Origin of the sequence: Pantoea sp. 18069 (assembly GCF_902706035.1) — a bacterium.
In the GTDB taxonomy this organism is placed as follows: Bacteria; Pseudomonadota; Gammaproteobacteria; order Burkholderiales; family Burkholderiaceae_C; genus Comamonas.
Genome location: NZ_CACSJA010000007.1, coordinates 1 through 55467, shown reverse-complemented (window position 1 = coordinate 55467; position 55467 = coordinate 1). Strand labels below are relative to the sequence as shown.

Annotated in this window: 56 protein-coding genes, 1 pseudogene and 1 riboswitch (1 of these 58 only partly in view); of the genes and pseudogenes, 36 read left to right on the top strand and 21 right to left on the bottom strand. The window is 65.3% G+C overall.

The genetic code is table 11. The features are described from left to right. Together psrA and phnX are read left to right on the top strand one after the other, a co-directional pair. Positions 1-284 carry the 3' portion of an iron-containing alcohol dehydrogenase PsrA gene (gene psrA / locus GVL12_RS07775; RefSeq protein ID WP_159912562.1) on the top strand. 805 nt of this gene lie to the left of the window's left edge, so 284 of the gene's 1089 nt are visible here — the last part of the coding sequence; its start codon lies beyond the left edge, outside the window; the stop codon is at positions 282-284. Between the two features lie 142 nt (positions 285-426). After that, entirely contained in the window at positions 427-1233 is an 807-nt protein-coding gene (phnX, locus tag GVL12_RS07770) for a phosphonoacetaldehyde hydrolase (protein ID WP_200843593.1), read from the top strand. A 153-nt stretch (positions 1234-1386) separates the two neighbouring features. Here the strand turns inward: phnX and GVL12_RS07765 are convergent, their stop codons facing one another. Then, the gene (locus GVL12_RS07765; protein ID WP_159912558.1) at positions 1387-2283 is read right to left on the bottom strand and encodes a LysR family transcriptional regulator; all 897 of its coding nucleotides are present in this window, start codon (positions 2281-2283) and stop codon (positions 1387-1389) included. Between the two features lie 99 nt (positions 2284-2382). Here GVL12_RS07765 and GVL12_RS07760 point away from each other — a divergent pair, with 99 nt between their 5' ends. The 5 genes from GVL12_RS07760 (at position 2383) to GVL12_RS07745 (ending at position 6536) form a co-directional block, all read left to right on the top strand. After that, on the top strand, positions 2383-3585 hold the full coding sequence (locus GVL12_RS07760; RefSeq protein ID WP_159912556.1) for an MFS transporter: 1203 nt from the start codon (positions 2383-2385) through the stop codon (positions 3583-3585). 49 nt (positions 3586-3634) lie between these two features. Beyond that, the gene (gene dkgB / locus GVL12_RS07755; RefSeq protein WP_200843592.1) at positions 3635-4438 is read left to right on the top strand and encodes a 2,5-didehydrogluconate reductase DkgB; all 804 of its coding nucleotides are present in this window, start codon (positions 3635-3637) and stop codon (positions 4436-4438) included. Positions 4439-4541: 103 nt separating this feature from the next. Further along, positions 4542-4919: a helix-turn-helix domain-containing protein gene (locus GVL12_RS07750; RefSeq protein ID WP_159912552.1), complete on the top strand. Its 378-nt coding sequence runs from the start codon at positions 4542-4544 to the stop codon at positions 4917-4919. Positions 4920-5394: 475 nt separating this feature from the next. Continuing rightward, positions 5395-5517 (top strand): hypothetical protein, encoded by a 123-nt coding sequence (locus GVL12_RS26860; protein ID WP_306770580.1) that lies wholly within the window; start codon positions 5395-5397, stop codon positions 5515-5517. 23 nt (positions 5518-5540) lie between these two features. Further along, on the top strand, positions 5541-6536 hold the full coding sequence (locus GVL12_RS07745) for a porin (RefSeq protein WP_159912550.1): 996 nt from the start codon (positions 5541-5543) through the stop codon (positions 6534-6536). A gap of 76 nt (positions 6537-6612) precedes the next feature. On the opposite strand, the gene GVL12_RS07740 is transcribed toward GVL12_RS07745, so the two are convergent. Beyond that, positions 6613-6927: a DUF5710 domain-containing protein gene (locus tag GVL12_RS07740; protein WP_159912548.1), complete on the bottom strand. Its 315-nt coding sequence runs from the start codon at positions 6925-6927 to the stop codon at positions 6613-6615. A gap of 215 nt (positions 6928-7142) precedes the next feature. Beyond that, positions 7143-7886 carry an SDR family NAD(P)-dependent oxidoreductase gene (locus tag GVL12_RS07735; protein ID WP_159912546.1) on the bottom strand — a complete coding sequence of 248 codons (744 nt, stop codon included), beginning with the start codon at positions 7884-7886 and terminating at the stop codon, positions 7143-7145. A 382-nt stretch (positions 7887-8268) separates the two neighbouring features. On the opposite strand from GVL12_RS07735, the gene GVL12_RS07730 reads away from it, so the two are divergent. The 5 genes from GVL12_RS07730 to GVL12_RS07710 all read left to right on the top strand — a co-directional run bounded on the left by GVL12_RS07730 (position 8269) and on the right by GVL12_RS07710 (position 14595). After that, entirely contained in the window at positions 8269-8565 is a 297-nt protein-coding gene (locus GVL12_RS07730) for a hypothetical protein (protein ID WP_159912544.1), read from the top strand. Positions 8566-9736: 1171 nt separating this feature from the next. Then, the gene (locus GVL12_RS07725) at positions 9737-10684 is read left to right on the top strand and encodes a ParA family protein (protein WP_306770579.1); all 948 of its coding nucleotides are present in this window, start codon (positions 9737-9739) and stop codon (positions 10682-10684) included. A 2-nt stretch (positions 10685-10686) separates the two neighbouring features. Then, positions 10687-11691 carry a ParB/RepB/Spo0J family partition protein gene (locus GVL12_RS07720; RefSeq protein WP_159912540.1) on the top strand — a complete coding sequence of 335 codons (1005 nt, stop codon included), beginning with the start codon at positions 10687-10689 and terminating at the stop codon, positions 11689-11691. A 749-nt stretch (positions 11692-12440) separates the two neighbouring features. Beyond that, positions 12441-13355, top strand: coding sequence for a hypothetical protein (locus GVL12_RS07715; RefSeq protein ID WP_159912538.1), 915 nt, complete (start codon positions 12441-12443; stop codon positions 13353-13355). Positions 13356-14037: 682 nt separating this feature from the next. Further along, the gene (locus GVL12_RS07710; RefSeq protein WP_159912536.1) at positions 14038-14595 is read left to right on the top strand and encodes a DUF3455 domain-containing protein; all 558 of its coding nucleotides are present in this window, start codon (positions 14038-14040) and stop codon (positions 14593-14595) included. A 24-nt stretch (positions 14596-14619) separates the two neighbouring features. On the opposite strand, the gene GVL12_RS07705 is transcribed toward GVL12_RS07710, so the two are convergent. Then, positions 14620-15540 carry a LysR family transcriptional regulator gene (locus GVL12_RS07705; protein ID WP_159912534.1) on the bottom strand — a complete coding sequence of 307 codons (921 nt, stop codon included), beginning with the start codon at positions 15538-15540 and terminating at the stop codon, positions 14620-14622. 116 nt (positions 15541-15656) lie between these two features. Here GVL12_RS07705 and GVL12_RS07700 point away from each other — a divergent pair, with 116 nt between their 5' ends. The 9 genes from GVL12_RS07700 (at position 15657) to GVL12_RS07660 (ending at position 22229) form a co-directional block, all read left to right on the top strand. Continuing rightward, complete coding sequence (locus GVL12_RS07700) at positions 15657-16487, top strand: class III extradiol ring-cleavage dioxygenase (RefSeq protein ID WP_159912532.1); 831 nt, start codon at positions 15657-15659, stop codon at positions 16485-16487. A 148-nt stretch (positions 16488-16635) separates the two neighbouring features. After that, complete coding sequence (locus GVL12_RS07695) at positions 16636-17214, top strand: sigma-70 family RNA polymerase sigma factor (protein ID WP_200843578.1); 579 nt, start codon at positions 16636-16638, stop codon at positions 17212-17214. Positions 17215-17538: 324 nt separating this feature from the next. Then, positions 17539-18258: an RNA-guided endonuclease IscB gene (iscB, locus tag GVL12_RS07690; protein WP_159912530.1), complete on the top strand. Its 720-nt coding sequence runs from the start codon at positions 17539-17541 to the stop codon at positions 18256-18258. Positions 18259-18320: 62 nt separating this feature from the next. Continuing rightward, a complete protein-coding gene (locus GVL12_RS07685; RefSeq protein ID WP_159912528.1) occupies positions 18321-19082 on the top strand; it encodes an anti-sigma factor in 762 nt (253 codons plus the stop codon). A 174-nt stretch (positions 19083-19256) separates the two neighbouring features. Beyond that, the gene (locus tag GVL12_RS07680) at positions 19257-19565 is read left to right on the top strand and encodes a transcriptional regulator KorA (protein ID WP_159912526.1); all 309 of its coding nucleotides are present in this window, start codon (positions 19257-19259) and stop codon (positions 19563-19565) included. Beyond that, positions 19562-20335 (top strand): ParA family protein, encoded by a 774-nt coding sequence (locus tag GVL12_RS07675; RefSeq protein WP_159912524.1) that lies wholly within the window; start codon positions 19562-19564, stop codon positions 20333-20335. Before GVL12_RS07680 ends, GVL12_RS07675 begins: the two co-directional genes overlap by 4 nt. 65 nt (positions 20336-20400) lie before the next feature. Then, positions 20401-21384 (top strand): ParB/RepB/Spo0J family partition protein, encoded by a 984-nt coding sequence (locus tag GVL12_RS07670; protein WP_235033822.1) that lies wholly within the window; start codon positions 20401-20403, stop codon positions 21382-21384. A gap of 119 nt (positions 21385-21503) precedes the next feature. Further along, positions 21504-21947 carry a CesT family type III secretion system chaperone gene (locus tag GVL12_RS07665; RefSeq protein WP_159912520.1) on the top strand — a complete coding sequence of 148 codons (444 nt, stop codon included), beginning with the start codon at positions 21504-21506 and terminating at the stop codon, positions 21945-21947. A 24-nt stretch (positions 21948-21971) separates the two neighbouring features. Continuing rightward, positions 21972-22229: a hypothetical protein gene (locus GVL12_RS07660; protein ID WP_159912518.1), complete on the top strand. Its 258-nt coding sequence runs from the start codon at positions 21972-21974 to the stop codon at positions 22227-22229. Positions 22230-22489: 260 nt separating this feature from the next. On the opposite strand, the gene GVL12_RS07655 is transcribed toward GVL12_RS07660, so the two are convergent. After that, positions 22490-23950, bottom strand: coding sequence for an amidohydrolase family protein (locus tag GVL12_RS07655; protein ID WP_159912516.1), 1461 nt, complete (start codon positions 23948-23950; stop codon positions 22490-22492). An 86-nt stretch (positions 23951-24036) separates the two neighbouring features. Continuing rightward, positions 24037-24420, bottom strand: coding sequence for a hypothetical protein (locus tag GVL12_RS07650; protein ID WP_159912514.1), 384 nt, complete (start codon positions 24418-24420; stop codon positions 24037-24039). Between the two features lie 318 nt (positions 24421-24738). Between GVL12_RS07650 and GVL12_RS07645 the strand changes: the two genes are divergently transcribed. From GVL12_RS07645 to GVL12_RS07635, 3 genes are all read left to right on the top strand, one after another. Further along, positions 24739-25245 (top strand): nucleoside 2-deoxyribosyltransferase, encoded by a 507-nt coding sequence (locus tag GVL12_RS07645; RefSeq protein WP_159912512.1) that lies wholly within the window; start codon positions 24739-24741, stop codon positions 25243-25245. A gap of 374 nt (positions 25246-25619) precedes the next feature. After that, positions 25620-27170, top strand: a complete 1551-nt coding sequence (locus GVL12_RS07640) for a M28 family peptidase (RefSeq protein ID WP_159912510.1) — start codon at positions 25620-25622, stop codon at positions 27168-27170. Positions 27171-27615: 445 nt separating this feature from the next. Further along, positions 27616-29736: a bifunctional diguanylate cyclase/phosphodiesterase gene (locus GVL12_RS07635; RefSeq protein WP_200843577.1), complete on the top strand. Its 2121-nt coding sequence runs from the start codon at positions 27616-27618 to the stop codon at positions 29734-29736. Between the two features lie 60 nt (positions 29737-29796). Here GVL12_RS07635 and GVL12_RS07630 read toward each other — a convergent pair whose 3' ends face one another. From GVL12_RS07630 to GVL12_RS07610, 5 genes are all read right to left on the bottom strand, one after another. Further along, positions 29797-30267, bottom strand: a complete 471-nt coding sequence (locus tag GVL12_RS07630) for a guanylate cyclase (protein WP_159912506.1) — start codon at positions 30265-30267, stop codon at positions 29797-29799. Between the two features lie 108 nt (positions 30268-30375). After that, complete coding sequence (locus tag GVL12_RS07625) at positions 30376-31440, bottom strand: PHB depolymerase family esterase (RefSeq protein WP_200843576.1); 1065 nt, start codon at positions 31438-31440, stop codon at positions 30376-30378. Positions 31441-31852: 412 nt separating this feature from the next. After that, positions 31853-32509, bottom strand: a complete 657-nt coding sequence (locus tag GVL12_RS07620; RefSeq protein ID WP_159912504.1) for a thioredoxin domain-containing protein — start codon at positions 32507-32509, stop codon at positions 31853-31855. Beyond that, a complete protein-coding gene (locus GVL12_RS26250) occupies positions 32506-33198 on the bottom strand; it encodes a disulfide bond formation protein B (RefSeq protein ID WP_200843575.1) in 693 nt (230 codons plus the stop codon). Before GVL12_RS26250 ends, GVL12_RS07620 begins: the two co-directional genes overlap by 4 nt. Further along, on the bottom strand, positions 33149-33493 hold the full coding sequence (locus tag GVL12_RS07610) for a hypothetical protein (RefSeq protein WP_159912502.1): 345 nt from the start codon (positions 33491-33493) through the stop codon (positions 33149-33151). The genes GVL12_RS26250 and GVL12_RS07610 overlap by 50 nt, the downstream gene beginning before the upstream one ends. Before the next feature lie 162 nt (positions 33494-33655). Between GVL12_RS07610 and GVL12_RS07605 the strand changes: the two genes are divergently transcribed. The 3 genes from GVL12_RS07605 (at position 33656) to GVL12_RS07595 (ending at position 36339) form a co-directional block, all read left to right on the top strand. Beyond that, on the top strand, positions 33656-34132 hold the full coding sequence (locus GVL12_RS07605) for an Rrf2 family transcriptional regulator (RefSeq protein ID WP_159912500.1): 477 nt from the start codon (positions 33656-33658) through the stop codon (positions 34130-34132). After that, positions 34125-35021: an NAD(P)/FAD-dependent oxidoreductase gene (locus GVL12_RS07600; protein ID WP_159912498.1), complete on the top strand. Its 897-nt coding sequence runs from the start codon at positions 34125-34127 to the stop codon at positions 35019-35021. The genes GVL12_RS07605 and GVL12_RS07600 overlap by 8 nt, the downstream gene beginning before the upstream one ends. 355 nt (positions 35022-35376) lie before the next feature. Beyond that, entirely contained in the window at positions 35377-36339 is a 963-nt protein-coding gene (locus GVL12_RS07595; protein WP_159912496.1) for a D-2-hydroxyacid dehydrogenase, read from the top strand. A gap of 166 nt (positions 36340-36505) precedes the next feature. On the opposite strand, the gene GVL12_RS07590 is transcribed toward GVL12_RS07595, so the two are convergent. Then, on the bottom strand, positions 36506-37372 hold the full coding sequence (locus GVL12_RS07590; protein WP_306770582.1) for a LysR family transcriptional regulator: 867 nt from the start codon (positions 37370-37372) through the stop codon (positions 36506-36508). 106 nt (positions 37373-37478) lie between these two features. Between GVL12_RS07590 and bla the strand changes: the two genes are divergently transcribed. The 4 genes from bla to GVL12_RS07570 all read left to right on the top strand — a co-directional run bounded on the left by bla (position 37479) and on the right by GVL12_RS07570 (position 41274). After that, positions 37479-38378: a class A beta-lactamase gene (gene bla, locus GVL12_RS07585; protein ID WP_159912492.1), complete on the top strand. Its 900-nt coding sequence runs from the start codon at positions 37479-37481 to the stop codon at positions 38376-38378. Between the two features lie 191 nt (positions 38379-38569). Continuing rightward, positions 38570-38908: a helix-turn-helix domain-containing protein gene (locus GVL12_RS07580; RefSeq protein WP_159912490.1), complete on the top strand. Its 339-nt coding sequence runs from the start codon at positions 38570-38572 to the stop codon at positions 38906-38908. 45 nt (positions 38909-38953) lie between these two features. After that, positions 38954-40276, top strand: a complete 1323-nt coding sequence (locus GVL12_RS07575) for a type II toxin-antitoxin system HipA family toxin (RefSeq protein ID WP_159912488.1) — start codon at positions 38954-38956, stop codon at positions 40274-40276. Between the two features lie 305 nt (positions 40277-40581). Continuing rightward, complete coding sequence (locus tag GVL12_RS07570; RefSeq protein WP_159912486.1) at positions 40582-41274, top strand: glutathione S-transferase family protein; 693 nt, start codon at positions 40582-40584, stop codon at positions 41272-41274. 88 nt (positions 41275-41362) lie between these two features. Here GVL12_RS07570 and GVL12_RS07565 read toward each other — a convergent pair whose 3' ends face one another. Next, the gene (locus GVL12_RS07565) at positions 41363-42136 is read right to left on the bottom strand and encodes an IclR family transcriptional regulator (protein WP_159912484.1); all 774 of its coding nucleotides are present in this window, start codon (positions 42134-42136) and stop codon (positions 41363-41365) included. 216 nt (positions 42137-42352) lie between these two features. On the opposite strand from GVL12_RS07565, the gene GVL12_RS07560 reads away from it, so the two are divergent. Genes GVL12_RS07560 through GVL12_RS07550 form a run of 3 tightly spaced genes read left to right on the top strand, consistent with a single transcriptional unit; the run spans position 42353 to position 45381 of the window. After that, positions 42353-43324 carry a tripartite tricarboxylate transporter substrate binding protein gene (locus GVL12_RS07560; RefSeq protein WP_159912482.1) on the top strand — a complete coding sequence of 324 codons (972 nt, stop codon included), beginning with the start codon at positions 42353-42355 and terminating at the stop codon, positions 43322-43324. Positions 43325-43351: 27 nt separating this feature from the next. Beyond that, positions 43352-44554, top strand: coding sequence for a CaiB/BaiF CoA-transferase family protein (locus tag GVL12_RS07555; RefSeq protein ID WP_159912480.1), 1203 nt, complete (start codon positions 43352-43354; stop codon positions 44552-44554). Beyond that, positions 44551-45381: a citryl-CoA lyase gene (locus tag GVL12_RS07550; protein WP_159912478.1), complete on the top strand. Its 831-nt coding sequence runs from the start codon at positions 44551-44553 to the stop codon at positions 45379-45381. Before GVL12_RS07555 ends, GVL12_RS07550 begins: the two co-directional genes overlap by 4 nt. Positions 45382-45448: 67 nt before the next feature. On the opposite strand, the gene GVL12_RS07545 is transcribed toward GVL12_RS07550, so the two are convergent. The 3 genes from GVL12_RS07545 to GVL12_RS07535 all read right to left on the bottom strand — a co-directional run bounded on the left by GVL12_RS07545 (position 45449) and on the right by GVL12_RS07535 (position 48396). Further along, positions 45449-46351 (bottom strand): TIGR01777 family oxidoreductase, encoded by a 903-nt coding sequence (locus GVL12_RS07545; RefSeq protein WP_159912476.1) that lies wholly within the window; start codon positions 46349-46351, stop codon positions 45449-45451. Between the two features lie 110 nt (positions 46352-46461). Further along, entirely contained in the window at positions 46462-47352 is an 891-nt protein-coding gene (locus GVL12_RS07540; protein WP_200843574.1) for a lipase secretion chaperone, read from the bottom strand. A gap of 105 nt (positions 47353-47457) precedes the next feature. After that, a complete protein-coding gene (locus GVL12_RS07535; protein WP_159912472.1) occupies positions 47458-48396 on the bottom strand; it encodes a triacylglycerol lipase in 939 nt (312 codons plus the stop codon). Positions 48397-48606: 210 nt separating this feature from the next. Here GVL12_RS07535 and GVL12_RS07530 point away from each other — a divergent pair, with 210 nt between their 5' ends. Beyond that, positions 48607-48915, top strand: a complete 309-nt coding sequence (locus GVL12_RS07530; RefSeq protein WP_159912470.1) for an antibiotic biosynthesis monooxygenase family protein — start codon at positions 48607-48609, stop codon at positions 48913-48915. A 9-nt stretch (positions 48916-48924) separates the two neighbouring features. Here the strand turns inward: GVL12_RS07530 and GVL12_RS07525 are convergent, their stop codons facing one another. From GVL12_RS07525 to GVL12_RS07505, 5 genes are read right to left on the bottom strand one after another with little or no spacing between them, the layout of a single operon-like run. Continuing rightward, on the bottom strand, positions 48925-49695 hold the full coding sequence (locus tag GVL12_RS07525) for a ferredoxin (protein WP_159912468.1): 771 nt from the start codon (positions 49693-49695) through the stop codon (positions 48925-48927). Then, positions 49692-50501, bottom strand: coding sequence for an ABC transporter ATP-binding protein (locus GVL12_RS07520; protein ID WP_159912466.1), 810 nt, complete (start codon positions 50499-50501; stop codon positions 49692-49694). Before GVL12_RS07520 ends, GVL12_RS07525 begins: the two co-directional genes overlap by 4 nt. After that, positions 50498-51589 (bottom strand): iron ABC transporter permease, encoded by a 1092-nt coding sequence (locus tag GVL12_RS07515; RefSeq protein WP_159912464.1) that lies wholly within the window; start codon positions 51587-51589, stop codon positions 50498-50500. The genes GVL12_RS07520 and GVL12_RS07515 overlap by 4 nt, the downstream gene beginning before the upstream one ends. Next, complete coding sequence (locus tag GVL12_RS07510; protein ID WP_159912462.1) at positions 51586-52674, bottom strand: ABC transporter substrate-binding protein; 1089 nt, start codon at positions 52672-52674, stop codon at positions 51586-51588. The genes GVL12_RS07515 and GVL12_RS07510 overlap by 4 nt, the downstream gene beginning before the upstream one ends. Further along, positions 52664-54802 carry a TonB-dependent siderophore receptor gene (locus tag GVL12_RS07505; protein WP_159912460.1) on the bottom strand — a complete coding sequence of 713 codons (2139 nt, stop codon included), beginning with the start codon at positions 54800-54802 and terminating at the stop codon, positions 52664-52666. The genes GVL12_RS07510 and GVL12_RS07505 overlap by 11 nt, the downstream gene beginning before the upstream one ends. Positions 54803-54885: 83 nt before the next feature. After that, a riboswitch (cobalamin riboswitch) is annotated at positions 54886-55170 on the bottom strand. A gap of 132 nt (positions 55171-55302) precedes the next feature. Here GVL12_RS07505 and GVL12_RS07500 point away from each other — a divergent pair. Continuing rightward, positions 55303-55467 (top strand): annotated as a pseudogene (locus tag GVL12_RS07500) (IS4 family transposase); the annotation flags it as partial.

The window sequence follows — 55467 nt, the reverse complement described above, 5'->3', positions numbered from 1 at the left end:
CGCTGCGCTACGGCCAGGTGCATGGCATTGCCTGCTCGTTCAGCCTGCCGCTGGTGCTGGAGATGGCGCTGGGCGCGGACCCGCAATGCGACGCCGCGCTGCTGTCGGTTTTCGACGCGCGCACCGGCGAAGTGGCCGTCGCGCGGCTGCGCGGCTTCCTGCAGGGCCTGGGCGTATCGACCGATCCCGGCCAGTTCGGCCTGAGCGCCGCCGACTGGGACCGCATGGTGCAGTCCGCGGCCTGCGGCCCGCGCGGGCGCAACTTCATTCGTGCACTGGCCTGAGCCATGTCGCTGGCCACCTGCTGTCAATTGCCGCTGTGCTGCCTTTCTCTCTCCATTCATTCGGACACCCCCCATGACAAGCGCCCACGCTCCTCTTTTCTCCGCTACCTGCGCGTTCTTGCCCGAAGGCGCATCCGCCGACTTGGCGCCTTTGCAGGCCGTTATCTTTGACTGGGCCGGCACCCTGGTCGACTTCGGCTCGCTGGCGCCGACCCAGATCTTCGTGGAAGCCTTCGCCACGTTCGGCGTCCACATCACGCTGGCCCAGGCGCGCGGCCCCATGGGCCTGTCCAAATGGCAGCATATCCACCAGCTGCTGCAGGCGCCCGCCATCCACGCGCAATGGCTCAGCGTGTTCGGCAAGGCGCCCGAAGACGCCGACGTGGACGCGGTCTACGCGCGCTTCATGCCCTTGCAGATCGCCAAGGTCGGCGAGTTTTCCGCGCCGATCGCCGGCGCGGCCGAAGTGCTGCAGTGGCTGCGCCGCCAGGGCCTGCGCACGGGTTCGTGCTCGGGTTATCCGCGCGTGGTGCTGGACAAGCTGCTGCCCCAGGCGGCAGAGGCCGGCGTCGCCCCCGAACATGTGGTCGCGGGCGACGAACTCGCCGCGGGCGCGCGCCCCGGCCCGTTCATGGCGCTGGCCAATGTGCTGGCGCTGGCCGTCACCGATGTGCGCGCCTGCGTCAAGGTCGATGACACCGTTCCCGGCATAGAGGAAGGCCGCAACGCCGGCATGTGGACCGTGGGGCTGAGCCTTTCGGGCAATGAAGTCGGTTATTCGCTCGAAGAGTACGCCCAGGCGCCGGCCGAGGAAGTCGCCGCGCGCATCGCGGCTGCCGAGAACAAGCTGCGTTTGGCCGGTGCGCACTATGTCGTGCAAGGCGTGCGGGAGCTGCCGGCGGTGTTGCTGGAGATTGCCGCGCAGATGCGCGCGGGCGTGAAGCCGTAGTCTTCGGCGGGTTCAAGGATGGATCATGCGCGCAGGGCGTTCATGGTTCGACGGGCTCACCACGAACGGTTTCCCCACTCGCCCCGAGCCTGCCTGTGCGGCCTGGTCGAAGGGTGAACGGCCTGTCCTCAAAGCCAAGGGCAGGGCGCCCCCTCACCCCTGCGCCTGCTTCAACGCCCCCGCCAGATAGTCCACAAACACGCGGATACGCGCCGCCAGTTCGGTGTTGCGGTAATAGATGGCGTTCACGGGCTGCAACTGCTCCACGGTATGGGGAATGAGCAACTGCACCAGATCGCCGCGCGCGCGGTCGGCGCGGGTCATGAAATCGGCAAGGCAGGCAATGCCCTGGCCCGCCAGCGCGAGCTGGCGCACGGTTTCGCCGCTGGATGCGCGCAGGCAGGGCGTGATTTCGTAGTCCTCGCCGCCCGCATGGCGCAGCGGCCAGCGGTTGAGGCTTTCGGGCTGGGTGAAGCCGATCAGGCTGTGTCCGCGCAGGTCTTCGACATGGCGCGGCTTGCCATGGGCCTTGAGGTAGGCCGGTGACGCCAGCACGCGCAGCGCAAAGCGCGCCAGCGGCATGGCGTGCAGCGTAGAGTCGCGCAGCGCGCCTATGCGTATGCCTACGTCGGTGCGCTGCTCTATCAGATCGATCAGGTCGTCGTTGCTGTTGAGCTCCAGCTCGATATCGGGGTATTGGGCGCGAAAGCCCGCGAGCAGCGGCACGACGGCGTGCAGCATGAAGGGCGAAGCCGCATTCACGCGCAGCCGACCCGCGGGGTGTTCGCGGCGCGCGGCCATCTCGTCTTCGGCCGACTCGACGGCGTCAAGCACCGCGCGTGCGCGCAGCAGGAACAGGCTGCCTTCCTCGGTCAGCGCGAGCCGGCGCGTGGTGCGCCGCAGCAGCGTGGTGCCCAGCTTTTCCTCGAGCCGGCGCAGCGTGCGGCTCACGCCCGACACCGTTTGCGCGAGCTGCTCGGCCGCGGCCGTGATCGAGCCGGCGTCAATCACGGTCACAAAGGCCTGGAGTTCGTCTAGCGTGGTTTTCATGGATTGTTGATTTGGAATCAAGAGTATTGTGCTGATGCAAGGCTTTATCCGCAAGTATCCGGCGCGCATAGTACGGCTATTCCACTTCAATGCACCGCCATGCCACTTGCTCTTCTCGCGCTGACGATCAGCGCTTTTGCCATCGGGACGACCGAATTCGTCATCGTCGGTCTGCTGCCCACGCTGGCCGCCGACCTGGCCATCAGCCTACCGTCGGCGGGTCTGCTGGTGAGTCTTTATGCGCTGGGCGTCGCGATTGGCGCGCCCGTACTCACGGCCCTGACCGGCAAGCTGCCGCGCAAGGTGCTGCTGCTGGGCCTGATGGCGCTGTTCACCGCCGGCAATCTGCTGGCCTGGCAGGCGCCGAGCTATGAAGCGCTGGTTGCGGCGCGCGTGCTCACGGGCCTGGCCCATGGCGTGTTCTTCTCGATAGGCTCGACCATCGCCACCAGCCTGGTGCCGCGCGAAAAAGCCGCGAGCGCCATCGCCATCATGTTCATCGGCCTGACGGTGGCGCTGGTGACCGGCGTGCCGCTGGGCACGTTCATCGGCCAGCACTTCGGCTGGCGCGAGACCTTCCTGGCCGTCTCCTTGCTCGGCGCACTGGCCTTTGTCGGCAGTTGGGTGTTCGTGCCCGCCAAGCTGCGCCATACGCCGCCGGCGTCGCTGGCCCAGCAGGCCAGGGTGCTGACGCAGCCGCGGCTGCTGCTGGTCTATGCGACCACGGCCATTGGCTACGGCGGCACCTTCATTCCCTTCACGTTTCTGGCCGCCATTCTGACCGAGATCTCGGGCTTCAGCGCCAGCGCTGTCGGCTGGGTGCTGCTGGTCTATGGCGTGTCGGTCGCGGCCGGAAACCTCTGGGGCGGGCGGCTGGCCGACCGCAAAGGCGCGATTCCCGCGCTGAAGATCATCTTTGCGGCGCTGGCCGGCGTGCTGCTGCTGCTCAACTTCACCGCGCCCCATGCCTGGCTGGCGCTGGCCACGGTGCTGCTGTGGGGCGCGGTGGCGTTCGGCAACGTGCCCGGCCTGCAGGTCTATGTGGTCAAGCAGGCCGAGCGCTTTGCGCCCCAGGCCGTCGACGTGGCTTCGGGTCTGAACATCGCCGCCTTCAATCTGGGCATTGCGTTCGCGGCCTGGTCCGGCGGCCTGATTGTCAGCCACTGGGGCCTCAAGCACACGCCCTGGATAGGCGCTGCGGTGGTACTGGTGTCGCTGGCACTGACTCACTGCAGCGGCGCGCTCGACCGCCGCGACGGCACGGTTTCCCGCAGCAAGGGCCTGCCATCGGCCGCCCGCTGAAATCTTTCTTCACTCTCACTTTCTCAACGGAGCATCCATGACGACTTCCATCCATATCCCCGACCTGGGCCTGGGCACTTTCCGCCTGACCGGCAACACTGTGATCGACTCGGTGCGCAATGCGCTCGAAGTCGGCTACCGCGTGATCGATACCGCGCAGATCTACGGCAACGAGGCCGAGATCGGCCAGGGCATTGCCGACAGCGGCGTGGCGCGCGACCAGCTGTTCCTGACCACCAAGATCTGGACCGAAAACCTGGGCCGCGCCCAATTGTTGCCCAGCCTGCGCGAAAGTCTGGCCAAGCTGCGTACCGAACAGGTCGACCTGACGCTGATCCACTGGCCATCGCCTGCGGCCGCCGTGCCCCTGACCGAAACGCTGGACGCGCTGATGCAGGCCAGGGAACTGGGCCTGACCCGGGCCATAGGCATCTCCAACTTCCCGGTCGCATTGCAGCAGCAGGCCATCGATGCGGTCGGGGCAAAGGAAATCGCCACCAACCAGATCGAGCTGCACCCGCGCCTGCAAAACCCCGCGGTCGTCGCGCATGCGAAGCAGCACGGCATACGCATCACCTCGTACATGACGCTGGCCTACGGCCAGGCGCTCAAGGAGCCGCTGATCCAGGCGATTGCCCAGGCGCATGGTGCGACCGCCGCCCAGGTGACGCTGGCCTGGGCGCTGGCGCGCGGTTTCGCGGTGATTCCCTCGTCGACACAGCGCGTCAACCTGGCGGGCAACCTTGCCGCGCGCGAGCTGCGCCTGAGCGATGCCGAACTCGCGCAGATCGACGCCATGGACCGGGGCGAGCGCCTGGTCAACCCCGACGGCCTCGCCCCGCTCTGGGACTGATCGAGGGGCGGGCACTGCGCCACGGACGTGGACGTTAAGATGCGGCGATGGCCCGCATCAGCAACTTTAGCGGCTAAAGCCCTGGCCGCGTGACCCGCCCACCATGTACCAACAGATCTTTCTGCGCAACGTGCTCAGGCTGCTCGACGAGAAGCAGATGACCAGGCAGGCCCTGGCGCACAAGGCCGGCATGTCCATCTCCTTCCTCTCGGATCTGACCCATGGCAAGGCCAATCCCTCGCTGAAGATCATGGCGGCCATCGCGAGCGCGCTCGAAGTGCCCTTGCCGCAATTGCTCGAAGTCACGCAGGGTTCGCCGACGGTGCAGGAAGAAGCGGGCAGCTACGGGGCAGGGCAGCGCCTGCCGGCGGGCATGTCGCGTGTGGCCGCGGTACTGACCGACTACCAGGCGTTCAACGTGCGCCAGTGGGACGAGGCCAACCGAAAACGCATCGCCAAGGGCAAAGCGCGCGGCCTGTGAGGCACGGGCCCGCCGCCTATGTGGCCAGCTGCTGATGGCCGATTGATACGCAAGCCGCGCGTGGGCAGAGGTTCGAGCAGCCCGTCCCTGGCCGGCTCTTTGAAGGCCACGCGTATGGGCCTGCGTGAAAACCGAGGCTCGACCCGTCGCTCTCCCGGCTGGTATTGACCCGAAATAATCCTGAGCTTGGCTTTCATTGAAAGCAGCGTAAATGTGCGTTGCCATGGACAAGTCGAAAGCCGGGATGCGTTTATTTCGCATGAAATCTTGCGTGAATCTCATATTTCGAGAAGAAGCCTTCCCTGGAATCGTGGGTTATAGGAGGCTGTCGCTCCAGGGATCCTGTGCACCAACCCCTGCGACCGCTGGCAGCAAGGGCTAGCGCGGTTCGCATTGCCACCGTCTCGCGAGGTGATGCAAAGGATCCCTGGAGAAAACGAATGCGCCACCCATGGCCAACTTTGAGGAGACATGCATGAGCCAGACCACCACGGCGAAATCTTTTCGAAATGCGATAACGCACAAGGCCGGCATTGACGTTGAACAGGCTCCCGACAAGGGTGCGCCCCCGGGGATTTTTCAGCATGAGCGCAAGTAAAAAAATCAATTCAAGGAGACACAATGAAAACTGGATATATTGGATTTTCTGTTTTTTTGGGCTTGTTTTCGGCGGCGCATGCCCAGTCGAATGTGACGCTTTACGGCACATTGGATATCGGCATTGCGAAAACCTTTAACGACCCTGCCGTGAGTGTCAGGAGTTCGAAGTTTCCTTCGAATTGGGGCATTCGCGGTTCAGAAGACCTGGGAGGCGGGCTCAAGGCCAACTTTCATCTCGAATCGAACATTCTTTCGCTGGATACGGGAGAGATGGTGGGCGGCAGCGGCTTCACCCGCCAATCCTGGGTCGGCCTGAGTGGCAATTTCGGCGAGTTGATGCTCGGCCGCACGACCACGCCGCAAGCGCGTCTGATGGCCACGTTCGACCTGAATGGCATCTCGGATGTAAACCCCTGGAGCACGTTGGGCGTGGCAGCGAACGGCAGCCTCGGCGGCGCGCGCCACAGCAACCAGGTCCAATATGGCACGCCCAATCTGTCGGGCTTCCAGGCACGGGCATCCTATAGCTTTGACGAGACCAGCACGAATGACGTCGGAGCGCGCGACGGCAATTTCCAGATCGGAGCCGGCTATGGCAGCAAGCAATGGACGGCGGCAGCGGTGCTCATGCCCAAAAAGCGTGCGGGACGCCTGAACGCTGTGCCTGAGAGCAGTTATCAAAACGGCTTCGTTGCAGGTCTGAAATATGACCAGGGAAGCTTTGTCGTCTCGGGCCTGTTTCAGCGTGATGAGCAGAAATTGCTGGGCGACAGCGTAGGTGTAGCGGTGGCTGCGCCGTTCGGTGCGTTGACCGTGGGCGCGCAGTATGCGCTCGTGACCAGGAGCACCGATGCGCAATACAAGGACGCGAATGTCTTCGAGCTGTTTGCCAACTATGCATTGTCCAAGCGGACCTTGCTGTATGTGATCGCGGCTGGTGCCAACCGCGATGCGCAACGCGCGCGCAAGTTGCGGCACAAGGACTCGCTGTCGGCAGGCGTGCTGCACCGGTTCTGATCTGTCGGTGCCCCGGGGCCGCTGCGGCCCGGGAGTGTTCCTTGGCGTAGCGCCGCGCGGGCTGGCCGCGCGCAGCTCAATCCTCCCAGGGCAGCTTGTCCGAAGTGTCGGGCGCGACGTCGGCCGGGCCGGTGAAGATCGCTGGCGCGCCTGTGGATGCGCGCGTAGCGGCAGGCTTGCGCGGCGCTGGCGCAGTGCCTTTCCCGGCCTGCTCCATCACTTCGCCGCCCTGGGCCTTGAGGTCTTCGGGCCACCAGGTCTGAAACGGCTGGATGTCCACGCCCAGCGGCACATACCATCTGCGCTGTTGCGGGTCCCAACGCGCGCCCAGGCTCTTGGCCTGGTCCTTGGCCGCGAAGGGAACGTTGAGTAGGAGTTGGGCTTGTTTCATGGGGGCCAATCTTAAGCGCAGCGCAAGGCCGATTCAGCGCTGCATCCTGCGGCGATGCGCGTCCATGTTCATCAAGGGCCCCGGCATCTGCGCATGCGATGGCTTTTCAATCCGTTCAACGACTTTGGGGGTTCAGTCGACCAGCAGCTGTATGCGGCCAAGAATAATGGGCACAACCGGATCGAGCGCCTGGAGATGGTGCCGCGCCATTCGGGCTAGGTCAGGTTCAAGCCGCCATCCGACATCAGGATTTCGCCCGTCAGATAGTGCGACGCCACGAGCATCGCCACCGCCTGGGCGATGTCCTCGGGGCGGGCTGCGCGCTGCATAGGCGCGCGCTCCTTCCAGAGCTGCTGCGCCTGCGTCCAGCCCGCGGTCAACGGCGTATCGACCAGGCCCGGCGCCACGGCATTGACGCGGATGTCGGGCGCCAGCGAAAGCGCAAGCAGCCGCGTCATATGGTTCAAGGCCGCCTTGCTTGCGGCATAGGGAATGGATGCGCCTTTGGGCCGCACGCCCGCATGCGAGCTGATGTTCACCACGCAGGCCGGGTGGCCCGGCTGCGCCGCGGCGCGTAATGCCGACTCGGCGAGCGCCACAAGCCGGAACGGTGCAACCACATTGACTTCGTGCAGCGCGTGCCAGACGGCGGGCGTTGCGGCCGCGAGATCGGCATGCGCAATCACCTGGCTGATGCCCGCATTGTTGACCAGCACATCGAGCCGCCCCCAGGCGGCTATCGCTTCCTGCACCAGCCGCTCGCGGTCGGGCTCGTTCGCCAGGTCGGCTTGTACATAGATGGCATCCCCGAGCTCGGCAGCCAGCGCCTGGCCCACGGCGACCGAGCTGCGCGAATGCAGCACCAGGGCGAAGCCCTCGTTTGAAAGCCGCCGCGCGATGGCGGCGCCAATGCCGGAAGTGGAGCCGGTAACGAGGGCAACGGGGCGGAGTGTGGGCATGAAAGCGGGGGAAATCGAAGGCTCGGCAGGGGCAACCGTCCCCAGGGGCCAAGGCTGACGTATTGAGAAGTGGTGATTGTGCGCGCTCCAGTTGGGCGCGGGCAATGCCTGCAGGGTCCTCCTGGCGCTTGGCTGTATTTTTTTCTTGGCGGCATGTCGCGGGCCCACGGGGCTATCTCTCGCATGGCAGGCGAGCGCTTGCTTTGTGCACTTGAATGCAGCTTACATGAAATAGATATATAATGACTAACTCTTACCGAAAGCGATTCAGACATCTGCCTATCAGGGGTGCAAGCTTGCTGCGTGATCGCCGCTCCTGTCGCACGTTGCTCCGCAGCGGATTTCAGATCCGAAAGGCATGGGTGCCCTTCGGGCCGTGGCCATGGTTTCTATCCAGGATTCGGCAATGAAAACATGCCCGCGCATGAACGCGGCCCACAGCCCGGCAAGCAGGTCTGGCAAAAGCGGCCTGAACCGCTGCATCCTCGATCAGGGTGGTCAAGTTCAGGCGGCAGTTGGCGCACAAGATGAGCGGGAGCGGCGGCCCTGCTGCCCGTGCCGCGGCCACGTTGCGCCTGAAAACCGGCGCACGCAGCAGCAATTCCGCTGTGTCGCATACGGCCATGCCGATGACTGCAACTTTACGTTCTCTCAAGAAACAGCTTTTTTTGTCAAATAAATCAACGACTTAGAAAGCACTCGATTTGAGCAAACAGCGGCGAACTATGGGCGGCCTACGCTCAAAATACCGACCCTTCGACAAGCTCAGGGCGAGCGGGGAAAACCGTTCGTGGTGAGCCTGTCGAACCATGAACGGCCTGCCCTCAAGCCCCGCTGTTTCTTGTCAACGCATTGCGAGGCTTGGCCTCGCTTACCTTGCTCAGTCAGAAGGCCGGCGAGCAGATGTTGCTGTCGCTGAGAAAGGAGCTCCTGTGGCTGAATGCGGGCAGGCCTGGCCTTTGGCCGCAAGTACCTTGGCTACCGCCTGCGGCGATGATCCAGGGACACGCTAGAAATTGCTGTCGCACCCAAGGCGCTCCACATGTTCATGCAACGCATACTGCGCATCACAAAACGGGTGGGTGGCAAAGGCATGGTTCAGTTCGCGAAACAGATCAAAGCGCCGGATGGCCAATGCAAAGGGTGCTTTAGCGGCTAAAGAACTTGAATCCATCAATTGAACACAGCTTACATAAATTATTTTTAAGAACTAACAAGAAGACACGCCAAAGAACAAACCACATGTAAGCAAGATCCAAGTCTGGCAGAAGCAATGATCTCGGAGTGAGCACCAACCTTTTGCCATTCGATCGTTGGTCCAGCAAAAGCTTGTTTCAAGCCCGGCATCAATGCGCAAGGCAAACCCAATCGCGCCGATCACACGGGCTTTGATCCCAGCCCTTTGCCTATCTGTCACATTTGGTCACAGCCAGCAACGCTGCCCGTCTACGCCTTCGGTGATCTGCCTGCGTCTGCGCAAAAATGTCATGCATTTCCCATCCGACAATGATCGAAGTCCTGGTGATAGCCTCGCAGGAACAGGCAGGCACGCTACAAATAAGACAACTGTCTGGCATCAGGAAAAATCCTCAATCTCCTATGTTCTAGGGAAAAGCTTGCCGACGATGCTCAGCGATTGATAGTTTTTTTAGGCGAAGTCAGAAAAAACTTGTCAACATTGTTGTTCGGCCTTATGCTTGCGCCCTCAAACATGAGATATGTTGGTTAATGCCATGGCTAGAGCGATTCAATTCAAAACATCTGTAGCGACAGCCCTGTCAGGCCTGGATGTTTCCGCAAAAAAATTGCAGGAGTTGGTAGGCCGCGAAAAGCCTGCGGGCCAGCACCACATGAAGTACACGCCTGCCGACATGCGCGCAGCGCGTTACCGCGCGGCCGGCCTGGTGCCGCCTACAACGCATGCGCTTCCGTTGGGCTCCGCGAGCCTTCCGCCGGTCATCGTGACCCGCATGACCAAAGGCGGTGTCGGCAAAACCAGTGTTTCCGTGAACGTTGCCTCATCCTTGGCGATGATGGGCTTTCGGGTGCTGGTCATCGATGCCGATCCCCAGGCGTCGGCTTCGAACCTGCTTGGCATTGATACAACTGGTTACGAAACCGATATCCGTCACATCGGTCACTTCCTGCGCAAGGCCGAGAAGGAACCCGATGCCGAGTTGCCCTCGGCAATCAAGCATATTTATGAAGGCGGATTTCTCGACCTGATTCCGGCCGACATCACGCTCGCGGAAACCGATGCCAGCCTGGTTGCGGTCATGGCCAGCCACGCGCGTGCGCAGCTTTTCCTGAACCGAAACGGCGCGTTCCTGTCGAGCGCCTATGACGTCATCATTGTCGACACCGCGCCAGGCACCACGCCGATAGGGCTCGCGTTCTCGTTTGCCGCGAAAGTCTCGGGCAAGGTCTTGACGATTGTCGAGCCCGAAGGCAGCTGCCTGCGCGCGCTCGATTCCCTGGCGTCCAATCTGGCGGAAATCCAGTCGGTGACCGGCGCCGAAGTCGGCATGGAAGTGGTCATCAACAAATACCACCCCAGCCTCAAGCATGTGCGCGAGAGCATGGGCTTTCTCTATTCGAAGTACGGATCGATGCTCAATGACTCCATCATTCCGCAGTTTTCCGGTTTTGCCCGCCAATTGAATCCCAATGCGCGCGAAACCGCGCCGCTGGTCGAAGTCGAGCCCAGCTCGGTAGGCGCCGCTGCCATTTATGACGTCGCCAAGAGCCTGATTCGCAGCTACCGGATCACCATGCCAGGCATGCCGGTTGGAGAATGACAATGGCCAAACCACCGCCAAAGCTTTCCGGCCTGATCAGGAGCGGATCCGTCGTTCCTGCTGTGCCGCTGCATGCGCTGCCGGATATGCCGGTGGCCAAACCCGATTCGACGAGTGTCCCGGCCGGAAACGATGACCAGGCCGCTGCGCCAGTCCAGCCGCCAGAACGCTACGTCCAGCAGATCAGTCTCCAGTTGATCGACGCCAATCCGCTGGCTCCGCGCGAAGTCTATACCTCCGAGATGATTCTTCAGCGCGCGGAAAACCTGCGCACGCAAGGCCAGCACGATCCGATTCACGTCATTCCGAATCCCAGCGCTGTGGGCCGGTTCATCATCTGTGATGGCTGGACACGCGTGCAGGCATGCCGGGAACACAAGGTGTTCGAATCCCTGCTGGCGGAAGTCCACCTCGATCTCAGCCTGGAAGAATCCGCCTGGTTTGGCTACGAACAGAATGAATGCCGGCAGCAGCATTGCGACTTCGACCGGGCGATGTTCTATGAGAAGCTGATCATTGCGGGAGAGTCCGCTTCGGATATCGCGCGCCGGGCCAAGCTCTCCAAGACACTGATGAGCTTTTACCGCGCCTACGCCAAGCTGCCCGAAGATCTTCTGGAACTGGTGCGCCAGCATCCCGAGAAGTTCGGCGCCAATGCAGCCTACCAGCTGCTCAAGGTGCACGAGAAGTGCGGCCAGCGCCGGGCAGTTTCTCTGGCCAACAAGTTCGCCGCCGAAGATCAGCCGCTGCGCTGGCTGTCCAACCAGGTGCAGGCCTTTTTGAACCCCTCGGGTTCGAAGAGCGCGAGCCCGTCCAAGCAGATCAAGTACTCCAACGGCTACTACAAGCAGCGTGGCGATGTCTTCGAAGTATCGATCGCCGTGCCTGACGACAAGCGGCTGGCATTTGCGACGGCGCTCGAAAACCTGCTGGATACGGTTGCCGTGGTATTGCCCGCCGAGCCTGAAAAGCCGCAGGCTGCCGACAAGCCTGGCCTCCATGACTGAAACCGTTTATACGCATAAACAAGCCGCCGAACGCAAGCCCGTGCGGCCTGTTTGCTTTTTGCGCGTCCGGCGCTCGGGAGCTCTTGCGTATCAACGCCTTGCTCCTGGCGCCATTCAGGCGCAGGAGGCGGTTTCGTACGCTGTCGATACGCATGAATTTCAGACCCCATGCACGCTGCAAGGCGTCTTGAGCATGGCGGTCGACCATGGAGTTCATGCGTATCCGCAGACTTTGCCTGTACTGCAGGTGATCGCTTCGCCATTGACATCAGGGACAACGGTTTATACGCATAAACCGGTTTTCGCCATGGCCAGTCCCGGTGGGCTGGCGGCTGCAAGCGCCTGCTGTCTCCAGCAGAGCCCCAGTGCCTGGTCTTCAGGCACTGTTTATACGTATAAACAGATGCATGCGCCTAGGGTGCAGCGGCCAGCCCCGCGACGAGGGCACCGACGGCCCACCCAATGTGTTTATACGCATAAACACCCCCAACCGAACCCCGCCCCGAGCGGGGTTCGGTGCGTCTGGGCCCTGAAAACCGGAGAACGACCATGACTTAAGTACCAGCACTTTCGTTCAGACAACAAAAAACCCTCAAAGCGCCAACTTTGAGGGTTCCTTGTGAATCTTGATGATTCTTCCCAAATTCCCTTCAACCGACGGAAATCGGTCAAAAGCTCTCCGAATGAGCGAATAGTAAGGGAACCGAGAAGAAGTCGTCAAGGGATTTTCGTGTCCTTTGGAGACTGCGATGGAAAAACTCGCCCCTACTGTTTACCCTTCGATGATTGCGCGAGCCTGCTCGGCGCTCGATGAGTCGCCTTTGTTCCGAGATGTGCCCGACGGCTATCTCCGGGTGATTTTTCGCATCATCAAGAAAATCAACCTGATTCGGCTGAATTCGCCGATTCTGGCCAGTCGCGGCACACTTGCCAGCGAATCGGGCAAATCGGTGGAAACCGTGCACCGCGTGGTCAAGTGGCTCGAGGACCGGGGACTCATCGAAAGAGTGCAGAAAGCCCGCGCCGGCCTGCGCGGCTCCAGCTCCCCGCTGATTCCTACAGTCAAGCTGCTCGATGCGCTGCTACTCACCGACGCTACCCACGCCGGCAAACCCCCCGTGGTCGCGCCCGCGCAGAATCTGGCGCGCAGCACACCCGCACCGGCAGCCCACACCCTGACGGACCGCGGCACGCAATTCGAGACATTCGGCAAACTCAAGCTGCCCTCGGACCTGGCCTGGCTGGTGCGCGAACAAGGCATGCAAGGCACGGGCGTTCTGCAGTTGATGAAACTGGCCAAGCAGGCCAAGCAGCGCCTGTCGGATGTAGTCGGTGCAACGCGCCAGTACCTGGAAAAACTCGAAGGGCGCCGGCTCTATGCCTACCTGCGCGCCCTGCTGAGCAGCGACAAGGATTTTGCTCAGCGCGCGCAGGCAGCCACCAGCGAAGCGTTAGAGCAGCAGCAGCAGAGCTACCTGCAGCAAAAGGCCGCGGCGTTTGCCGGGCAGACGTTCCAGAGCCGCGACGCCAGGCTGATGGTCACGGTCGACGCCTGCGGCATGCTGCTGGAAGAACGCGAAGGCCGGCGCGCAGCGCGACCGATGTGCCAGACATTCCTCGATGCCATCGCCGCGGGCCGCTTGATTGCCCGGCGAGATGCCTGAGCGGTTCGTAGATTCAGGCGAAATGTGGATAACTTTGCAGCCACCAGACGTCAGCGCTGACGCCTCTAAATCAGAGTTTTAAAACCACAATCTAAAGAGAACAACCCGCTGTGCGTGCTTTTTCTTCGATCTCGACCATGAATATCAACCGGTGCAGCGCCGCGCACCGTGCTGCTGGACAGCCGTCGATACATGCCCAGGCGCACAGCAGCAATCCGCGGAGTCTGGCGAAGGCCACGGGAAAACCCTTGCCATCGACAACGGGCACCCTGCCGATGAACGGCCCTGGAGCCATCTGCCATGCCGTCTCCTGCGCGTTGGCGAACGCTGCCGACATTGCACAGCGATGCTGCGCGCGCAGCCTGACGGACACAGATGCAGCGACCCGGGAAAATCCATGCCGTGCATTTCGACCTGCGCATGCTGATGCAGGAATTGCCGCGCTGCGGCAGCCAGCGCAAGCGCGTTGGGCAGAGATCGCCCACGCAGTCGGCGAATGCCTGCAGACGGGCAGACGCCGCGCTGCACCGTCCAGCGCGGAGCAACAGTTGCCACCAGGCTCGAACCTCGGTGCAGATTTATTTTTCATCCACTGCATCCAAAGCCCGATCTGGCGGGTAGTACCAGTAGCAGCTCATCGAGTTGCCTGGTTCAGCCCCCACTTTTCTTCTGGAGAATTTCCATGAAAACGCTTTCTGCTTGCATCCTCGCTCCCGTCGGCCTGATCACTTCGGCGCTTTTGCTCACTGCATGCGGTTCCATGAACAAGTCGCAGCACTTCAATCCCATGAGTGTTCCGGAAACCATTCGCGTGCCTGCAGGCAACAAGGTCGCCTGGGAAACCACGACCGGACGCGGTCAGATCACTTATGAATGCCGCGACAAGGCCAATGCGCCTGGCCAGACCGAATGGGTGTTTGTCGGTCCTCAGGCCGATCTGATGGATCGCAGCGGAAAGAAAGTGGGCACTTACTATGGACCGCCGGCCACCTGGGAAGCGATGGATGGCTCCAAGCTCACTGCGACGCAACTGGCCGTGGCGCCGGCTGGTGAAGGCAACCTGCCCTACCAATTGGTCAAGGCCAACCCGGCGATGGGCAGCGGCGCCATGAGCGGCGTGACCTATATCCAGCGCGTGGCCTTGAAGGGCGGCGTGGCGCCGGCAATGGCCTGCACCGCGGGCAACAAGGGACAGCGCCAAATCGTGATGTACCAGGCCGACTACATTTTCTGGAAATAATCGGGCCAGATTCTCAGGGCTTGCTCATTCCGCGGATGGGGCCGGCGCTGACGCGGGAGAAAACGATTCGACAAGGTAGTCGATCATGGCCCTGACCTTGGCTGGCGGGCGGCGATCGGGGGGAAACAGCACATGCAGGCCTCCCAGGTCGAGCGCCGGCTGATCGAGCGCGAGCGCCACCAGCGCGCCGCTGGCCAGCGCCTCGGCGACGATGAAGCTCGGTTGGTAGATCACACCCTGGCCGCCGATGGCGGCCGCGAGCAGCGCATCGCCGTTGTTGGCCTTGAGGTTGCCTTGCACCGGCACCTGGATTTCACCGGCTGAGCCGAAGGCCCAGGTGCCTTGTGCCTGCAGCGGTGACAGGGTATAGCTCAGGCAGTTGTGCCCCGACAGTTCGGCGACACGTCGCGGTGTGCCCTGTCGCGCCAGATAGCCGGGCGCGGCACAGATCTGCATCGGGCAATTGCCCAGGCGCCGCACCTTGAGCGCGCTGTCCGCGAGATGGCCGATGCGGATCGCCATGTCCCAGCCCCCCTGGATCAGATCCTGCTGGGCATCGCTCAGGCCCAACTCCACGTCGACCTGCGGATAGCGGCGGCTGAATTCGGGCAGCAGCGGCGCGATGAAGCGCGTGCCGAAGGACAGCGGCACATTCATGCGCAACCTGCCCACGGCTTGGGTGCGCTGGGCCGCGACCTCCGACTCGGCTTCGTCGATTTCCTGCAGGATGCGCCGGCTGGCCGCGAGGTAATCCGTGCCCGCGTCGGTCAGGGTCAGCCGCCGCGTGGTGCGGTGCAGCAGCTTGACTCCCAGGCGCGCTTCGAGCGCGTCGATATGTTTGGTGGCCATGGCGGGCGACATGTGCAGCGCCCGCCCCGCTGCCGACAGGCTTGCGTGGCTCGCCGCCTGTATGAACACCCGCATGCTGGTGAATCGATCGAGCATTTATTTCACACTGTGAGTAGGAGCTGTTTGGTTTATATAAGGGATTCTATGTTTTATTCATTCAAATTATCATCGATCCATGGTCCTCCGAGGCCAGGCAAACCACAGGAATCCGCATGTCCCACGCCAATGCTTCGTCCCCCGCTTCTTTGACCCAACCGGTACTGTTCATTCCCCATGGCGCCGGCCCCTGCTTCTTCATGGATTGGTCGCCGGCCGATACCTGGGACGACATGGCCGAATTCCTGCGCGGGGTGGCGGCCACGCTGCCGGCGCGGCCCAAGGCGATCGTGATGGTGTCGGCCCATTGGCGCACGCCGGGCTTCAGCGTCACGGCCGGGGCCGAACCTGGCCTTGTCTATGACTATTACGGTTTTCCGCAGCACACCTACCAAATCGACTACCCTGCGTCGGGCGAGACGGCGCTGGCCGAACGCATGGCGGCACTGATCGCGCACGCGGGCCTGGACGCCAGCCTCGACGCCGCGCGCGGCTTCGACCACGGCATGTTCATTCCGCTCAAGGTGATGTTCCCCGAAGCCGATATACCGGTGGTGCAGCTGTCGCTGCGCGAAGACCTCGACCCTGCAGCCCATCTCGCAGTGGGCGAGGCGCTGGCCGCGCTGCGCGCCGAAGGCGTGCTGATCATCGGCAGCGGCATGAGCTTTCACAATATGCGCGGCTATGGCGACGCGCGCTTCACCGCGCCGTCGCAGGCTTTCGATGACTGGCTGACCGCGGCCGTCGAAGCCGGACCAGAGCAGCGCGGCGCTGCCCTGCGTGAATGGGCCAGCGCACCGTTTGCGCATGACTGCCATCCCGCGGGCCACGAGGAACACCTGATCCCGCTGATGGTGGCCGCGGGCGCGGCCGGCCGGGACCAGGGTCGCAAGGTCTATTCGCAGCAGGTGATGAAGACGCAGCTGTCTGCCTATCGCTTCGGTTGACGGCAACTGCTCCAGCAGCAGGCATCTGTTGATGCGATGGCGCGCTGGCGAAGCGAGATCGCTCTGGACCGTGGCATCATCCACAGTGGTGGCACGCATGCACCCGCGCCCGATGGCGCGCAAATCTCACCAGCCTGGAGCCTCGACCTTGTCTGTTCACTTCGACGATTTTGACTACGAGACCACCTTGCTCGCATGCGCCGCGGGCGAGCGTGGCGCGATGCAAAGGCTTTATGAACAGGAAGCCGGGCGCCTGCTCGGCGTGGTGCGGCGCATCGTGCGCGATGGCGCGCTCGCCGAAGACGTGCTGCACGATGCCTGCGTCAACATCTGGACACGCGCCGCGAGCTTCGATCCCGCGCGCGGATCGGCGCGTGGCTGGATCTACAGCGTCGCGCGCAACCTCGCCTTGAACGCCCGGCGCGACGACCGCGACGCCGATGTGCCGCACGATACGTTGCAGGCAATCGACGACCAGGCCTCGCTGGCGGCCTGGGAAGCGGTGAGCCGCTCGGCGCAATGGGCGGACAGCGCGGGGCGTGTCGGTCATTGCCTTTCCGAACTCGAGCCGGTGCGGCGTGACTGCATTCTCTACGCCTACGTCGAAGGGCTGACGCAAAAAGAGATTGCCGCGCGTGTCGAAGCCCCGCTGGGCACGGTCAAGGCCTGGATACAACGCAGCCTCGTGGCCCTCAGGGCCTGCATGTCGTCAATTACCCCGCGCTGAAAGGCGGGGCTTGGAACTGAAAGGAATCAAGCCGGATTGACCAGGGAAAGCGGTACCCAACCCGCTACGTTGACAGCAGGTCGTTCAGACGCACCAGCGAATGCTTCCTCAGTTCGCTGCTCTGCAAGGTCCGGATCATGCAGGACAAAGGTAAAGGTCCGAAGGTCTGGATCGCAGCCCGCAAGGGCTGGAGCCGGTTGTCGACATTCCCGAGGGGAGCGGGTTCGTGAGAAATCACGCGCCCCGTCACCAGGCCCGTAAGGGCTGACCGCTGGAAAGACAGCCTGGCTGCACAGATTGCAGCGCTTGTGATCAGGAGTCGATGTGGCGGTTTTTGTGTTGGACATCCATGGCAAGGCTTTGATGCCGTGCACCGAAAAGCGCGCCCGGCTGTTGCTGGAGCGCGCTCGGGCGTGCGTGCATCGCCTCCTGCCCATGGTGATCCGGCTCATCGACCGCCAGGCCGACGCCTGCGAATTTCAGCCGCTGCGCTTGAAAATCGACCCGGGCAGCAAGACCACGGGGCTGGCGTTGGTCCGCGAGGTGGCGGCAGTGGACGCTTTGACTGGCGAAGTCCAGCTAGGCGTGGCCGTGCTGAACCTGTTGAAGCTGGTCCACCGCGGCCGGCAGATTTCCGAGGCCATGACGGCGCGCCGTCAGATGCGCCGTCGGCGTCGCAGCAATCTGCGCTATCGCGCTCCAAGATTTCTGAACCGGGGCGGCGACAAGACTGGCAGGCTCGCCCCATCGCTGCAGCACCGCGTGGACACTACCATGACCTGGGTTCGGCGCATCCAGCGCTGGGCACCCGTGCGTGCCATCAGCTCGGAGCTTGTGCGCTTCGACATGCAAGCGCTGCAGAACCCGGAGATTGAAGGCATCGAATACCAGCAAGGCACGCTGTTGCACCAAGCTGGCGTTTCAGCGGTGGTGCAAGGCATCAGTCACAGACATTGCCGCGTCGTTCAAAGGAACGACGGGTATGCTTATTTTCTCAACCCGGCCATTCGCGTAGAAGGTGTTCAGGTAAGGCCGAAAGCATAGGATGCTGCCCATCCGGCGCTCTACCTCCCCGGCATGAATACCGAGGTTTCACGCGCATTCTGATGAACCAGACCATTTCCCCGAATTTCCCCGACGACGCCGACAGCGCCCTGCAGGCGCTCGCTGGTGAATATGTGCTGGGCACGCTGTCCCCTGCAGAGCACCAGGCCGTCGAGGCGCAGCTCGCGAGCAACCCGGCGCTGCGCGACGCCGTCGATGCCTGGCAGCAGCGCTTTGTGCCGCTGGTGTCGCTGGTCGAGCCGGTGCCGCCTTCGGCCCACCTCTGGCGGCGCGTCGAGCGCAGCCTGGACCATATGCAGGTGGCGTCCAAGGCGGCGTCCGCGCGCCCGGTCCGCAAGCTGCTACCCTGGTGGCGCGATGTGCAGTCGCTGGCATTGTGGCGCGGGCTCACGGCCGGTGGCTTTGCGCTCGCGACGCTGCTGGCCGCGGTGCTGGTGCTGCAGGTCGCGGCGCCCCAACCCGGCACGCGCTATATGGTGGTGCTGGTCGCGCCGCAGGACCGTTCGCCCGGATGGGTGATGCAGACCAGCAGCGATCGCAAGATCGAGCTGATTCCATTGGGCGCGATGGAGATTCCCGCCGACAAGGCGCTGGAACTGTGGACCAAGGCCGATGAATGGGACGCACCGATCTCGCTGGGCCTGGTCAAGCCGGGCCAGCGCGTGCAGGTGTCGCTCGACCAGATTCCGGGCGTGCAAGCCAACCAGCTGTTCGAGCTCACGCTCGAGCCGCCCACGGGCTCGCCGACGGGCCGGCCCACAGGACCTATCCACTTCATCGGCCGCTCGGTCAAGGTGTCCTGAATGCCCCGTGCTGCGCGCTGCCGTGTCGCTGTGAAAAACAGCGGCGCAGCGGACTCCCGGGCACGCTTTTAGCAGCTAAAATCTGGACCTCAATATCAAGTTTAGCTAAACCTGTGCCTTGGGTCGGCGGGCTGCCGGCACCTGGGTGCGGGCCCGCAACAGTGGGTGAATTCCATGCGAAAACGGCTCAGCGAGGCGCAATTCCAGGCGTGCATCCATGGCCTGGACGTGGGGGCGCAGACCCTGCAGATCGCCCACGGTGTTCTGGTGCGTGGGCAGACGCAGGCGTCGTTTGTGCAGGCCCTTGGCCTGAGCAAGGGCGCGGTGTCGCAGGCCGTGCATCGCGTGTGGCGTGTGTTTGCCAGCAGCAACATCCCGCCAGGATATGAGCGCGTGTCTGCCGTGCTGCCGCAGCACCAGGCATTCATCGTCAAGAAATGGGCCGAAGACGCACAGGCCAGGAACAACGGATCAAAAATATGAAGACCTTGGTCGTAGCACAGCAAAAAGGCGGTGTGGGGAAAACGTCAAGTGTGGTGCACTTGGCGTTTGATTTTCTGGAGCGCGGCCTGAGCGTGGCCGTGATCGACCTCGACACCCAGGCCAATGCGTCCTACACCCTGGGGCAGTACAAGATCGAGGCCAGGGCCAGCCAGCTGTTCGGCCCGGTGCCGGCCGACGGCTGGCAGCAGGCCGCCCAGGCGCAGGAAGACGGCCCGCGCCTGGTGCTGATCGAGGCCGACCCCGAACTCGCCAACGCCGTGTTCCTGCCCTTGCCCAAGGCGAAAAAGAACATGAAGGCCAATATCGAAGCGCTCGCTGAGCAGGGCTTCGATATCTGCCTGATCGATACCGCGCCGGGCCTGGGCGTGGCCCTGGTCGCGGCCTTGTATGCGGCCGACTGCGTGCTGTCGCCGATCGAACTCGAGGCCTACAGCATCCAGGGCATCAAGATGATGCTCACGACCATCATGAACGTGCGCAAGGAAAACCGGGGGCTGCAGTTCCTGGGCATGGTGCCGTCCAAGGTGGATGCGCGAAACCCGCGCCATGTGCGCCACCTGGCCGAGCTCAAGGCGGCCTACCCCCAATTGATTGTTCCGGTCAGCATAGGCCTGCGCAGCAGCATTGCGGATGCGCTGGCCTCTGGTGTTCCGGTCTGGAAGATTCGCAAGACCGCCGCCCGCAAGGCCACGCAGGAAATGCGTGGCCTGGCCGCCTATGTCTTTGAAAAAATGGAGATTGCGCAATGAGTGTCGCAGCGAAAAAGCAAAAATTTTCCTACGGTCCCGCAGACAAGAAACCGGCGGGCCCGGTGATGGGGGGTCTTGGACTCGAGGAGATGGGCGACCTGTCGGCGCTGCTCGCGGGCCCGGAGGCCCCGGCCCCGGGCGGCGGCCCGCTGGCCCTGGAAATGGCGCTGATCGATGAAGACCCGCACCAGCCGCGCACCAAGGACAACCCGGGCTTTTCCGAGCACAGCCTCGAGGAGCTCGCGGCATCGATTCTGCTGCGCGGCGTCAAGACGCCGATTTCGGTGCGCGAGAATCCGCACGCCGAAGGCCGCTACATCATCAACCACGGTGCCCGCCGCTTTCGCGGCTCGCAACGCGCAGGGCTGCTCACGATTCCCGGGTTCATCGACAACGACTACAACGAAGCCGACCAGGTCGTGGAGAACCTGCAGCGCAATGAGCTGACGGCGCGCGAAGTGGCCGACTTCATTGGCCGCGAGCTCGCCAAAGGCATGAAGAAAGGCGACATCGCCAAGGCCATCAGCAAGTCGCCGGCGTTCATTTCGCAGCATGTGACGCTGCTCGACCTGCCCGAGCCGCTGGCCCGGGTCTTCAATACCGGGCGCGTGCGCGACGTGACGGTCGTCAACGAACTGATGACGGCGTACAAGAAGACGCCGCAGGACGTGAGCGCCTGGCTTGGCGATGCCAACCAGGAAATCACGCGCGGCTCGGTCAAGCTGCTGCGCGAGTTCCTCGAAGTCAAGAGCCAGCCGCCGCAGGCCGCCGCGCAGACGCCGGATGCGCCGGTCGCGAAAACCGACGCCCCGGCAAGGGCCGCCCCGGCAGGGGCCGCCCCGGCAAAATCCGGCAAGGCGGCGCCGGCCGCGCCGCTCAAGAATGCCGTGGTCCATGTGCTGCACAACAATCGTCCCGCGTGCCTGATGCTCGAACGCCGCCCGGCCAAGCAAGGCGTGGCCTGGCTGAAATACAACGACGATGGCCAGGAGCTCGAAGCCAGCCTCAAGAGCGTCACCCTGGTGGCGTTGCTCGAAGGCCAGGCCTGAAGCCACGACCGTGCGCCCGGTGGCTGGCGTGCGAATCGTGCGCAAAGCTGCGTTGGCGATGGAACTTTGCAGGCCAGGGCGTTACAGAAGTGACGTACTGATTGGTCAAGGGATCACCTATGTTTGCGCCCTATGAAGAACTTCTGTCTGCGCTGGCAGAAGAAGTGGGTCTCGAGGCGTCATCGCTGATTTCCTCGCAAGAGATCGTCATTGATGACCTGCCCATCACCCTGAAGCTCGAAGGCGAAGGCGAGCAGGCCGAAGTGCGGCTGTGCTGCCGGCTCGGCGCTCCGAGCCAGGCCCGCTGGGCCTTGACCATCCGGACCATGCTGCAGGCCAACCACCTGTGGACCGGTACCGGCGGCGCGACCCTGGGCATGGAAAGCGACACGGTCAGCCTGAGCGTGCGCCGGCTGCTCAGCGAGCTCGACGCCGACCGGCTGGCGGTGGTGCTCGCCAAAACCGCCGATATCGGCCTGGCCTGGCAAGACTTCATCACCCAGGACCAGAGCATTCCGGTGCTGCCGGAATTCTTCCACGGCGCAAGCAGCGTGCGCGTTTGAACAAAACCAACTGGAATCATGCCCATGGATCCCCTCTCGATGCGCGTTGCAAATCCCCTGTTGCCGGCGCACGCCGAGGCACCGGCCAACGCGTTGGCCCAGGCATTGCCGGCTGCCGCGGGTCAGGTCGTGACCGGTTGCGGCAGCCTTGCCAACCGCCAGATCGCCGTGGGCACGGGCGAGGGCAGAACGCGTGCGAATGAGGCCGTCCCGGTCATTGGCGCGATCCTGGCCAAGGCATCCAATGCGCTCCAGGCGATCGTGCTCGGGCCTCGGTCCTGAGCGTCCGGCGCGCCTGGGCCACCTGATAGAGGTGGCGCGGTCGCATGCCGATGGCCATCTATAAGGCGTGAAAGACGCACCGGGCAGAGCCGCTCAAAATACGGGTTGCGCTCGGAAAGGCCATGCCTGACAGGTAATCGGCGGCAATCAGGGGAGATATGAATGCCCTGCCGCAATCGACCCCGGAAAGCGCTCACCTGGTAAATACCGATGACGTGTCGCGTGCGGCGGCGCGAACGGATGGAGCCATGCCGCGCCACTTACAGCGTGTTCTTGTGAATCTTGCCGTCTTTCATGATCAGGTGCAGATTCTGTTCAGGATCGGCGAGAAAATCGAGGTTTGCGGCGGGGTTGCCATCGGCCACCAGTAAATCCGCCCAGGCTCCCGGGATAATGCGGCCCAATACGCCGGGATAAGGGCTGCGCGCGCCTGACAGCGCGAGCAATTCGCCATTGGTGCCCGTGGCCTGGCCCAGCAGCGTCAGCGGGTCGTAAAAGCGCGTGAGCTTCGCGAGCTGACGGCCTTGGGTGGCGGTGTTCTTCGGGTTGAACAGGATGTCGGTGCCCCAGCCGGTCTTGATGCCGTATTTCTGCGCCATGGCATAGGCTTTTTCCGTGCCTTCGGCTACCTGCCGCTGGCTCGCGCGCTGCCCCGGATCGGCGTAGACATTGCTGTCCGCATCCTGCAGAAACGGCTGCAGGCTCCACCACACGCCTTCGTCACGCATCATGCGCACGCTGGCCTCGTCGGCCAGCTGTCCATGCTCTATGCACTTCACGCCCGCCCGGATCGCACGCTGTATTCCCTTGGGCGTGTAGACATGCGTCATGGCATAGGTGTTCCAGTCGCTCGCGGCTTGCACGCCGGCGCGCAATTCACCGTCGGTGAACTGCGTGCTGTCGAGCGGGTCGTACATCGAAGCCACGCCGCCGCCGGCCAGCATCTTGATCTGCGAGGCGCCGAGCATCAATTGTTCGCGTACCCGGCGCAGCACTTCGGCCTCGCCATCGGCGATCATCGCCACGCCCAGGCTCTCGATCAGGCTCAGCGGCCCGTTGCCGGCCCGGGGCAGGTCGCTGCGAAGACGGAAGTCGCCGTGGCCCGAAGTCTGCGAGATCATCGCCCCGCTGGCGAAGATGCGTGGGCCTGCGACCAGGCCTTCGTCGATCGCGCGCTTGAGTGCAAAGGCCGGGCCGCCGGCGTCGCGCACCGAAGTGAAGCCTCGCATCAGGGTGCGCTGCGCTTCCTGCGCCGCCACGAGGTACAGGTAGCCCAGGTCGGCGGATACCGCCGACAGCTGGGAGATCGATGCCAGCATGGAGTGCCAGTGCGTATCGATCAAACCGGGCAGAACCAGCCTGCCTTTGCAGTCGATCACCTGCGCGTTTTCCACCGCCGTCTGCGCGGGCAGCAGGTCGACAATGCGCTGGCCCTGCACCAGCACCTGCAGGCCTTCGCGCACGGATCGGCCCGAGCCGTCGAACAGGCGCAGGTTGCGCAACAGCAGCGGGCGCTGGCCATCGGGCGCAGCCGTTTGCGCCGCGGCCTGGGGCAAGGCAAACGGCGCGAGCATGGCGGCGGCCCCACCCAGGAAATGGCGGCGCGACAGATCCTGCGTCACGCGCAGGTGCAGGCGTTGGCACATGGCGCTGCTGCAGGCGCAGCCTCTGGCGCGGATAGGGCCGAAGCGCCAGGGGAATACAGAGGAGGAATCCGCCATGCACACCATCCTTGGAGACTGCGAATGGCGGGCGACAAGCTTCGCCTTCGCAATGAATGAGGCAGCGGCGATTGCGCCGCTGCGGCTTATTGGAGGCCGCTTATCTTCCAGCGGCCATCGGCCTGCTGGCAGAACCAGACCTTCCACGACTCGGCATGGCTGCGCTGGTGCACCTGGGCCGAAAGCAGGCGGCATTGCCCCGCAGACCGGGTTGCTATCCCGGCGCCGGGCGTCAGCAGCACCTGCACCGCAGGCTGACCGGCGCGGGCGCTGCTATGCCACTCGGTCACGGTGTCCGCAGCGCCTTCATTCAGGGCCTTGCCGATGAAGGATTTGAAATCAGGTACATCCTTGGCGGGGATATGGACCAATACCGACTGATCCAGCAGCACGAAAGGCAAGGCCTGGGCTGCGGGCGCCAGCAGCAGGACGGCAGTGCAGGCTGCGGTGTGGAAAATGGTAGTTTTCATGTGAAACACAGTGTTGCATGGAACGCACCAAGGTGCAAAGCCCGGCCGCGATAATATTACTTTTGTGTTGGCAAGGCGCAGCGGATAAGAACGCCACTGGCGGGATTGGCGCTACATTTTCCGGCGTCTGAATTTCCTGGGCTGCGATCCGATAAATCGTTGCTGCCTTGCCGGTAAATGATTTCTTATTATGGGTAGCGCTAGGCCATGCCTCGTGTTCTTCGCATTGCCCTGTTGTGATGCATTATCTCCACCGCCTTGTTGCGGACGGCCATTTTCGCGCGATGCAGGCCTGCGCATTCTTGCGAGGTGAACCAAATGTCGAAAAGCGTCTATCTGGCGGGACCCGAAGTTTTCTATCCCGATGCACGCGCGCATGGTCAGCGCATGCGGGCAGTCTGCAGCGCTGCGGGTTTTGCGGGCCTGTTTCCCCTCGATGCGGAAATTCCCGCAACGCCCGACGGGCAGTCGCTGGCCATCTTCCAGGCCAACCGTGCGCTCATTGACCGTGCCGACGCAGTGGTCGCGAATCTGCGTGATTTCCGCGGCTTCGAGCCCGACAGCGGCACGGTGTGGGAGGTCTCCCATGCGCTCGCCCGGGGCAAACCGGTGGTCGGCTATTGCCCCACTGCGGCCACTATCGTGCAGCGCGTGCAGGCCAGCCCCCACGGCCGGCTGTTCGACGCGCAATGCGCGGTCGAGGATTTCGGCCTGCCGCTCAATCTGATGCTGGCCCACAGCCTCACGGCGATCGCCTATGGCAGCGAAGCGGATTTTCTCGGCCTGAAAGCGGCGCTGGCGCAATTGCGCAACCTCCTGCGCTGAAAGAGGCCGGGTCGCTGCGGTGAAAATTTTAGCGGCTAAAAAACGCTTGCATTGCGGGATTGCCCAGCCCAGCGCGGTCGACGCGCAGCTGCACCCAGGGCCGTCGGTGGCGAGCGCGAAACAGTTGGTAAATCTCGCCGCTGATCGAAAACAAGGCCGGTCGTTTGCACGAGGTTCAGCGGCGGCGCCAGCCCACTTTGCGCAGCCCGCTTCGCGCCTCGACTGGACCTCTTTTTCGGCGCAATCCGGAGGGTGTTCCTGGCCTTCCCATGCAAGCATCCATGACATTCATAGGGCTTGATAAGCGGGCAAGGTGAAGCATGGTGGCGTGCCGGCATGGCTGGCATCATGCGGGCCCTCAACCGAGGAACGCCATGGCCCACATCACTTCACTGATTCCGAACCGTCGTCTCCAGGCTGCACCGCGCAGCACGCGCTGGAGCTGTTTTCTCATCGCCGCGGCGGCCTTGCAGCTGGCGGCTTGCGGAGGGGAGGACCGTGCCACCGCCTCCCCTGCCGCTTCGGTCGGCGGGGCAGCACCCGGCCTGGTCGCACAGCACCCGACCCCTCCCCCGGTGCCGGATGCCACGGACTGCGATTCGCAGCCCAATGACACGCCGGAACAGCTGCTCGAATGCGTGACGCTGTCCGGCGTGCGCGCGCACCAGACCGAACTCGCAGCGATTGCCCAGGCCCACGGGGGCACGCGCATGTCGGGTACGTCGGGGTACGACGCTTCGCTCGCCTACGTGCAGGAAGTCTTGACGCAGGCGGGCTATCGCGTGACGGTCCAGCCCTTCTCGTTTCCGCTGTCGCACATCCACGCGTCCAGCCTGCGGCAGCCGGGCCAGTTCGCGCCCGAGTCGATACCGCACCTGGTGGCCGATTACTCGGGCAGCGCCGACATCACGGCCCCGGTGGGCCGCGTCGCCGGACCTGAAGGCTGCGAAGCCGCGGACTTCGAGGGATTCCCGCGCGGGCATATCGCGCTGCTGCGCCGTGGCGAATGTGATCTGATGCAGAAGGCGGCTGCTGCCGTGCAGGCGGGCGCCGTGGGCGTGATCATCTACGGCCTCGACGACGGGGAACTCACGGGGAGCCTGTCCGTCGACACGCCGCTGGACCTTCCCGTGGTGGTGGTCAGCAAGGCCGTCGGCGAGCAGCTCGCGCAGCACACGTTCACCGGAGTGCAGCTGCGCCTGCAGACCGAGACCTCGCGCAGCATGGCCAGGACCTACAACCTTCTGGCCGAATCGATCACCGGCGATCCGGACCATGTGACCATGGCGGGTGCGCACCTCGATTCGGTGCGCGCGGGCGCCGGCATCAATGACAACGGTTCGGGCGTGGCCGCGGTGCTCGAAACGGCCCGCCAGATGGCGCGCGTGCAGCCCGTGAACCAGTTGCGGTTTGCTTTCTGGGGGGGCGAGGAGCAAGGCCTGCTTGGCTCGACGCATTACGTCCGGCAGCTCGATGCGGACCAGCGCTCCAAGATAGCGCTGTACCTGAACTTCGACATGATAGGCTCTGCGAACCACGTGTTCTTTGTCTATGGCGGCGACGGCTTTGCCGGCAGGCAGGCCATGGCCAGCCCGCAGCGGTCCGCACAGATTGTCCAGTCCTTCGAAAGCTTCTATGCGCAGCGCAATCTTGCGTCCAAGCGCATGAATTCCGGCGCCCGCTCGGACCACAAGCCGTTCGCGGATGCCGGCATCGCGTTCGGCGGAATTTTCACCGGTGCGGAAGGAATCAAGAGCCGGCAGGAAGCCGAGCGCTGGGGTGGCAGGGCGGGAGTGGCCTTCGACCCCTGCTATCACCGGGCGTGCGACAACCTGTCGAACATCAGCGCCGCGGCGCTGGACGTCAATGCCGATGCGGTAGCCCACTCCGTGCTGTTCTTCGCGATGCAGCGTTTCGCGGATTGAGTGCCAGGCCCGCGCCTGCCGGGCCGCAGTCGACAGGCGGACGCCCACAGGCGGCGCTGTAGCCATTTGCCCCGGCTTTTTGCCGGGGCTTTTTCCGTGGGGAAGCTCTCCACCCGACCCATGGCGGGGCGTCGGGGCAGGCGGGCTGCGCTTTATCGCGGGGACGAGCGGGGAATCCTGGGCCATGCGACAATTTTTGCCTTTCTCATTGCCCTGATTGTTCATGGAACATCATTAGCGAGGCCTGCGTTCAGCCCGGTCCTTTGTCCCGCAAGGCGACCTTCTCCGGTCGGCATGCCAGACCACATGTGTGGGCCGGGCATGCCAGGTATCTACCCCCACTTGCATCGTGCATGGAATGGACGCTCAGGCGCCTGGGCGGTATTTGCCCGGCGTAGTGCAGCTTGCAATTCCCGATTGGACCCGTCCCCGAATGAATATGTTCATGCCCTCCGGCCACAACCTGTTGGTGGTTGCAGCGTCATTTCTCATTGCCATGCTGGCTTCCTACGTCACGCTGGATCTCGCGCGGCGCGTGCGCAGCGCCCAGCGCCGTGTGGGCCTTGCCTGGTGGGCCGCAGGCTCGCTGGTCATGGGCACCGGTATCTGGTCCATGCATTTCCTGGGAATGCAGGCGTTCACGCTGCCGATTGCCATTGGCTTTTCAAGCGGCATGACGCTGCTGTCCTGGCTCGCGGCGGTGGCGGCGGCGGGGGTCGCGCTGGAGCTGGCCAGCCGCGAGCATTTCGGCACCCGGCAACTGGTGCTTGGCGTGCTGGTGATGGGCGCGGGCATCAGCGGCATGCACTACATCGGCATGGCCGCGATGGACATGGCGCCGGGCATCGTCTGGGACCCGTTCATTGTCGCGCTGTCGGTGGTGATTGCGGTGTTCGCGTCCGCGGCCGCGCTGCTGATCTTCAAGCTGCTGCGCCAGGTCAACCCCGGCCAGCGGCTCGCGTATCAACTGGCCGCTTCCTGGGTGATGGCGGTGGCGATCTGCGGCATGCACTACACGGGCATGGCGGCGGCAAATTTCGCCATGGGCTCGGTATGCCTGAGCGCGGGCGAGCTTGGAGGCCCGGGCCTGACGGTGCTGGTGCTCATGGCGGCCGGCATGCTGCTGGTCAGCACGCTGTTCACTTCGATTCTGGATGCGCGGCTGCAGAGTACGGCCGAGCGCCTGACCGAGTCGCTGCAGGAAAGCAATGCACGCCTCAAGGCCGCCAATGACGAGCTGCAGCACCGCGCTTTCTCGGACCCGCTCACCGGGCTGCCCAACCGTCTGCTGTTCGAGGACAGGCTGCGCCAAGCGCTGTTGCGCCTGGACCGCAACAACCACGAAGAGGTGGTCGACCGGCTGGCGGTGCTGTTTGTCGATCTCGATGGATTCAAGCCGATCAACGACTCGTTCGGCCATGCGGCAGGCGACCTGATCCTGCGCGGCGCGGCCGACCGCTTGCGGCGGCAGGCGCGCGAAGGCGACACGGTGGCGCGGGTGGGCGGCGACGAATTTCTGCTGCTGCTCGAAAACGTGAGCGATGAGGCGGGCTGCATTGCCGTGGCGAAAAAAGTGTTGACCGCGCTGTCCAAACCGTTCGAGCTCTCGGGAAAGCAGGTGCAGATCGCCTGCTCGATCGGCATTGCCATTCACCCCGGGCACGGCGAACGCAGCAAGCTCGTGGCGAATGCCGACGCGGCGATGTATGCGGCCAAGCGCGCCGGGGGAAGCTGCCATGTGCTGTTCGAGCCGCACATGGGGTCGGACGCTTCTGCGCAGCTGGAGCTGCAAAATGACCTGCGCCATGCGCTGGACCGGGGCGAGCTGTCGCTGCACTATCAACCCAAGATCGACGGCCTCGACGGGCAGATCTGCGGCGTGGAAGCCCTGCTGCGCTGGACCCACCCCGAGCTGGGCATGGTCAGCCCCACGGTGTTCATCACGCTGGCCGAGCGCTTCGGCCTGATCGGGCGCCTGGGCAACTGGGTCATTGACGAGGCCTGCCGGCAGATGGCCGCGTGGAAGCGCGAAGGCGCGAGCATTCGCGTGGCGATCAATATCTCGGCCTACCAGCTGCGTGACAACGGCCTGACCGCGCGCATCGAGCGCGCGCTGACGCAGCATGGCGTGCCGGCGTCGCAGCTGCTGTGCGAAATCACCGAAACCGTGGCCATGGAAGACATGAAAGCCACGCAGCGTACTTTTGACGGGCTGGCGCGCATCGGCGTGTTTCTGTCCATCGACGACTTCGGTTCCGGCTACTCCAGCTTGAACTATCTGCGCCAGTTGCCCGCGCGACAGCTCAAGATCGATCGCAGCTTCGTCAAGGACCTGGAGTTCAGCGAAGATGCGCGCTCCGTGGTCAATGCCGTGGTGAAACTGGCGCACGCCCTGAATCTGCGCGTGGTCGCCGAAGGCGTGGAAACCGCAGGCCAGCGCGACATCCTGCTGGCCATGCATTGTGATGAACTGCAGGGCTACTTCTTCGCGCGCCCGATGTCGGCGGACAGCTTGCTGGCCTGGTCACAGGGCGGGCAGCCGGCCGCGCCGCCTGCGCCGGCCTGAGCGCTCCACGCCCGGGGCCGGGTGAGCCGCAGGGCCCGGCGGATGTGCCGCCCTTGCCGATCATGTCGGCACGGCCGGCACCGGTTTGTTCAGGTAGGCCGGTAGCAATTTGGCGGCCATGCGGAAGATTTCAAACTCGTTGTCGGCAAGCTCCAGCGGTTGCTCATCGAAGTGGCAGATCGTGCCGTACAGCTCGCCGAAGTTGTCCAGCAGCGGCAAGCCAATATAGGACAGCAGAACGCCCTTGTACTTGTGGCCATCGAGGCGTTGGTCGGTGGACGAATCGTGCGTCGTAAACAGGCCGTCGCGCAGCGTGAGGTGGCAAAAGCTGTCAAGCAATGGCACCACCTGCAGGAATTCCGGGATGATCTCGCCCTGCTTGTCGTGCAGGAAGGTGTTGTGCAGCGAACCTTCATGCAGGCGAAAAATGCCCGTATACCGGTGCGGCACGCGGGCATTGAGGAATGCCAGGCCGGCCGGGCCTTGGTGCTCGAGAAGGTGTCTGTATTCCTGAAGGATGGACGAGTTCATGACCTACAGAATACGCCAATTGTTCAACTTTCTGCGGGCGCTCGCTCCGCCGCCTGACCCCGCAAAGCGCCGCCAGTCGCCGCCGAGACAGCGGCTTGTGGCCCCTGCCTAGCGGGTTTTCGGATGTTCCAGAAAGAAACGCAGCATCTGTGCGCTCGCGTCTACGCCTGATGGGTCGGTATAGCTCGCACCCTCCTTGCCGCCCGACCAGGCATGGCCCGCGCCGTGCAGTTGCCAGTATTCGACCGTGGTCTGCCCTGCGCTGTCCCGGTAGACGGTCTGGCTGAATTGTTGTCCCTGGGGGGATTGGCCTTCGGTGGCCTGCGCCTCGGTGTGCTGCGCGCCCCGGGCCTTGAGTGCCGCATCGACGATGGCCGTGCCGTTGCTGATGTGCACCGTGCTGTCGGCATCGCCATGGAAGACGATGGTGGGGGGCACGGTGCCTGACGCCGATGCGGCGGCGCGCGGCGCCTGGCAGCCGACGCGCATCGCAGTGAGTGCTGACACCACATCCGTGGCGCAGCCTTTGGGCAGCCCGGAATGCACGCCGATGGCCGCAAACACTTCGGGGTAGCTGGAGCCCAGGATATCGGCCATCGCACCGCCCGCCGACAGGCCGGCGACATAGACGCGCGACCTGTCCACCGGGTGGCTGGCGGCAATCGACAGCGTGAGCGCCGCGAGGATGGCGGGCTCGCCGCGGCCGCGCTGCTGGCTCTGAGGACTGAACCAATTCCAGCATTTCTGCGGATTGCCGCGCTGGTTCTGCTCGGGGTACAGCGCGACCACGCCCAATGCCCGGGCCTGGGCGTTCATCCGGGTGCCGGCCGCGAAATCCTCCGCATCCTGGGTGCAGCCGTGCAGCATCACGACCATGGGCCGCGGCGCGGCGCGGCTGATCTCCGGTGGAAGATAGAGCTTGTAGGCCAGCGTGCGGCCGCGGTGCGTGAACGTCCCATCGAGCCACTGTTCGGCGTGCCCGGCCGGTGCCTGCACGCTGTCGCGCAGCAAGGTCTGGGCCAGGCCACCCGCATCGGCAGCAAGCCAGCGCGTCGGATTCAACGCCACCAGTTGCGCCTCCACCCGCGCCATGGCGGGTTTCGCGGCATATTTCAGGCCCTTGCGGGCCCATTTGCGGGCCTGGGTCTGCATTTTTCTAAGCAGATAGTTCACGCATTCTTTCGTTAGCGGCCTGCAGCAGGAATGCTGCCGGGTGCCTGCACTTTGACCTCCTTCACTGTCTTCGCTTTATTTATGTTGCACTGCAGCATTTATCCTCGACCATGCGTAGGCGTCGTCCTACGTGATGAAGGGCGATGGTGCGGTAGCCCGTCGTCCGACAAGGAGGAGAAGGCCTGCGGGCGCCACGGATGGCCGGTCGCGCCGGGCTGGATGAAAATGCGGATCACCCGCATGCCTGTTTTTTGAGCATGCCCGGCAAAGCCAGCACTGGCGCCGCTTTTGCGAGTTATTCCTGCAGTTATGCACAAGCTTGGCCCCCTGGCGTGGGGATAAGCTGGCGCATACGGCGGCTGCCCAAGGTGCCGCAGATCTCAAGGCCGCCTGAAATCCGGCGCCGGCTGCTTCACTTCCTCACCTTGGCCACTTCCTCGGCGACCAGGGCGGCCAGCTGATCGGGGCCGAAGCTCGGCAGGCTGCGGCCATTGACGAAGAAGGTCGGAGTCTTGGTGACCTGCAGCGCGGTGAGGTCGTCGATGTCCTGCTGCAACAAGGCCTGCATGCCGGGCTGCGCGATCTCCTGTCTGGCCTTGACCAGGTCCAGTCCCGCCTGCTGCGCGACCTTGAACGCGGTTTCTGTATCCGGCTGGCCATGGTCTGCCCAGGCAGGCTGCGCGGCCAGTACCGCTTCGAGCACCGTCTGGTACTTGCCCTGGCTCCTGGCCGATTCCAGCAGCTTGACCACCTGGTCCGATCCCCGATGGAATGGTGCATAGCGGATCACGAGCCGGACATCGTCAGGATACTGTGCCATGAGGTGCTTGACGAAGGGATAGAACGCGCGGCAGGTCTCGCAGGCCGGGTCGAAGAACTCCACGATGGTGACCGGCGCGTCCTGCGGGCCGAAAACCGGTGAATGCATGCGTACCAGGCGGGCCTGCTGGGCCTTCACCTGCAGGTCCTGTGCGGCCTGCTCGCGCTTCTGGTAGGCGTTCATGCCGAGGTAGAAGAACAGGCAGACGGCGGCCGCGAAGCCGATGAGGGTGATTTTCCTGGCGTTCATGAACGGGGCTTTCTCAGATAGACGAAAAGCAGGATGGCGATGGCGCTGAACGCCAGCAAGGACAGCCAGGGAATCTGGATGCCGCCGAGGATTTCTAGGCTTTGCGTGCTGCACGAGGGCCCGCTGCCGCAAGGTATCCACCACTGCGGCACCCACCCGGCGACCAGGGCGCAGTGATAGCCGGCAAAGGCTGCACCGGCCAGCGCGAGCGGCAGCCCGTAGACAGCGCCGCGCCGGTCTTCAGCGAAGGCCGCCATGCCGAGAATGAGGGCCAGCGGAAACATGAAGATGCGCTGGTACCAGCAGAGCAGGCAGGGCGCCATGCCCATGACTTCGCCGATGAAAAGCGCGCCCAGCGTGGCGACCAGGGCGACGGCCCACGCGGCCGTGATCCAGAACCAATGCGGCTTCATGATGGCCATTCCTCGCCGGCTTGCCTGGGGTATGGGCGCGGCGGCGCCCGGCGCCATGCGGCGATCCACGCGGCTGCGATGCGGGCGAGCCCGGTCCAGCGCGGGTTTCTCTGGGTCCAGAGAGCGGTCATGCGAGAGTCCTTCCAAAACGATCGAGGGGCGGCCGCCATGGCAGATGGCAGCCAGCGCAAGCCAGCGGATCGGGGAAGAAGCGCCTATCGTGCGCTCAACCCCGCGCTTGCGGGGTCGGCCATTGGGGGCGATCAGGGCGCTCATCCCCGTGCGCGCCCCAGACTTTGGCCAGATGTTCGACCGGCGCCATGCCCGCGGCGTCGACCGGCGCCATGGCAGTCGCCGGCACCACCGCCTGCGCAGGGCATCCGCATTCGAGGCAGCAAGCCGGCGCATGCCCAGCGGCCGCATCCCTGTTCGTCGCCGCGAACGCCGTGGCGGTCTGCCCGGTGTGTGGCGATGCGTCGAGCGCCATGTGGCCATGGCAGGCCAGCACGGATGCTGCAGAAAACTGCAGTGGCAACAGTGTGAGCATCAGCATGACAAGGAAAGCGCGCATGCCGCCGATGTTAAACGGCGCGGGCCTCACTGCCCGCGAGCCCGGCCAATCAGCGCGGCGAGTTCGGGGCGCACGGGCAATGGTTGGCAGGCGCTCACGGTGGCGCGGCCGGGGCTGACCCTGGAATGCATGCGGGCATTGTCATGCAACTAATATTGTTGCATGAAGCAAAGCAGCCAACTCTCCGATGTACTGCATGTGCTCTTGCACCTGGCACAAGCGCAGGCCCCCCTGACCTCCGAAAGCCTGGCGGCGGCGATGAGCACCAACCCGGTCGTGCTGCGCCGCCTGATGGGCGGGTTGCGCGATGCGGGCTTTGTGACGTCGGGCAAAGGCCATGGCGGCGGCTGGCGGGTGTCGGTTCCGCTGGACCAGGTCACGCTGGGCGATGTGCACGCCGCGCTGGGCGCACCGGCGCTGGTCTCGCTGGGCTTTCGCGAAGACCGGCCCGAGTGCGTGGTCGCCCAGGTCGTGAACGAATCGCTGCAGGCGGCAATGCAGGAGGCGCAGGCCGCGCTGCTCGCGCGCCTGGGCAGCATCACGCTCGCGCAGTTGTCGCTGGGCTTCAATGAGCGTCTGCGCGATCAGCGCCGAGCGGGCGCGCCATCCATGCATCGTCTGGAGGACCACCATGCTTGAAACCGATTTCGCCGTCATCGGCGGCAGTTACGCGGGTCTGTCCGCGGCCCTGCAACTCGCACGCGCGCGCCGCAAGGTGCTGGTCGTCGACGCCGGCCAGCGCCGCAACCGCTTTGTCGACGAAGCCGGCGGCACATCGCATGGTTTTCTCTCGCGCGACGGCCAGGCGCCGGGCGCGATCGCGGCCGAGGCCAGGCAGCAACTGCTGCGCTATCCCACGGTGCAATGGATCGATGGCACGGCCGAGGATGCGGCGCTTGCGGAGGCCGGGCGCTTCGCCTTCCGTGCGGGCGGGCGCAGCGTCCATGCGGGCCGGCTGATTCTGGCGACCGGCGTCCGTGATGAACTGCCTGCGGTGCCGGGGCTGCAGGAACGCTGGGGCCGCAGCGTGTTTCATTGTCCGTACTGCCACGGCTACGAACTCGATGCCGGCGCCATCGGCATCATCGCTTCCGGCGCCGTGGCCCAGCACCACGCGACCATGCTGCCCGACTGGGGCCAGGCGACGCTGTTTCTCAATGGCGCCTACCAGCCGACCGAAGAAGAACTCGCGACCTTCGCACGCCGCGGCACGCGGGTCGAAGCGATGCCGATCGCACGCATCACGGGCGTGGCCGAAGTGGTGCTGACCGATGGCCGTACGTTGGCCATGAACGGCTTGTTCGCCCAGCCGCGCACCCACCTGGCCAGCCCGGTCGCCGAGCAACTCGGCTGCGCGTTGACGCAAGGCCCTACAGGGGCGTTCATCCAGGTCGATGCGATGCAGCAGACCTCGGTGCCGAATGTCTTTGCCTGCGGCGATGCGGCGCGCGCGGCCGGCAATGTGGCGATTGCGGTTGCCGAAGGCGCGATGGCCGGCGTCGCCGCGCACCGGGCGAGCATGTTCTGAACCGCAGCTTGCCTGGGGCGTGTACGAGACCGTTAAACGGGTGGACTTGCGCAGCCTTGCCGCGCCAGAGGGCCGTCACCCCGGGCCATTGCCTGGCCTGTTTTCGGGCCTGCTGTGCATCGTTGCTGCGCCTGCCTGCAGCGCAGCGGGTAAATGGCTGTATACGAGGACATCGCAGGCACTGCTCTCTATCCAGCGGTACTTTCTCAGGCGACCTTCCATCTCGAATCCCGAACGCTCGAGAAAACACCGGGTCGGTTCCGCTACAGTCCGCAGATGCCTGAATTTGGCACTGGATTTTGTTTTTGCCTGCGCCCATGCTTCGAATCAGGCGCAGACCATCCCCAGGACCCCTATGAAGATCGTATTCCTTGACCGTGCCACGCTGTCGCCCGAGACCACGCTGCGCCAGCCGTCCTTTGCGCACGAACTCGTCAGCCACGACAACACCGCGCCGCACGAAGTCGCGCAGCGCATCGCCGATGCCGACATCGTGATCACCAACAAGGTCAAGCTCGGCGCCCAGGCGCTGCAGCAGGCCGTGCGCCTGAAGCTGGTGGCGATCGCGGCCACCGGCACCGACAGCATAGACCTGCAGGCCTGCGCCGCGCGCGGCATCACCGTCAGCAATATCCGCAACTACGCGGGCAACACCGTTCCCGAGCACACGTTTGCGCTGATGTTCGCGCTGCGTCGCAGCATCTGCGCCTACCGCGACTCGGTCAAGGCCGGCCGCTGGCAGGAATCCGGACAGTTCTGCTACTTCGACTATCCCGTACGCGACCTCGCGGGCGCTACGCTGGGCATCATCGGCGACGGCGCGCTGGGCAGCGCCGTGGCGACGATTGCGCGTGCACTGGGCATGACGGTGCTGATGTCGGCGCACAAGGGGCGCCCGGGCATGGGCAAGCTCTACACGCCTTTCGAGGAGGTGCTCGCGCGCTCGGACATCATCACGCTGCACTGCCCGCTCAAGCCCCAGACGCGCCATATGATAGGCGCCGCGGAGTTCGCGCAGATGGCGCGCAGGCCGCTGATCATCAACACCGCGCGCGGCGGCCTGGTCGACGAGGCGGCGCTTGCCGTGGCCTTGCGCAGCGGGCAGATTGCGGGCGCGGGCTTCGACGTGGTCTCGGCCGAGCCGCCTGCGGCCGACCACCCCTTCATGGCGCTGCTGGACCTGCCGAATTTCATTCTGACGCCGCATGTGGCCTGGGCTTCCCGGGACGCCATCCAGGGCCTGGCCGATCAGCTCATCGCCAACATCGAAGCGTTCGTGGGCGGCAATCCGGTCAACGTGGTGCGGCCGGCGGCCTGAGCGTCTGCCTTGTGTACATCCGCGCGACATTCTGCGCGGGTCTGCCTGTTTTTTGAGCATGCTCTGGAAAGCCAGCACTGGCGCGGCTTTGCGGGGTTATTGCGGCAGTTATGCACAAGCTTGGGCCCGTGCCGTGGGGATAAGACCGCCGCCATGCCGATGCGCGTCACCTCGGCGCTGCCTGCACCAGCCAGTCGTTGAACGCCTGCATGGCCGCGGTCACCGGCCGTGACTTGAGCCGGGTCAGCCAGTACCGGCCATTGCTGATTTCCGTCTCGAACGGCCGCACCAGCCGGCCCTGCTGCAGTTCATGCGCGAACATGCGTACCGGCAGCAGCGCGATGCCCGCGCCCTGGGCCGCGGCTTGCGCCATGGTCAGCGATGAATCGAACACGGCGCCACGCAGCATGGGACAGGGCGTCGCCGCCGCGGCAAACCAGTCGACCCATTCGTCGGCGCGGTAGGAGCGCAGCAATACCTGCCCGGCGAGGTCGCCAGGCGTATGCAATGTGGCGCCCAAGGCCGGGGTGCACATCGGCGAGAGAGGCGCCGCGAGCAGGGCCTGCGCTTGGGTGCCGTGCCAGGCGCCGTCGCCGAAGCGGATCGCGTAATCCAGGCCTTCGCCCGCGATGTCGACCCGGTTGTTGTGGGTGAACAGCCGGAAGTCGACGAAAGGATGGGATTGCTGAAAGTCGCGCAGGCGCGGAATCAGCCAGCCGACGGCAAAGGTGCCGACAACGCCCACGGTCAGCGCCTCGCGCGCGCGCCCATCGCCGAACTGATCGAGCAACTGGCCGATGCGCTCGAACGACTGGGCCAGCACCGGCAGCAGCGCCAGGCCTTCGTCCGTGAGCGCCAGGCCGCGCGGAAGCCGGCGAAACAGCGGCACCTTGAGGCGGTCCTCGAGGTTCTTCACATGCTGGCTGACCGCGGTCTGGGTCACATGAAGTTCAGCCGCCGCGCGCGTAAAGCTCAGATGGCGTGCGGACACTTCGAAAGCGCGCAAGGCGTTCAACGGCAGATGCATACAGATCCAGCAGCCCCCAGTTTTTCTAGGGTCAAAGCTCGATTATTACGGTTTGTTCTTGGCGTTCAAGGTGGGCATGATTGCTTTCATTCAAACCCCATACAAGGAAAACATGGAACGACGCCTCCTCATTCGCGCAGCCGGCCTGGCTGCGGCCAGCGTTCTCACGACGGGCTGTGCCATTGCCCGCACACCTTCGGCCGCACAGGCGAGCCGCTTCCAGCAGGCGGTGCACCAGATAGAAATCGACAGCGGTGGCCGGCTGGGCGTTGCCGTGCTCGATACCCATTCGGGCCTGGCCTATGCCCACCGCGGCATGGAGCGCTTTCCCATGTGCAGCACGTTCAAGTTTCTTGCCGCGGCCCTGGTGCTGGCGCGCGTGGACCAGGGACAGGAGCAGCTCACGCGGCGTATCGCCGTGCAAGCCAGCGACATCGTGCCGCACGCGCCCGCCACCCAGCCGCGCGTTGGCGGCCTGCCCATGACCATGGCCGAACTCTGTGACGCTGCGGTCACGCTGAGCGACAACCCGGCGGCCAATTTGCTGCTCCAGAGCTTTGGCGGCCCCCAGGCGTTGACCGCTTACGCCCGCAGCCTGGGCGATGACTTCACGCGGCTCGATCGCATCGAGCCCGATCTCAACGAGGCACTGCCCGGGGATCCGCGCGACACGACCACGCCCGAGGCCATGCTGCAGACCCTGCGCAAGATCGTGCTGGGCGATGCCTTGTCGCCGACGTCACGCGCGCAGATCGTCCGCTGGCTGCAGGACAACAAGACCGGTGACCGCAAATTGCGCGCGCAGCTGCCTGCGGGCTGGCGCGTGGGCGACAAGACCGGCGGCGGCGGCTACGGCACCAACAACGATATCGGTGTGCTCTGGCCGCCTGGCCGCGCGCCGATACTCGTCAGCAGCTATCTCACGCAGACCACGGCCGATCAGGCGACGCGCGATCGCGCGCTGGCCCAGGTCGGCCGATTGGCGGCGTCTCTGGCGGTGGAAACGGTCTGAATCAACAATGGAAATAATCTACTTTTCATAAAGTACTGTATTGCGACTCTTATTTGAATAAATATGAGTAAGGTACTATTTTTAGTGTGTTGTAGTTTGATTGTTTTTCTGAAAATTTCATGAAGTGATAAGATACGGAAAAACAGAGGTTGTTGTGATTTCTTCAATCAACACACTGGAAAGAGTACTTTATGGAGCAGATCAAAACTCCCGAAGATCTTGAGCTCGAGCTGGGCGAGCAGCTGCGCGCCGAACGCCTGCGGCAAAACATCACCATGGAAGACCTGTGCCTCAAGGCCGGGGTGTCCAAGCAGACGCTGCGCGCGCTCGAGACCGGCTCGGGCAGCCGGGTGATTTCCTTGATCCGGGTGATCGATGCGCTGGGCCATGGCCAGTGGTTGACGACCTTGCGCCCTGCAGTGCGCATCAGCCCCTTGCAGATTGCGCGCGGCGTGCGTTCGCGCCAGCGCGCAGCGCGCAGCGTCTATGCCAGGAAGATGCGCTTGAACCGTGACGACGACCCGCGCTGAGCCACCGCGCCGCCGTTGAAATTAAAACGAACAGGGGACAAGTCCATGGCCACGCGCAAGAGTGTTTTCAAGGCCGTCAAGGCCGTGACCGTGAACATCTGGGGAATGGATGTAGGCGCGGTGGCGCTCGACCCCGACACCGGCTACTACGCGTTTGAATACGAGCCCCGGTTCGTGCGCACGGGCATAGAGCTGTCGCCGCTGCAGATGCCGCTGGCCGAGGCCAACGCGCCCTTTGTGTTTCCCACCTTGCCGATCAATACCTACCAGCGCCTGCCGGCCATGCTGGCCGATGCGCTGCCCGACCGCTTCGGCAATGCGCTGATCAACGCCTGGATGGCCGAGCGCGGCATTGCCCAGGCCAATGTCACGGCCCTGGATCGCCTGGCCTACATGGGCCAGCGCTCCATGGGCGCGTTGACGTTCAAGCCCAGCCGTGGGCCGCAGTCGACGGCCGCCACCGCGGTGCAGATGTCGCAGCTCGTGGCGCAGGCGCGTTCGGTGATCAGCGGCGACTTTGCCGACAGCGACCACGCAAGCGAGCTGCTGCGCCAGATCATCCAGGTGGGCACTTCGGCGGGCGGCGCGCGCGCCAAGGCGGCGATTGCCTGGAGCCGGGCCACCCAGGACGTGCGCACCGGCCAGTTCGAGATTCCCGAAGGCTATGAGGCCTGGCTGCTCAAGTTCGACGGCATAGGCCTGGACAGTCAGCTCGGCCCGGGCAGGAATTACGGCCGCATCGAGTACGCCTACTCGCTGATGGCCAGGGCGGCCGGCGTCACCATGTCCGACTGCAGTCTGCTCGAAGAGGGTGGCCGGGCCCACTTCATGACCCAGCGCTTCGACCGCGAGGGCAATACGCACCACCACATGCAGACGCTGTGCGGCATGGCCCACCTGGACTTCAACCAGCAGGAGTCGCACAGCTACCACCAGCTGTTCCAGACCCTGCGCCAGTTGCAGCTCGACGAGACCGCTTTTGCGCAGACGCTGCGCCGCATGGTGTTCAATGTGCTGGCCGCGAACAATGACGACCACACCAAGAACTTCTCGTTCCTGCTCAGGCAGGCAGGCCAGTGGGAACTGGCGCCGGCATACGACGTGACCTATGCCTATGACCCGGGCAACGTCTGGCTGCGTCAGCATCTGATGTCGGTCAACGGCAAGTTCGCGCGGATCACGCGCGAAGACATCCGCCATGTAGCCAACAGCTACCAATTGCGCGGCATCTGCGACGCCATTGTCGAGCAGGCCCAGGCGGCCATTGCGCGCTGGCCGGAGTTTGCCGCGCAGGCGGGCCTGCCCGGCGCTGTGCGTGATGCGATCGCGGCCACCCACAAGGAGATGGCCGGCTACCTGGTGCAATGAGCGATTGCCGCCTGCCGCATTCCCGAGTGCGACATGGTGGTATTGCTCGCCAGGCCGGGCAGATTTGCAGTAGATTGCAGCCGGGGCCTTCGACTGTCTTATGGTTGCAAAACCGCCCTTTGGTACAAGATGCCTTCTGGCACTTGATACCGTCACAGCGAAGGCTCCACCTTTTTGCGGGTGGCCTCGGACTGCAGACAGCCCCTTCTTGCAACGCCCGCACGGGCGCGCCGCTGCCTCATTACTCCGTCTCGCTAAACTGCCTGCCAGGGCACGCGGGTGTCGTACCACGACAGGAGACCTTGATGACGCTGACCGTTCACCACCTCGAAACCTCGCGCTCGCAGCGCATCCTGTGGCTGCTCGAGGAACTCGGTGTGCCGTATGCGCTGCGCGTTTACCAGCGCGACGCCAAAACCCGGCTTGCGCCGCCCGAACTCAGGGCCATCCACCCGCTGGGCAAGTCGCCCGTGATCACCGACGGCGCCGTGGTGGTCGCCGAATCGGGGGCGATCATCGAGTACCTGGCCGAATGCCATGGCGCCCAGGCGCTGGCCGAGCTGGCCCACCTCGAGCCAGCAAGAGGCACGCCCGCGCACCGCGAATGCCGCTTCTGGATGCACTACGCCGAAGGCTCGCTGATGAACTGGCTGGTCATGAAGCTGGTGTTCGACACCATACCGCGCCAGCCCATGCCGTTTTTCGTGCGCCCGATCGCGCGCGGCCTGTGCGCCAAGGTGCAGCACAAGCTGATCAGCCCGAATGTGCAGACCGCGCTGGCGTTCATGGATGCGCACCTGGCGCGCAACCGCTGGTTTGCGGGCGAGCACCTGACCATGGCCGACTTCCAGATGAGCTTTGCCGTCGAAGCCGCGCTGGCGCGCAGCGGCAACGAGGCCGCCTGGCCGCATCTGCTGGCCTACCGCGAGCGCATGCGGGCGCGGCCGGCTTATCAGCGCGCCTTGCAAAAGGGCGGGCCGGTGGTGATGACCTCTTGAGCCGGGAAACAGCGGGCCTCACAATCCCGTTCGCTCTGGTCCTGAGCTTGGCGAAGGATCGAAGGGACGGTATTTTTGCCGTCCTGCCTCAGCGTCCGCCCGCTTCCCATTCGCCCACGCCTGCTGCCTGGGCCTGGCCCAACGCCGCGGCATAGCGCCCGGGATTGCCGCCGAATTCCGCCGTGGCGCGGCGTGCCATCTCCAGCAGTGCCGTGACGGCCGCCTGCATCGCCGCGGCTTGTGCCAGGCGCGACAAGGGGCCGGAAATCGTCAGCGCTCCCTTGAGCTCGCCTTGCGCGCCGAATACCGGCACGGACGCCGATGCCGTCTCGGGGTCGCGCTCGCCATAGGACGTCGCCCACAGGCGCTCGCGGACCATGTTGTCGCCTTCCTCGCCTTCGCCAAAGGCGAGCAGCACCTTGCCGGAAGCCCCGCGCTGCACGTCGAACTCCTCGCCGATGCGGATCGATACGCGCACCGCGCGCGCGGGCTCCACGCGGCTGAGCACCAGCCGCCGGGGGCCTGCGCGCACGTAGAACGATGCGGTTTCTCCCAGTGTCTGGCTCAGTTGCGCAAGAAGGGGCTCGACGATGGAGTCGATGCGAAACGATCGCTGGTAGTTCGCCGCCAGGCGCATGGGCGCGGGCCCGATCGCATAGAGGCCGTCGTCGAGCTTGCGGATGAAGCCGCCGTGCTCGAGCGCGCCCAGCAGGCGCAGCACCGTGCTTTTGTAGAGGCCTGTGCGCCTGGACAGCTCGGTCAGCGTGAGTCGCTCATCGGTGGGCGCAAACGCGGACAGCAGTGCGAAAGCACGGTCGAGGACGGCGACACCGCTGGATGGGTCAATGGCGTCGTTGTTCATGGAGTGATATCGGGCAAAACGGATAAGTGTTCCGTTGAGTAGAACACGAGTGGCGACCTGCGTTTTCTACGGGTTACTACCCGTATCGCAACTTTCGCGGCGCCTTTAAAGTTCTTTTCAATAGAACTTAGTTCTGTCAGAAAGAACATTCAATCGTTAACAGTCCTCAATGCTGCCGGACCGAAGCGCTTTTCAATACAACTACTGGAGACATCCATGCCCGTCTTGCCCCGTCTGCTCAGCGCCTGTGTGCTGCTGGCTGTTTCCGCCGCCGCGATCGCGCAGCCGGCCTATCCCAATCAGTCCATCAAGGTCGTCGTGCCGTTTCCGCCCGGTGGGGGCACGGACATCGTGACGCGCATGGTGCTCGAGAAGATCAGAATGTCCACCGGCTGGACGCTGGTCGTCGAGAACAAGGCCGGAGCCGGCGGCAACATCGGGCTCGATGCGGTCGCCAAGGCCAATCCCGACGGTTACACCATTGGCATGGCCCAGACGGCCAACCTGGCGATCAATCCCAGCCTGTACGCCAAGATGCCCTATGACGCCGCCAAGGCCTTCGTGCCGGTGGCCACCGTCGCCGGGCAGCCCGTGGTGCTGGTGGTCAACAGCGCGTCGAGCTTCAAGACCCTGGCCGACCTGGTGCAGGCCGCCAAGGCCAAGCCCGAGTCGCTGTCCATGGCGTCTGCGGGCAATGGCACGGTAGGCCATCTGACGGGCGAAATCTTCACGCGCCAGGCGGGCATCAAGACCAACCACATCCCCTACAAGGGCGCGGGCCCGGCCGCCAACGACCTGCTGGGCAACCAGGTCGACTACTACTTCGCGACGCCGCAGACCGTGATCTCCTTTATCAAGGCGGGCAAGCTGCGTGCGCTGGCCGTGAGCTCGGCCAAGCGTCTGGCGGTGCTGCCCGATGTGCCGACGGTGGCGGAAAGCGGCTACAAGGACTTCCACACCAGCGACTGGAAGATGCTGGTCGCGCCCGCAGGCACGCCCCCTGCCGTGCTCGCCAGGCTGCAGGCCGAAGTCGCCAAGGCGCTCGCCCGTCCCGACACCCTTGCCACGCTGCAGGCCGAAGGCAGCGCGCCCCTGGTGACCACGCCGCAAGAGGCGGCCAACCTGCTGACGACCGAGCAGCAGCGCTGGAGCAGCGTGGTGCGCAGCGGCAGTGTCAAGCTCGACTGAAGCCAGGCAGGAACAAGGAAACTCTTCATGGCGATCCAACCCCTGCACGGCATTCGCGTGCTCGACCTCACCAATGTTCTGGCCGGGCCTTTTGCCTGCCACCAGCTCGCCCATATGGGCGCCGATGTCATCAAGGTCGAGGCCAGGCAGGGAGGCGACCTGGCGCGCCAGCTCGGCGCGGACCAGGCACTGAACCAGGGCCATATGGGTGTGTCGTTTCTGGCGCAGAACCCGGGCAAGCGCTCGATCACGCTGAACCTCAAGCATCCGCTGGGCAAGGAAGCGCTGCGCCGACTGGTGCGCACGGCCGATGTGCTGGTCGAGAACTACCGCCCGGGCGTGATGCAGCGGCTGGAACTGGGCTACGAGGACCTGCTCAAGGAGAACCCCAGGCTCATCTACTGCGCGATCTCGGGCTTTGGCCAGGACGGTCCGCTGCGTGATCTGCCTGCCTACGACCAGATCATCCAGGGCATGTCGGGGATGATGAGCATTACCGGCGCGCCGGAGAACGCGCCTTACCGCGTGGGCTACCCCGTGGCCGACACCATTGGCGGCATCACCGCGGCGTTCGCGGTGGCTTCGGCGCTGGCCGACCGCAATCGCACGGGCGGCGTGTTCATCGACGTGTCCATGCTGGAAGCGGCGATGGCGACCATGGGCTGGGCGGTATCCAACCACCTGATCGCCGGGCGCGCACCCCAGCCGCTGGGCAATGACAACGTCACGGCAAGCCCTTCGGGCACGTTCCGCACGGGCGACGGCCTGCTCAACATCGCGGCCAACAAGCAGGAACAGTTTGCCGCCGTCTGCGCGGTGCTGGGCCACGAGGAATGGCTGAGCGACGCGCGCTTTGCCGATCGCCATGGCCGGCTGAAGCACCGCGCCGAGCTCAAGGCGCTGATCGAGGACGTGCTCGCGGGTCAATCGGCCGACGCGTGGTGGAAGCTGCTCAACGACGCGGGCGTGCCCGCGGGCCCGGTCTACACCGTGCCGCAGGCGCTGGACCATCCGCAGATTGCCGGGCGCGGCATGGTCGGCACTTTCAAGGACGTGCCCGGCGTGGGCCGCGATATCCGCGTGGTGCGTACCGGCTTCAAGCTCAATGGCGAGGCACCGACGGTGGCCTCGCCCCCGCCCCAACTGGGCGAACACACGGCGTCCATCATGGCCGAGCTCGGCTATACGGAGGCCGAAATCCAGAACTTGGTACAGGAGAAAGTGGTATGAGCACACAGGATTCCCGCGTCAGCGACTGGTGGCGCACCTCCATCATCGAGATGAGTCCCGGCAAGATCCGCTACAGCGGCTATGCGATCCAGGACCTGATCGGCAACGTGAGCTTTGCCCAGATGATCTGGCTGATGACGCGTGGCGAGCTGCCAGGCGCTGGCCAGGGGCGCTTGCTGGACGCGGCGCTGATGTCGGCGGTGGACCACGGCCCGCAGGCGCCGAGCATTGCCATCGCGCGCATGGCGGCGACCTGCGGCGTGGGCCTCAACAATGCCATGGCCTCGGCCGTCAATGTGCTGGGCGATGTGCATGGCGGCGCGGGCGAGCAGGCCGTGGAGATGTACCAGGACATCGCGGCGCGCCAGGACGCCGGTGCGTCGCTGGAAGACGCGGTGCGCGCCGGGCTGGACGCGGCGATCGAGCGCCATGGCAAGTTTGTCTCGGGCTTTGGCCATCGCTTCCACCCCGTGGACCCGCGCGCGCCGCGCCTGCTCGAGCTGGTCGACGAAGCCGCTGCGCAGGGCATTGTGGGCGGGCGCTTTGCGGCCATAGGGCGGGCGGTGGAGGAGGAACTCGCGGCGCGCAAGAACGGCCGGCGCATTCCCATGAACATCGACGGCGCGACGGCCGTGATCTACGCGGAACTGGGTTTTCCGGCGCCGCTGGCGCGCGGGCTGTTCTGCCTGTCGCGCTCCGTGGGCATTCTGTCGCATGCCTGGGAGCAGACCGGCCAGGGCGGGCGCAACAAGGGGCCCATTCCGCGCGAATACCTCTGGACCTACGACGGCCCGGCGCCGCGCGAGGTGCCGCAGCGCGGGTCCTGACGGTTGCCGGCCATGGCGGCTGGAACGCAGTGAAAGCGGTATCGCCCGTCGTCCGGCGCAGGCTTCTTCAAGCGCTGCGCAGCAGCTGCGCCAGCGCCGGCGCGAGCGTGGGGTGGCGCCACTCGAAGCCCGCGGCCTGGGTGCGCCGCGGCGAAAGCCGCTGGCCGCCAAGCAGCAGAACCGACATCTCGCCCAGCGCCAGGCGCAGCGCCCAGGCCGGCGCGGGCAGCACGGCGGGGCGGTGCAGCGCGTGCGCCAGGGTGCGGGTGAACTCCAGGTTGCGCACCGCCTCGGGCGCGCAGGCGTTGAAGACGCCGCTGCAGTCGTCGCGCCGCAGCAGGTGGTCGATCAGGGCCACCATGTCGTCGATATGTATCCAGGGCATCCATTGCCGGCCGCTGCCCAGCCGACCGCCCAGGCCCAGCCGGAACGGCGGCAGCAGCCGCCCCAGCACGCCGCCCTGCGGCGCCAGCACGGGCGCGGTGCGCAGCAGCGCCACGCGCACTCCCCATTGGCGCGCCTGTCGGGCTTCCTGCTCCCAGGCCGCGCACAGGCGGCTGCCGAAATCGGCACGGGTCGCGGCGCTGTTCTCGTCCAGCGGCTGATCGCCGCCATCGCCATACCAGCCCACGGCCGAGCCCGACAGCAGCACGCGCGGCGGCGCGGGCTGGCGGCCCATCCAGTCGACCAGCGTGCGCGTCAGATCCACGCGGCTGCGCCACAGCAATTCGCGCCGTGCCCGGGTCCAGCGGCGGTCGGCAATCGGCGCGCCCGCGAGGTTGACCACGGCGTCCATGGCGGGGGCACCGTCAAGCTCCTGCAGCCGCGCCACGCCGCGCGCTCCGCTGCACAGCGCGGCCACCTGCTCGGGGCGGCGGCTCCAGACAAACAGTTCATGGCCTTGGCGCTGCCAGTGCTGGCACAGGGCACGGCCGATCAGGCCGGTGCCGCCGGTAAGCAGAATGCGCATGGGTTGCCCTCCTTGGATAGTTGGTTGAAGCGCACGGCGTCGCCACGGCAGACGCTGGCCATCGTAAGCCCAGAGGCCGCCGCTGTCTTCGGGCCGCAGCCGCTGGTCGTTCACCGCGGGGGCTGCGGGGCCGCGGCCTCGGCCTGGAGCGCGCGCAAGGCCAGGGCGGCGTCCACACGTTGCATCTCCTGGGGCGAAAACAGCTGCTGACACAGTTGCTGCAGCAGCGTGCCGTCGTTGTCTGGCGCGGCACGGGCCCGGGCGTAGAGGGTCAACCGCTGCTGCCAGTGCTGTTCTTCGCGGTCGAGCCGGGCAAGCGCATGGGCCGCGGCCTCGCCGTAACGCGCGCTGCGCGCCGCGTGGCGCTGGTAGATGTCGGCGTTTTGGGCATCGAAGGCGGCGGTCTGCGACGCCACCGCCAGGTGCTCGGTGGCGGTGTTGCGCTGCGCCACACGCTCCCGGGGCAGGCCATCGTCGGTGGCTTGCATGGCCTTGGCGCGCTGCGCCGGGCTCCATCGCGCGTCATGGGCGGCTTCCAGACGCGCCAGGGTGTGCCGGTTGAGTTCGTCCTCGCGCGCGAAAAGTGCCGCGTATTCGTCGCCGTCGAAAAACTGCCGGCGTATGGCCTGGCGCGCCTGCAGCGCCTGGCGCAGGCCGCGCACAGCGTCCAGGCCCTGCGGCGCGCGCAACTGCCCCAGCGCCACGCGCAAGTCCACGTAGCGCTCGGCGAGCGCCAGCGCGCGCGCGGCCAACGCGGCGGGAAAATGGCTGCCCACCAATCCGGCCAGGCGTTGCTTGAGCACCGACGGGGTGCTTGCCTCTCCCGCCTGCGTCAGCAGGCTTTCGAGCGTGTAGATCAGGTCTTGCGTGAGCAGCGGGTCGGCGGCCCCGCCTGCGCTGTCGACCTCGGGCAGCGCCAGTGTTCGTGCCTGCGGGTCGCGAAGATGCGCGGCAGCATAGGGCCCGGGTTGCAGGACGGCCGCGTCATGGGAAGGGGTCACTGCCCCGCGCCCCCGCGTTGGATACGGCCAGCCGCACAGGCCAAGCAGGGTGCTGACCGTGACCGCGGCGACGGTTGCCAGATGGTGTGCCTGCCTTGCCATGGTCTACAGGCCCAGGCGTTGCAGCCGGTGGGCGTGCTGGCGGTACAGCGTCACCGGATCGGTCGAGAACCCGTCGCGCAAACCCAGCAACTGGTTGATTTCGTCCAGATGGTTCTGTGGGTAGTCGCCGAGGTGCTTTCCCAGGTGTGACGAACACGCCGGGACCATGCCGTCATTGGGTTCGTCAAACACCCGGCTCAGCAGGCTGAACACGATATCGCTGGCATCGAGCAGGTTGGTGCGGGGCTGGATGCCGGTCCACGAGTAGTAGCGCACGCCATCCACCACTTCGTCCCCGTCGCCGCAGTCGCTGGGCAGGCCTTGGGGAAAGCGCTGGTTGAAGTCGCTTATGCCAGGCCTGGTGAACGAGTCCAGGGCCGCTGGCGGCAACTGCGGCAAGCTGCTTCCCCCGGACAGCAGCTTGATCAACGTCAGCAGCGCATGGGCTGCGCCTTGCGCCCATGCTGCCGCCGCCGATCCCTCGGGCGCGGCGGCGCGCAGCATGTCCGCGAGGCGCGACCCTCTGTGGGGGGAGCCGATGGCGGTGACGGATGCGACCAGCTGCGGTGCGACGCCCGCCACGTAACGCGCAGTGAGCCCTCCGTGCGAGTGTCCCACCAGGTTGACCTTGGGCACGCCGGTCAAGGCCAGGATGGTCTTGACCTGCTGCAGCAACTGCTCGCCGCGCACTTCCGTGCTGTGGACTGCGGACACCTGGGCCACATGGATGCGCGCCCCGCCCTGGCGCAAGGCATCGGGGATGCCATAGAAGTAATCGATGCCCAGGACCGAGTCAAAACCGAACATCCCGTGCACCAGCACGATGGGGTAGCGCGTCTGCGTATAGCCGTTTTGCGCATGCGCGCTGCCCGCCAGCAGCAGGAGTCCGGCCACGGCCGTGAGCACCAGCGGGCGCACGAAACTGCGCACGAAACCTGTCATATGCGTGTCTCCCCGGGCGTTGTGGACGACACCAGTAGATTCCAGGATTGCCGGCGTGCGTGTCAGGCCAGGGCTGGCGTGCGTGCGCGCCCGGCGCTTGCGTCTGCGCCGGGCGAGACCGTCAGCAAAGCGGCCTTTTTTTCCCGTACAGTGCGAAGCGCTGCCCGGCCTGCGGTTCAGGCCGGGATTTTCCTTCTATTGGAGAGACCGATGATTGTCGAAGTGGTGGATTTCAAGATCGATCCCGCAAAGCACGAAGCCTTTGGCCCGGTGCTGAAGAACGCGGTGGCGACCGTGCTGTCGAAAGCGGCAGGCTATGGCGGCCACAGCGTGCTGGCCTGCATCGAAACCCCGGGCCGCTATGTGCTCACGGTGCACTGGGCGACGCTCGAGGACCACACGGTGGGCTTTCGCGAATCGCCGGCCTTCACCGAATGGCGCGCGCTCATCGGCCCGTTCTTCGCACAGCCGCCGCATGTGGAGCATTTCGCCGTCATCGACAGCCGCGCGGCCGACTGAAGCCTGCGTTCAGCGCAGCATCTGCTTGGCCGGCAGCGGCGCATAGGCCAGATCGGCGACGACTTCGCCGCCCAGCAGGTGCGAGGCGATGATGCGGTCCATGCCGGCTTCATCGACGCCGCCGTACCAGGTGCCTTCGGGAAACACCTGCACCACGGGCCCGAGGTTGCAGGGCCCGAGGCAACTGGTGCGCGCGCTCATCATGCCCCCGCCCGCATTGCGCAGGTCCAGGCGCTTTTGCTCGTTGCGCAGATGGCCCCAGACCAGGGCCGCGCCCGCGTGGTTGCAGGGCCCACCCTGGCAGACCAGTACGCGGCGCTTTTGCGGCGGAATCACCGAGCCCGCGGGCAGGGCCGCCGCGGGCGCATCCACAGAAACCGGGGTCTGCTGCAGCAGACCTTGCACCAGCACATCGATGGCCAGGCTATCGCCGGGCGCAGTGCACAGGTGCACCTCGGGAAGTCGATGCGTCTGCGCGCCCTGGGCAGCGCGCCGCCAGCGCTGTACCGCGCCCGTGATCCAGCTGCGAAACCCCGGCTCCATGGGCAGCAGCAGCGGCACGATGGTGATGTCGTCGGCATCGTCCGCAGCCAGCAGGTCCAGCGCTTGGCGCAGGCTGGGGCTGCCCTGTTCGCTGAACGCGTGCACGACCGCGGCGAAGTGCCCTGACAGCGCGGCCTGGGTGCGTTGGGCGAGCTCTTCCATTTCGCGCTGGGACGCGCCGGTGATCGACGCCTTGGCCAGCAGGATGGCGGCGCGCCGCGGTGGTGGGGTGTTCATGCAGCCTCGCTTTCGCTGTTCTGTGCGGCAATCGGAATGACATAGGGCAGGCCGCCATCGCTGCCTATGCGTGCGCTGACGCCGAACAGGGCTTCAACGTTGTCGGCAGTGAGCACCTGCTGCGGCGTGCCGGCAGCCAGCACGGCGCCGGCGCGCAGCATCAGCAGCCGGTCGCAAAAGCGCGCGGCCAGCGCCAGGTCATGGATGGCGATGACCGCGCCCACGCCGCGCTGGCGCGACAGCTCGTGCACGGTCTGCAGTGTCGCGAGCTGGTGGCGCAGGTCCAGGTCGCTGGTCGGTTCATCGAGCAGCAGCAGCCGGCCCTGCTGGGCCAGGGCGCGCGCCATCAGCACGCGCTGGCGTTCGCCGCCGCTCAGATCGCTGAAGTGGCGCAGCGCCAGCGGCTGCAGCGCCAGGCGTGCTATCGCGGCCAGCGCAATCGCTTCGTCCTGCTGCGCCGTGCCGCGGCCGCGGTGGGGCAGCCGGCCCAGCAGCACCATGTCGATCACGCGCAGCGACATGCTCGGGCCGGTGTGCTGGGGCACATAGGCAATGGCGCGCGCCAGTTCGTGGCGCGTATGGCCGGCCAGCGAACGGCCTTCGAGCAGCAGGCTGCCGCCGCTCAGCGGCCGCAGGCCCGCAAGACACTTGAGCAGCGAGCTCTTGCCCGAGCCGTTGGGGCCGACCAGGCCCAGCACTTCGCCCGGTGCCAGCGTGAAATCCACGCCGCGCAGCACTTCGGCCGAAGCGCGCCCGCCATAGCGGCTGCGCAGTGCCGTGGCCTGCAGGAGAGGGGCTTGGCTCATGATGCCATCTCGTTGCGCCGCGTGAGCAGCAGGTGCAGGAACAAGGGCACGCCCAGAAAGGCGACGACGATGCCCACGGGCACAATCACCGGCGCGAACAGCAGGCGCCCGGCCATGTCGGCCAGCAGCACCAGCAGCGCGCCGACCACGGCGGCAAACGGCAGCAGGGCGCGGTGGTCGCCGCCTATCAGCAGGCGCGCGATATGCGGCGCGACCAGGCCCACAAAACCGATCACGCCCGTGAAGCTCACGATGGCCGCGCTGCTGAGCACGGCGGCCAGCGTGATGGCAATGCGCGCGCGCGCCACGGCCACGCCCAGGGACGCGGCCACATCGTCGCCGCCCGCGCTGAACGCATTGAGCGCGCCCGCATGCGCGAGCAGCACGGGCGTGCAGACCAGGCACACGGCGCCGGCCACGGCCACTTCATGCCAGGTGCGGCCGTTGAGCGAGCCGAAAGTCCAGTGCACGATGGCCGCGAGCTGCTGCTCGCTGGCAAAGAACTGCAGCGTTGCCGTGAGCGCGCCGAACAGATAGGTGAACGCCACGCCGGCGAGCACCAGCACCATGGCGTTGACGCCGCGCAGCGAGGCCAGCGCCAGCACCGCGGCCGCGCAGACCATGGCCGCGGCAAAAGCCAGGCCCACCGTCCACCAGGCGCCGACGGCCGGAAGATTGTTCCAGCCCAGCAAAATGGCAATCGACGCGCCAAACGCCGCGGCCGGCGAAATGCCCAGCGTGTAGGGGCTGACCAGCGGGTTGCGGGTAATGCCCTGCATCGCGACCCCGGCCATGGCCAGCCCCGCGCCGCAGACCAGGGCCATGGCCGTGCGCGGCAGGCGCAGCTGCAGCAGCACATTGCGCTGCGGGCCGTCGACGGCCAGCCCATCCAGGCCCGGCAGCAGCGACAGCAACTGTTGCGCCACCGTGCCCATGGACTGCGACTGCACGCCCAGGCTCAGCGAGGCGAGCACGGCCAGTGCCAGTGCAGCCAGCGCCAGGGCCCCGATGCGCCAGCGGCTTGCGCGCAGTCGGCGCAGCGCCTGCGGCAATGCGGCCTCGGCCGGGACCGCGGTGATCGCGCTCATGCGCGCTCCTTCGCGCTGTCCAGCGATTGCCAGTAGCCGCGCTGGGCGGGCACGCCCTGGAAGTCCTGCAGCCAGGTTCCCATGACCGCCTCGGTATCTATGCCCACCATGCGCTCGGGGTGCAGCCACTGCGCGATCTGCAGCGCGCCCGTGATCTTGGAGCAAGCCGAGGCGAGGTAATAGCTCAGGTGATAGACCTGCGCGCGGCGCAGGGCCGGCGTGCCCTGCAGGCCGGGGCGCGCGGCGAGCTTGCCCAGCACCTCGGCCGAGAACGCGCGCGGATGCGGCAGGTACTGGCCGGGCTGCAGCTTGATGACGACTTCGGGGCTGCGCGCCTGCACCTCTTCGGGGTCGACCTCGAAGTTCTGCACATTGCCGCGCGGCGAGACGCCGCCGGGCAGCAGAATGTCGCCAAACACATTGCGCCCGCCGCCGGCTTCGATCATGTCGTGCCAGCCCGAGCCCTGCAGCGCGGTCCTGTACTGGCCGACTTCCTCGAAATACACGCGCTTGGGCGTGACGCCCTGCAGGCGGCGGTGCAATGTGTCCCTCCAGTGGCGATAGAAGGCGTTGAGCTGCGCGGCGCGCTCGGGCTGCTGGAACAGCCGGCCCAGCAGCGTGACGTTCCACTCGTGCTTGAGCAAATCCCAGCCGGTCACGACGATCACGGGAATGCCGAAGGGCTGCAGCACCTGGGCGGCCTTCTTCCAGTCGCTGTTGCGCGGCATGAAGACCGCGTCGGCCTGCATGCCGACGATGGCTTCGTAGTTCAGGCTGGACTGGCCGCTGCCGGCCAGCATGCCGGGTGTCACGCCGGGCCAGTAGTCGGGGAACTTGCGGCCATCGAAGTCCACGCCGACCACGGCCGGCATCGCGCCTATGGCGCGTATGAACTCGGTCGTGTAGCGGTTGAACACCACGACACGCCGCAGCGGCAGCGTGACCGCCACGCTGCGGCCCAGATCGTCGGTGATCTGCGTGGCCGCGCGCGCCGCGCCGGCAGCGAACCCAGCAAGACCGGCCGCGCCCGCCAGGCCGTGCAGCAGCGCCTGGCGGCGGCCCGGAATGCGGTCGTCAGAACGCATAGACACCGGTCAGCCACAGCGTGCGTGGCCGCCCGAGAATCCACTGCACTTCCGAGCCCTGCGTGGCGTAGCTTTTGTCAAACACATTGTCCAGGCGCAGGTCCAGCGTCATGTCCTTGGTCGCGCGCCAGTTAATGCCCGCGTTGACCACGGTGTACGACGGCAGCGAGGCGGTGTTGGTGTTGTTCACGTAGCGCTGGCCCACGTACTGCAGCGCAGTGCGCGCGGTCCAGTCGGGCGCAAAGCGCCAGAACGCGGCGAGGTTCGCGCTGCGCTTGGGCACGGTCATGGGTACATTGCCCGCGAGCTGGCGCGCGGCGCCGCCGACCTGGGCCGTGAAGTCGTCGAACTTGGGGTCGAGCAGGGTGCCGTTGATTTCCAGGCGCCATGCGCCCAGGCGCGTTGATGCCGAGGCCTCGATGCCGCGCGAGGACTGCTGGCCCACCTGTTCCTGGAGGGTCGGGTTGGCGAGGTTGGCGGTCAGCAGGTCCTTCTTGACCAGGTGATAGGCCGCGAGCGTCCAGTCGAAGCGCCCGCCCCAGAGGCTTTGCTTGAGGCCCACTTCGACCTGCCGGCCCGCGGACAGGCCAAAGCCCTGCTGGTTGGCGCCTATGCTGGCCAGCGAAGTCACCGGGTCCTGCGCCGTCGCGACCTGGCCGTACAGCGCCACATCGGGCACAGGGTTGAAGACCAGGCCCAGGCTGGCACTCGTTCCGCTGACCTTGCCGTTGGTGATCTTGCTCGACTGGCGGTCTTCGCGTTCGGTGCTGTAGCGGTCGTGGCGCAGGCCGGCAACCATGGACCAGCGCTCATTGAGCGTCAGGTGGTTCTCGAAGAAAACGCCGGTGCGCTCGAGATCGAGGAAGTACATGGGGATAGATTCGCCCTGCCACGCATCGCGGTAGTGGCCCGGCACCGGGTTGAACGCGTCCACCGTGGAGCTGCCGCCGCGGTTGTTGTCGAAGCGGTCGTAGTAGCCGCGCTCGAGCTGAAAGCCCGCGAGGAACTGGTTCTTGCGGCCAGCGAGCTGTCCCTGGAACTTCGCGTAGGTGTTGATGCCTTCCTGGGTCTGGCGCGAGTAGGAGATATCGCGGTAGCTGGTGCGGCGCACGGTGGAGGTGGCCGGCAGATAGGTGAACACGGTCGCGTCGCGGTAGCGGCGGTTGTGTTCCAGGCTGTAGAGCGTGTTGTGCACGCTGATATCGGCCGAAGGCTGCCACTGCGTGTCCAGCGTGACCCAGCGGTCCTGGAAGAACAGGTCGCTGTCGGCGATGTTGTAGTTCTTCGTTTCGGTGCCGGGCACGGGCGCGCCGTTGAACACCGGCGTGCCCAGGTAGTGCATGGGCTTTTGCCGGCCGTAGTCGGCCGCCAGGATGAAGTTCAGCTGCGGCGACAGGTCGTAGCGCAGCGAGGCTGAAGCCGCCAGCGTTTCGGACTCCCCGCGGTCCACCCAGTTGTCCGAGCTGCGGTGGCTCAGGTCCACGCGATAGGAAAAGCCATTGCCCAGCGGCCCGGTGCTGCTCAGCGCCCGGTGCCAGGAGTTGTCGCCGCCCACACCCAGGCCGACTTCATGCGCGGACTGCGTCGGGTCGGGGCGCTTGCTGACCACGTTGACCGCGCCGCCGATGGCGCCCGCGCCATAGAGCACCGAGGCCGGGCCGTAAAGCGCCTCGATGCGCTCGACGTTCCAGGGATCGAACGGAAAGCTCACCACGCCGCCCGCATTGGACAGTTCCAGGCCGTTGTAGAGCTGCTTGACCGAGTTGACGCCGGTGAAGCCGCGCGCGCTGAGCACATTGCCGCCATTGCCCGGGCTGTTGGCCGAGCTCATGCCCGGGGCCAGCGTCTTGGCGTCGATGACCGAAGTCGTGCCCAGCGCACGGATCAGCTCGCCGTCAATGATGGCCACGCTGGCCGGCGTTTCAAACGGCGTGAGCTCGAGCCGGCTGCCGGCCGTCGATTTCTGCACCAGCGGCGTGGCGATGCCACGCTCTTCGGTGACGGTGATCGCATCGAGCGTGGGAGCGGGCGCGCTGTCCGCGCTCTGCGCATGGACGAGAACCCAGGGATAGACGGCCGCAAGGGCGAACGGGAGCGCAGCAAGGCGCGCACGAAGGACGGGCTTCATGAAATGGGCAATCGAAAAAAGCAACCCTGGCCGGCATCCCCGCCGGCGTCTGGGCGTTACGAAAGCGCCGCCCGTTCACGCGGCAGCGCTGTCACTTTGTTGGCCGGTATCCGGGCTGGCGGCACTGCATCCATCGCCTTCCCAGGCGCTTGTTCAAGGCGTCCAGTGGCTATGTGGAGGGATGCTGAAAGCACCTCGGCTGCGCCGGGGGGCTTTCGTCCGTTTGACCGTTGCGGGGGCAGCGCAGGCCAGACCCGGGGGCGCGCCAGCGCTGCATTTCAGCGGCTGGGGGCTTGTAGGTCCTCCTGCTTCCCGTTGAACTGCGGCATGTGAACCACGCCGCGAGCACCAACGAACGGGATTCTAAGGGCCATCCCTTTCAAGGTGTTTCGATCGTGTTCATGTAACCTACTGAGCGCCCGAGGTTTGCGGGCGTTCAGGAGAAGAAAATCTGGCAAGAAGTCATTGAGCGGTTCGAGCAGCAGGCACCGGGTGCCGTGATGGCGCACCTAGCGTTGGATCAGGCATTGCCGGCCACCTGGATCGACGAGGTGTTCCAGGCGCACCGCAGCCGGCAGTACCCGCGTGAGCTGCTGTTCTCCAGCGTGGTGGAGTTGATGCTGCTGGTCACGCTGGGGCTGCGCCCCTCACTGCACGCAGCCGCC

Coding starts and splice junctions, on each gene's coding strand:
- GVL12_RS07725 (WP_306770579.1), top strand. CDS start 9,737: ATGAAGTACACGCCTGCCGACATGCGCGCAGCGCGTTACCGCGCGGCC.
- GVL12_RS07685 (WP_159912528.1), top strand. CDS start 18,321: ATGAACCAGACCATTTCCCCGAATTTCCCCGACGACGCCGACAGCGCC.
- GVL12_RS07505 (WP_159912460.1), bottom strand. CDS start 54,802: ATGAAGCCCGTCCTTCGTGCGCGCCTTGCTGCGCTCCCGTTCGCCCTT.
- GVL12_RS07735 (WP_159912546.1), bottom strand. CDS start 7,886: ATGCCCACACTCCGCCCCGTTGCCCTCGTTACCGGCTCCACTTCCGGC.
- GVL12_RS07650 (WP_159912514.1), bottom strand. CDS start 24,420: ATGAAAACTACCATTTTCCACACCGCAGCCTGCACTGCCGTCCTGCTG.
- GVL12_RS07700 (WP_159912532.1), top strand. CDS start 15,657: ATGTCCCACGCCAATGCTTCGTCCCCCGCTTCTTTGACCCAACCGGTA.
- GVL12_RS07655 (WP_159912516.1), bottom strand. CDS start 23,950: ATGGCGGATTCCTCCTCTGTATTCCCCTGGCGCTTCGGCCCTATCCGC.
- GVL12_RS07645 (WP_159912512.1), top strand. CDS start 24,739: ATGTCGAAAAGCGTCTATCTGGCGGGACCCGAAGTTTTCTATCCCGAT.
- GVL12_RS07665 (WP_159912520.1), top strand. CDS start 21,504: ATGTTTGCGCCCTATGAAGAACTTCTGTCTGCGCTGGCAGAAGAAGTG.
- GVL12_RS07610 (WP_159912502.1), bottom strand. CDS start 33,493: ATGCGCGCTTTCCTTGTCATGCTGATGCTCACACTGTTGCCACTGCAG.
- GVL12_RS07565 (WP_159912484.1), bottom strand. CDS start 42,136: ATGAACAACGACGCCATTGACCCATCCAGCGGTGTCGCCGTCCTCGAC.
- GVL12_RS07675 (WP_159912524.1), top strand. CDS start 19,562: ATGAAGACCTTGGTCGTAGCACAGCAAAAAGGCGGTGTGGGGAAAACG.
- GVL12_RS07635 (WP_200843577.1), top strand. CDS start 27,616: ATGCCCTCCGGCCACAACCTGTTGGTGGTTGCAGCGTCATTTCTCATT.
- GVL12_RS07515 (WP_159912464.1), bottom strand. CDS start 51,589: ATGAGCGCGATCACCGCGGTCCCGGCCGAGGCCGCATTGCCGCAGGCG.
- GVL12_RS07605 (WP_159912500.1), top strand. CDS start 33,656: ATGAAGCAAAGCAGCCAACTCTCCGATGTACTGCATGTGCTCTTGCAC.
- GVL12_RS07600 (WP_159912498.1), top strand. CDS start 34,125: ATGCTTGAAACCGATTTCGCCGTCATCGGCGGCAGTTACGCGGGTCTG.
- GVL12_RS26860 (WP_306770580.1), top strand. CDS start 5,395: ATGAGCCAGACCACCACGGCGAAATCTTTTCGAAATGCGATAACGCAC.
- GVL12_RS07750 (WP_159912552.1), top strand. CDS start 4,542: ATGTACCAACAGATCTTTCTGCGCAACGTGCTCAGGCTGCTCGACGAG.
- GVL12_RS07680 (WP_159912526.1), top strand. CDS start 19,257: ATGCGAAAACGGCTCAGCGAGGCGCAATTCCAGGCGTGCATCCATGGC.
- GVL12_RS07595 (WP_159912496.1), top strand. CDS start 35,377: ATGAAGATCGTATTCCTTGACCGTGCCACGCTGTCGCCCGAGACCACG.
- GVL12_RS07525 (WP_159912468.1), bottom strand. CDS start 49,695: ATGAACACCCCACCACCGCGGCGCGCCGCCATCCTGCTGGCCAAGGCG.
- GVL12_RS07760 (WP_159912556.1), top strand. CDS start 2,383: ATGCCACTTGCTCTTCTCGCGCTGACGATCAGCGCTTTTGCCATCGGG.
- GVL12_RS07715 (WP_159912538.1), top strand. CDS start 12,441: ATGGAAAAACTCGCCCCTACTGTTTACCCTTCGATGATTGCGCGAGCC.
- GVL12_RS07720 (WP_159912540.1), top strand. CDS start 10,687: ATGGCCAAACCACCGCCAAAGCTTTCCGGCCTGATCAGGAGCGGATCC.
- GVL12_RS07670 (WP_235033822.1), top strand. CDS start 20,401: ATGGGGGGTCTTGGACTCGAGGAGATGGGCGACCTGTCGGCGCTGCTC.
- GVL12_RS07580 (WP_159912490.1), top strand. CDS start 38,570: ATGGAGCAGATCAAAACTCCCGAAGATCTTGAGCTCGAGCTGGGCGAG.
- bla (WP_159912492.1), top strand. CDS start 37,479: ATGGAACGACGCCTCCTCATTCGCGCAGCCGGCCTGGCTGCGGCCAGC.
- GVL12_RS07510 (WP_159912462.1), bottom strand. CDS start 52,674: ATGCGTTCTGACGACCGCATTCCGGGCCGCCGCCAGGCGCTGCTGCAC.
- GVL12_RS07575 (WP_159912488.1), top strand. CDS start 38,954: ATGGCCACGCGCAAGAGTGTTTTCAAGGCCGTCAAGGCCGTGACCGTG.
- GVL12_RS07640 (WP_159912510.1), top strand. CDS start 25,620: ATGGCCCACATCACTTCACTGATTCCGAACCGTCGTCTCCAGGCTGCA.
- GVL12_RS07520 (WP_159912466.1), bottom strand. CDS start 50,501: ATGAGCCAAGCCCCTCTCCTGCAGGCCACGGCACTGCGCAGCCGCTAT.
- GVL12_RS07630 (WP_159912506.1), bottom strand. CDS start 30,267: ATGAACTCGTCCATCCTTCAGGAATACAGACACCTTCTCGAGCACCAA.
- GVL12_RS07730 (WP_159912544.1), top strand. CDS start 8,269: ATGGTTTCTATCCAGGATTCGGCAATGAAAACATGCCCGCGCATGAAC.
- GVL12_RS07710 (WP_159912536.1), top strand. CDS start 14,038: ATGAAAACGCTTTCTGCTTGCATCCTCGCTCCCGTCGGCCTGATCACT.
- GVL12_RS07560 (WP_159912482.1), top strand. CDS start 42,353: ATGCCCGTCTTGCCCCGTCTGCTCAGCGCCTGTGTGCTGCTGGCTGTT.
- GVL12_RS07740 (WP_159912548.1), bottom strand. CDS start 6,927: ATGAAACAAGCCCAACTCCTACTCAACGTTCCCTTCGCGGCCAAGGAC.
- GVL12_RS07545 (WP_159912476.1), bottom strand. CDS start 46,351: ATGCGCATTCTGCTTACCGGCGGCACCGGCCTGATCGGCCGTGCCCTG.
- GVL12_RS07530 (WP_159912470.1), top strand. CDS start 48,607: ATGATTGTCGAAGTGGTGGATTTCAAGATCGATCCCGCAAAGCACGAA.
- GVL12_RS07550 (WP_159912478.1), top strand. CDS start 44,551: ATGAGCACACAGGATTCCCGCGTCAGCGACTGGTGGCGCACCTCCATC.
- GVL12_RS07620 (WP_159912504.1), bottom strand. CDS start 32,509: ATGAACGCCAGGAAAATCACCCTCATCGGCTTCGCGGCCGCCGTCTGC.
- GVL12_RS26250 (WP_200843575.1), bottom strand. CDS start 33,198: ATGAGCGCCCTGATCGCCCCCAATGGCCGACCCCGCAAGCGCGGGGTT.
- GVL12_RS07765 (WP_159912558.1), bottom strand. CDS start 2,283: ATGAAAACCACGCTAGACGAACTCCAGGCCTTTGTGACCGTGATTGAC.
- GVL12_RS07555 (WP_159912480.1), top strand. CDS start 43,352: ATGGCGATCCAACCCCTGCACGGCATTCGCGTGCTCGACCTCACCAAT.
- GVL12_RS07570 (WP_159912486.1), top strand. CDS start 40,582: ATGACGCTGACCGTTCACCACCTCGAAACCTCGCGCTCGCAGCGCATC.
- GVL12_RS07660 (WP_159912518.1), top strand. CDS start 21,972: ATGGATCCCCTCTCGATGCGCGTTGCAAATCCCCTGTTGCCGGCGCAC.
- GVL12_RS07705 (WP_159912534.1), bottom strand. CDS start 15,540: ATGCTCGATCGATTCACCAGCATGCGGGTGTTCATACAGGCGGCGAGC.
- GVL12_RS07745 (WP_159912550.1), top strand. CDS start 5,541: ATGAAAACTGGATATATTGGATTTTCTGTTTTTTTGGGCTTGTTTTCG.
- GVL12_RS07535 (WP_159912472.1), bottom strand. CDS start 48,396: ATGACAGGTTTCGTGCGCAGTTTCGTGCGCCCGCTGGTGCTCACGGCC.